This is a genomic window from Enterobacter cloacae complex sp. IR5403, assembly GCF_049238705.1.
Taxonomy (GTDB): Bacteria; Pseudomonadota; Gammaproteobacteria; order Enterobacterales; family Enterobacteriaceae; genus Enterobacter; species Enterobacter hormaechei_C.
In genome coordinates this window covers 172,056-229,726 of record NZ_JBMKHP010000007.1, presented here as the reverse complement: position 1 = coordinate 229,726, position 57,671 = coordinate 172,056, and the positions used below count along the sequence as shown (strand labels likewise).

General features: G+C 56.8%; 52 protein-coding genes (2 of these 52 cut by a window edge). 39 read left to right on the top strand and 13 right to left on the bottom strand.

What is annotated here, in order from left to right:
• A protein-coding gene (grcA, locus tag ACOTW6_RS12930; RefSeq protein ID WP_003860727.1) for an autonomous glycyl radical cofactor GrcA crosses the window boundary here: on the top strand, window positions 1–21 show its final stretch. It extends 363 nt beyond the left edge of the window; only the last 21 of its 384 coding nucleotides appear in the window; its start codon lies beyond the left edge, outside the window; its stop codon occupies window positions 19–21.
• Window positions 22–73: 52 nt separating this feature from the next.
• On the opposite strand, the gene srmB is transcribed toward grcA, so the two are convergent.
• Window positions 74–1,402: an ATP-dependent RNA helicase SrmB gene (gene srmB / locus ACOTW6_RS12925; RefSeq protein WP_003860725.1), complete on the bottom strand. Its 1,329-nt coding sequence runs from the start codon at window positions 1,400–1,402 to the stop codon at window positions 74–76.
• 132 nt (window positions 1,403–1,534) lie between these two features.
• Here srmB and trmN point away from each other — a divergent pair, with 132 nt between their 5' ends.
• Window positions 1,535–2,272: a tRNA(1)(Val) (adenine(37)-N(6))-methyltransferase TrmN gene (trmN, locus tag ACOTW6_RS12920; RefSeq protein WP_062933317.1), complete on the top strand. Its 738-nt coding sequence runs from the start codon at window positions 1,535–1,537 to the stop codon at window positions 2,270–2,272.
• Here the strand turns inward: trmN and nadB are convergent.
• Window positions 2,257–3,876 carry an L-aspartate oxidase gene (gene nadB, locus ACOTW6_RS12915; protein ID WP_213789163.1) on the bottom strand — a complete coding sequence of 540 codons (1,620 nt, stop codon included), beginning with the start codon at window positions 3,874–3,876 and terminating at the stop codon, window positions 2,257–2,259. The genes trmN and nadB overlap by 16 nt on opposite strands.
• Before the next feature lie 425 nt (window positions 3,877–4,301).
• On the opposite strand from nadB, the gene rpoE reads away from it, so the two are divergent.
• The 11 genes from rpoE to acpS all read left to right on the top strand — a co-directional run bounded on the left by rpoE (window position 4,302) and on the right by acpS (window position 13,684).
• Complete coding sequence (rpoE, locus tag ACOTW6_RS12910) at window positions 4,302–4,877, top strand: RNA polymerase sigma factor RpoE (RefSeq protein WP_006176728.1); 576 nt, start codon at window positions 4,302–4,304, stop codon at window positions 4,875–4,877.
• Window positions 4,878–4,908: 31 nt separating this feature from the next.
• The gene (gene rseA / locus ACOTW6_RS12905; protein ID WP_003860719.1) at window positions 4,909–5,559 is read left to right on the top strand and encodes an anti-sigma-E factor RseA; all 651 of its coding nucleotides are present in this window, start codon (window positions 4,909–4,911) and stop codon (window positions 5,557–5,559) included.
• Entirely contained in the window at window positions 5,559–6,512 is a 954-nt protein-coding gene (gene rseB / locus ACOTW6_RS12900) for a sigma-E factor regulatory protein RseB (RefSeq protein WP_003860717.1), read from the top strand. The genes rseA and rseB overlap by 1 nt, the downstream gene beginning before the upstream one ends.
• Window positions 6,509–6,985 carry a SoxR-reducing system protein RseC gene (gene rseC / locus ACOTW6_RS12895; RefSeq protein WP_062933315.1) on the top strand — a complete coding sequence of 159 codons (477 nt, stop codon included), beginning with the start codon at window positions 6,509–6,511 and terminating at the stop codon, window positions 6,983–6,985. Before rseB ends, rseC begins: the two co-directional genes overlap by 4 nt.
• Window positions 6,986–7,170: 185 nt before the next feature.
• Window positions 7,171–8,976: a translation elongation factor 4 gene (lepA, locus tag ACOTW6_RS12890; RefSeq protein WP_003860714.1), complete on the top strand. Its 1,806-nt coding sequence runs from the start codon at window positions 7,171–7,173 to the stop codon at window positions 8,974–8,976.
• A 15-nt stretch (window positions 8,977–8,991) separates the two neighbouring features.
• Window positions 8,992–9,966, top strand: coding sequence for a signal peptidase I (lepB, locus tag ACOTW6_RS12885; RefSeq protein WP_213789164.1), 975 nt, complete (start codon window positions 8,992–8,994; stop codon window positions 9,964–9,966).
• A gap of 223 nt (window positions 9,967–10,189) precedes the next feature.
• Window positions 10,190–10,870: a ribonuclease III gene (gene rnc / locus ACOTW6_RS12880; protein WP_003860711.1), complete on the top strand. Its 681-nt coding sequence runs from the start codon at window positions 10,190–10,192 to the stop codon at window positions 10,868–10,870.
• Entirely contained in the window at window positions 10,867–11,772 is a 906-nt protein-coding gene (era, locus tag ACOTW6_RS12875; protein WP_003860709.1) for a GTPase Era, read from the top strand. The genes rnc and era overlap by 4 nt, the downstream gene beginning before the upstream one ends.
• A 17-nt stretch (window positions 11,773–11,789) precedes the next feature.
• Window positions 11,790–12,497: a DNA repair protein RecO gene (gene recO, locus ACOTW6_RS12870; RefSeq protein WP_062933314.1), complete on the top strand. Its 708-nt coding sequence runs from the start codon at window positions 11,790–11,792 to the stop codon at window positions 12,495–12,497.
• A 75-nt stretch (window positions 12,498–12,572) separates the two neighbouring features.
• Entirely contained in the window at window positions 12,573–13,304 is a 732-nt protein-coding gene (gene pdxJ / locus ACOTW6_RS12865) for a pyridoxine 5'-phosphate synthase (protein WP_062933313.1), read from the top strand.
• A complete protein-coding gene (gene acpS / locus ACOTW6_RS12860; protein WP_015572144.1) occupies window positions 13,304–13,684 on the top strand; it encodes a holo-ACP synthase in 381 nt (126 codons plus the stop codon). The genes pdxJ and acpS overlap by 1 nt, the downstream gene beginning before the upstream one ends.
• Here the strand turns inward: acpS and ACOTW6_RS12855 are convergent.
• Complete coding sequence (locus ACOTW6_RS12855) at window positions 13,681–13,941, bottom strand: YfhL family 4Fe-4S dicluster ferredoxin (RefSeq protein WP_003860704.1); 261 nt, start codon at window positions 13,939–13,941, stop codon at window positions 13,681–13,683. The genes acpS and ACOTW6_RS12855 overlap by 4 nt on opposite strands.
• A gap of 56 nt (window positions 13,942–13,997) precedes the next feature.
• Entirely contained in the window at window positions 13,998–14,846 is an 849-nt protein-coding gene (locus ACOTW6_RS12850) for a MurR/RpiR family transcriptional regulator (RefSeq protein WP_062933312.1), read from the bottom strand.
• A 118-nt stretch (window positions 14,847–14,964) separates the two neighbouring features.
• Here ACOTW6_RS12850 and murQ point away from each other — a divergent pair, with 118 nt between their 5' ends.
• The 4 genes from murQ to tadA are packed head-to-tail and all read left to right on the top strand — an operon-like array spanning window position 14,965 to window position 18,438.
• Entirely contained in the window at window positions 14,965–15,861 is an 897-nt protein-coding gene (murQ, locus tag ACOTW6_RS12845) for an N-acetylmuramic acid 6-phosphate etherase (RefSeq protein ID WP_015572145.1), read from the top strand.
• Window positions 15,862–15,870: 9 nt separating this feature from the next.
• Window positions 15,871–17,235: a PTS transporter subunit EIIC gene (locus tag ACOTW6_RS12840; protein WP_023295166.1), complete on the top strand. Its 1,365-nt coding sequence runs from the start codon at window positions 15,871–15,873 to the stop codon at window positions 17,233–17,235.
• Between the two features lie 3 nt (window positions 17,236–17,238).
• A complete protein-coding gene (gene yfhb / locus ACOTW6_RS12835) occupies window positions 17,239–17,874 on the top strand; it encodes a phosphatidylglycerophosphatase C (RefSeq protein ID WP_040117993.1) in 636 nt (211 codons plus the stop codon).
• A 24-nt stretch (window positions 17,875–17,898) separates the two neighbouring features.
• A complete protein-coding gene (gene tadA / locus ACOTW6_RS12830) occupies window positions 17,899–18,438 on the top strand; it encodes a tRNA adenosine(34) deaminase TadA (RefSeq protein ID WP_023295164.1) in 540 nt (179 codons plus the stop codon).
• On the opposite strand, the gene mltF is transcribed toward tadA, so the two are convergent.
• The gene (mltF, locus tag ACOTW6_RS12825; RefSeq protein WP_017692908.1) at window positions 18,326–19,876 is read right to left on the bottom strand and encodes a membrane-bound lytic murein transglycosylase MltF; all 1,551 of its coding nucleotides are present in this window, start codon (window positions 19,874–19,876) and stop codon (window positions 18,326–18,328) included. The genes tadA and mltF overlap by 113 nt on opposite strands.
• 267 nt (window positions 19,877–20,143) lie before the next feature.
• On the opposite strand from mltF, the gene purL reads away from it, so the two are divergent.
• The 5 genes from purL to glnB all read left to right on the top strand — a co-directional run bounded on the left by purL (window position 20,144) and on the right by glnB (window position 28,499).
• The gene (purL, locus tag ACOTW6_RS12820; protein WP_213789165.1) at window positions 20,144–24,031 is read left to right on the top strand and encodes a phosphoribosylformylglycinamidine synthase; all 3,888 of its coding nucleotides are present in this window, start codon (window positions 20,144–20,146) and stop codon (window positions 24,029–24,031) included.
• Window positions 24,032–24,563: 532 nt separating this feature from the next.
• On the top strand, window positions 24,564–25,997 hold the full coding sequence (qseE, locus tag ACOTW6_RS12815; RefSeq protein WP_003860691.1) for a two component system sensor histidine kinase QseE/GlrK: 1,434 nt from the start codon (window positions 24,564–24,566) through the stop codon (window positions 25,995–25,997).
• The gene (gene qseG, locus ACOTW6_RS12810; protein ID WP_121478708.1) at window positions 25,994–26,746 is read left to right on the top strand and encodes a two-component system QseEF-associated lipoprotein QseG; all 753 of its coding nucleotides are present in this window, start codon (window positions 25,994–25,996) and stop codon (window positions 26,744–26,746) included. The genes qseE and qseG overlap by 4 nt, the downstream gene beginning before the upstream one ends.
• Entirely contained in the window at window positions 26,743–28,080 is a 1,338-nt protein-coding gene (gene glrR / locus ACOTW6_RS12805; protein WP_015572150.1) for a two-component system response regulator GlrR, read from the top strand. The genes qseG and glrR overlap by 4 nt, the downstream gene beginning before the upstream one ends.
• Window positions 28,081–28,160: 80 nt before the next feature.
• The gene (gene glnB / locus ACOTW6_RS12800) at window positions 28,161–28,499 is read left to right on the top strand and encodes a nitrogen regulatory protein P-II (RefSeq protein WP_003860685.1); all 339 of its coding nucleotides are present in this window, start codon (window positions 28,161–28,163) and stop codon (window positions 28,497–28,499) included.
• A gap of 76 nt (window positions 28,500–28,575) precedes the next feature.
• On the opposite strand, the gene hmpA is transcribed toward glnB, so the two are convergent.
• Entirely contained in the window at window positions 28,576–29,766 is a 1,191-nt protein-coding gene (gene hmpA, locus ACOTW6_RS12795) for an NO-inducible flavohemoprotein (RefSeq protein ID WP_047050321.1), read from the bottom strand.
• Between the two features lie 304 nt (window positions 29,767–30,070).
• Between hmpA and glyA the strand changes: the two genes are divergently transcribed.
• Window positions 30,071–31,324: a serine hydroxymethyltransferase gene (gene glyA, locus ACOTW6_RS12790; RefSeq protein ID WP_003860678.1), complete on the top strand. Its 1,254-nt coding sequence runs from the start codon at window positions 30,071–30,073 to the stop codon at window positions 31,322–31,324.
• Window positions 31,325–31,377: 53 nt separating this feature from the next.
• On the opposite strand, the gene ACOTW6_RS12785 is transcribed toward glyA, so the two are convergent.
• The gene (locus ACOTW6_RS12785) at window positions 31,378–31,800 is read right to left on the bottom strand and encodes a DoxX family protein (protein WP_090279042.1); all 423 of its coding nucleotides are present in this window, start codon (window positions 31,798–31,800) and stop codon (window positions 31,378–31,380) included.
• Window positions 31,801–31,972: 172 nt separating this feature from the next.
• Between ACOTW6_RS12785 and ACOTW6_RS12780 the strand changes: the two genes are divergently transcribed.
• Entirely contained in the window at window positions 31,973–33,112 is a 1,140-nt protein-coding gene (locus tag ACOTW6_RS12780; RefSeq protein ID WP_003860673.1) for a 3-phenylpropionate MFS transporter, read from the top strand.
• Here the strand turns inward: ACOTW6_RS12780 and csiE are convergent, their stop codons facing one another.
• Window positions 33,113–34,390: a stationary phase inducible protein CsiE gene (gene csiE / locus ACOTW6_RS12775; protein WP_121478710.1), complete on the bottom strand. Its 1,278-nt coding sequence runs from the start codon at window positions 34,388–34,390 to the stop codon at window positions 33,113–33,115. It abuts the gene before it with no gap.
• Between the two features lie 125 nt (window positions 34,391–34,515).
• On the opposite strand from csiE, the gene ACOTW6_RS12770 reads away from it, so the two are divergent.
• Window positions 34,516–35,154, top strand: a complete 639-nt coding sequence (locus ACOTW6_RS12770; protein WP_047736719.1) for a DUF1007 family protein — start codon at window positions 34,516–34,518, stop codon at window positions 35,152–35,154.
• Window positions 35,145–36,125: a nickel/cobalt transporter gene (locus ACOTW6_RS12765; RefSeq protein ID WP_121478711.1), complete on the top strand. Its 981-nt coding sequence runs from the start codon at window positions 35,145–35,147 to the stop codon at window positions 36,123–36,125. The genes ACOTW6_RS12770 and ACOTW6_RS12765 overlap by 10 nt, the downstream gene beginning before the upstream one ends.
• Before the next feature lie 61 nt (window positions 36,126–36,186).
• Here the strand turns inward: ACOTW6_RS12765 and suhB are convergent, their stop codons facing one another.
• Window positions 36,187–36,990, bottom strand: a complete 804-nt coding sequence (gene suhB, locus ACOTW6_RS12760; protein ID WP_003860668.1) for an inositol-1-monophosphatase — start codon at window positions 36,988–36,990, stop codon at window positions 36,187–36,189.
• 132 nt (window positions 36,991–37,122) lie between these two features.
• Between suhB and trmJ the strand changes: the two genes are divergently transcribed.
• From trmJ to sseB, 11 genes are all read left to right on the top strand, one after another.
• Window positions 37,123–37,848 carry a tRNA (cytosine(32)/uridine(32)-2'-O)-methyltransferase TrmJ gene (gene trmJ, locus ACOTW6_RS12755; protein ID WP_003860666.1) on the top strand — a complete coding sequence of 242 codons (726 nt, stop codon included), beginning with the start codon at window positions 37,123–37,125 and terminating at the stop codon, window positions 37,846–37,848.
• A gap of 216 nt (window positions 37,849–38,064) precedes the next feature.
• Entirely contained in the window at window positions 38,065–38,556 is a 492-nt protein-coding gene (iscR, locus tag ACOTW6_RS12750) for a Fe-S cluster assembly transcriptional regulator IscR (protein ID WP_022649018.1), read from the top strand.
• Window positions 38,557–38,673: 117 nt separating this feature from the next.
• Window positions 38,674–39,888 carry a cysteine desulfurase gene (gene iscS, locus ACOTW6_RS12745; RefSeq protein ID WP_003860663.1) on the top strand — a complete coding sequence of 405 codons (1,215 nt, stop codon included), beginning with the start codon at window positions 38,674–38,676 and terminating at the stop codon, window positions 39,886–39,888.
• A gap of 24 nt (window positions 39,889–39,912) precedes the next feature.
• Complete coding sequence (gene iscU, locus ACOTW6_RS12740; RefSeq protein ID WP_003860661.1) at window positions 39,913–40,299, top strand: Fe-S cluster assembly scaffold IscU; 387 nt, start codon at window positions 39,913–39,915, stop codon at window positions 40,297–40,299.
• 13 nt (window positions 40,300–40,312) lie between these two features.
• On the top strand, window positions 40,313–40,636 hold the full coding sequence (iscA, locus tag ACOTW6_RS12735) for an iron-sulfur cluster assembly protein IscA (protein ID WP_003860659.1): 324 nt from the start codon (window positions 40,313–40,315) through the stop codon (window positions 40,634–40,636).
• A gap of 76 nt (window positions 40,637–40,712) precedes the next feature.
• Window positions 40,713–41,228, top strand: a complete 516-nt coding sequence (gene hscB, locus ACOTW6_RS12730) for a co-chaperone HscB (protein WP_003860657.1) — start codon at window positions 40,713–40,715, stop codon at window positions 41,226–41,228.
• 14 nt (window positions 41,229–41,242) lie between these two features.
• Window positions 41,243–43,093, top strand: a complete 1,851-nt coding sequence (gene hscA, locus ACOTW6_RS12725) for a Fe-S protein assembly chaperone HscA (RefSeq protein ID WP_121478712.1) — start codon at window positions 41,243–41,245, stop codon at window positions 43,091–43,093.
• 1 nt (window position 43,094) lies between these two features.
• Entirely contained in the window at window positions 43,095–43,430 is a 336-nt protein-coding gene (gene fdx, locus ACOTW6_RS12720) for an ISC system 2Fe-2S type ferredoxin (RefSeq protein WP_003860652.1), read from the top strand.
• A 1-nt stretch (window position 43,431) separates the two neighbouring features.
• Window positions 43,432–43,632 (top strand): Fe-S cluster assembly protein IscX, encoded by a 201-nt coding sequence (gene iscX, locus ACOTW6_RS12715; RefSeq protein ID WP_003860650.1) that lies wholly within the window; start codon window positions 43,432–43,434, stop codon window positions 43,630–43,632.
• A gap of 53 nt (window positions 43,633–43,685) precedes the next feature.
• Window positions 43,686–44,972 carry an aminopeptidase PepB gene (gene pepB / locus ACOTW6_RS12710; protein WP_062933305.1) on the top strand — a complete coding sequence of 429 codons (1,287 nt, stop codon included), beginning with the start codon at window positions 43,686–43,688 and terminating at the stop codon, window positions 44,970–44,972.
• Between the two features lie 111 nt (window positions 44,973–45,083).
• Window positions 45,084–45,860: an enhanced serine sensitivity protein SseB gene (sseB, locus tag ACOTW6_RS12705; protein ID WP_023325069.1), complete on the top strand. Its 777-nt coding sequence runs from the start codon at window positions 45,084–45,086 to the stop codon at window positions 45,858–45,860.
• 17 nt (window positions 45,861–45,877) lie between these two features.
• Here sseB and ACOTW6_RS12700 read toward each other — a convergent pair whose 3' ends face one another.
• The 4 genes from ACOTW6_RS12700 to ACOTW6_RS12685 form a co-directional block, all read right to left on the bottom strand.
• Window positions 45,878–46,648 (bottom strand): MurR/RpiR family transcriptional regulator, encoded by a 771-nt coding sequence (locus ACOTW6_RS12700; RefSeq protein WP_023295150.1) that lies wholly within the window; start codon window positions 46,646–46,648, stop codon window positions 45,878–45,880.
• Entirely contained in the window at window positions 46,648–47,493 is an 846-nt protein-coding gene (gene sseA, locus ACOTW6_RS12695; protein WP_032649086.1) for a 3-mercaptopyruvate sulfurtransferase, read from the bottom strand. Before sseA ends, ACOTW6_RS12700 begins: the two co-directional genes overlap by 1 nt.
• 97 nt (window positions 47,494–47,590) lie before the next feature.
• Entirely contained in the window at window positions 47,591–48,958 is a 1,368-nt protein-coding gene (locus ACOTW6_RS12690; RefSeq protein ID WP_213789166.1) for a 6-phospho-alpha-glucosidase, read from the bottom strand.
• Window positions 48,959–48,970: 12 nt separating this feature from the next.
• Complete coding sequence (locus ACOTW6_RS12685) at window positions 48,971–50,515, bottom strand: PTS transporter subunit EIIC (protein ID WP_032649082.1); 1,545 nt, start codon at window positions 50,513–50,515, stop codon at window positions 48,971–48,973.
• Window positions 50,516–50,801: 286 nt separating this feature from the next.
• On the opposite strand from ACOTW6_RS12685, the gene ACOTW6_RS12680 reads away from it, so the two are divergent.
• Entirely contained in the window at window positions 50,802–55,754 is a 4,953-nt protein-coding gene (locus tag ACOTW6_RS12680; protein WP_062933300.1) for an alpha-2-macroglobulin family protein, read from the top strand.
• Window position 55,755: 1 nt separating this feature from the next.
• Window positions 55,756–57,671, top strand: the 5' portion of a protein-coding gene (pbpC, locus tag ACOTW6_RS12675) for a peptidoglycan glycosyltransferase PbpC (protein WP_062933299.1). The gene runs 412 nt beyond the window's last position; only the first 1,916 of its 2,328 coding nucleotides appear in the window; its start codon is at window positions 55,756–55,758; its stop codon lies beyond the right edge, outside the window.

Here is a 57,671-nt window from a genome sequence, read left to right as displayed (position 1 = left end):
ACCTTTACTGAAAGCCTGTAAGGTTTCAGCTTCGGGGGTGGAATAAAAAAGCCGGGAATGTCCCGGCTTTTTTTTACTCTTCCGTTTTTGTCTCTGACGCAGCAGAGCTTGGCTTACGGCGCTTACCAATATTTTTGGTATCGCGGTGGCGCTGTTTAACGCGCGGCTTCTCTTTTTCTTTCTCTTTTCTCTCAGCACGTTTCGCGAGCGCTTTCTTGGACGGTTTACCCGTCATTTTTTCACTCGGCGCACGTGTGGTCGGACGAAGTCCGTCAATCACGCGAGCTTTCAGCGGCTCCTCAACGTAGCGGCCAATTTTCTGTAGCAGCAGATGGTCGTGCGCTTCTACCAGAGAGATAGCAATTCCTTTGCGGCCCGCACGGCCGGTACGACCAATACGGTGCAGGTAAGTATCACCGCTGCGCGGCATATCAAAGTTGATCACGTGGCTCACGTCCGGGATGTCGATCCCGCGCGCGGCAACGTCGGTGGCAACCAGCACATTCACGCGGCCATCGGTCAGGCGCTTGATCCCTTCGGTACGCTTAACCTGCGCCATTTCACCTTCGAGATAGCAGTTGTTGATACCGGCATTGCGCAGCATTTCTGCCAGCTCATGCACGCGCTCACGTTTGCGGACGAAGACGATGGTACGGGTTGCCTCTTCCTGCTTCAGCAGGTGTTTCAGCAACTCAACCTTATGCTCAAGGTTATCTGCGCGGTAGTACCACTGGTGGATCTTCTTACGCTCACGCGTCGATGGCGTAGCGGACACTTCCACCGGATCTTCCAGCAGACGTTCGGCGAAATCTTTAATAGCATCCCCTTCAAGGGTTGCCGAGAACAGCATTGTCTGGTTACGCCAGCGCGTTTCACCCGCGATGTGTTCGATATCCTGGGCAAAGCCCATGTCCAGCATACGGTCAGCTTCATCGAGAATCAGCGTTTCTACCGCGCGGCAGTCGAAGTTCTCTTCCTTTATGTATTGCAGCAGACGGCCCGTCGTCGCGACAACGATATCCTGGTTTTCGCTGAACACTTCGGCGTGGTTCATATACGCTACGCCGCCGGTGATGGTCGCGATATCCAGATGGGTGTTCGCCGCCAGCTCACGCGCATGTTCGGCAACCTGCATCGCCAGTTCACGGGTCGGGGTCAGGATCAAAATGCGCGGCGGGCCTGATTTTTTACGCGGAAAGTCGAGCAAATGCTGCAACACAGGCAGCAAGTAGGCTGCTGTCTTCCCCGTGCCGGTTGGCGCAGAACCGAGCACATCGCGGCCCTCAAGCGCAGGCGGAATGGCCGCGGCCTGAATGGCGGTCGGGCGTGTAAAGCCTTTGCTCTCAAGGGCATTGAGCAGGCTTTCATCGAGTTCAAGTTCGGAAAAAGTCGTTACAGTCATGTTCTACCTCTGTGTGGGGCGCTGATTATAGACGTTACGGCTGTAATCTTCATCTGTTTGTATGGATATCGCTTTTCGACCACTTCGCTTTCCCCTATGCTACTCCAGTTTCACTCAGAAGGTTGCCCTGACATGTCTCAACTCAAAGCGCAGTTGCGCCGCGATGGTTTTACGTTTAAACAGTTTTTTGTGGCGCACGATCGTTGTGCGATGAAAGTCGGTACAGACGGTATTTTACTGGGTGCATGGGCGCCTGTCGCAGGTGTAAAACGCATTCTGGATATTGGTACGGGCAGCGGACTTCTGGCGCTGATGCTGGCGCAGCGAACGGAAGAACACGTCACGATCGACGCCGTTGAGCTTGATCCTCAGGCGGCCCGGCAGGCAAGTGAAAACGCTGCCGACTCCCCGTGGGCAGAACGCATCAGGGTAGAATGCGCCGATGTCCTGACCTGGGCGCCGGAGCAGACCGCGCGTTACGATTTGATTGTCAGCAATCCGCCGTATTTCACGCCAGGCGTGGAATGTGGAACGCCGGAACGCGAGCAGGCACGTTACACCGGCTCGCTCGATCACAAGGCGCTACTGACCAGTGCGGCGGAACTCATCTCGGAAGAGGGTTTTTTCTGCGTGGTCTTGCCTGAAAGCACGGGTAACACCTTCATTGAGATCGCACGGGAGATCGGCTGGAATCTGCGCCTTCGTACCGATATTTCGGATACGGAGGGACGCTTACCGCACCGCGTGTTGCTGGCGCTCTCGCCGAAAGAGGGGGAGTGCTTTATCGACAGGATGGTCATTCGTGGGCCAGACCAGCGTTATTCCGAAGATTACACTGCCCTGACCCAGGCCTTTTATCTGTTTATGTGAACCTGCGGCGTTAACACCGACGGGCCGGACGTTTCAAGCGGTTCGGGATAGTCCAGCGTATAATGCAGGCCACGGCTCTCTTTGCGCATCATCGCACAGCGCACAATCAGCTCGGCAACCTGCACAAGGTTGCGCAGCTCCAGCAGATTATTGGAAACGCGGAAGTTGGCGTAATATTCATCAATTTCCTGCTGTAACATCATGATGCGGCGTAACGCGCGTTCCAGACGCTTCGTTGTGCGTACAATCCCGACATAATCCCACATGAAAAGCCGTAGCTCGTGCCAGTTATGCTGGATAACCACCAGTTCGTCCGGGTTTTCCACCCGACTTTCATCCCATGCCGGCAGGTGTGTTGTCGGACGTGCATAGGGCATGCGTTTGGTAATATCTTCCGCCGCCGACCACCCATACACCAGACACTCCAGCAGCGAGTTTGAGGCCAAGCGATTCGCACCATGCAGGCCGGTGTAGCTGACCTCGCCGATCGCATACAAACCATCCACATCGGTACGACCATGATCGTCAACCATCACCCCGCCACAGGTATAGTGTGCGGCAGGTACAATCGGCACCGGATCGCGGGTTAAATCAATACCCAGACTCAGCAGCTTTTCATAAATCATCGGGAAGTGCTGGCGAATAAAGTTTTCCGGTTTATGGCTAATGTCCAGATACATACAGTCCACGCCAAGCCGCTTCATCTCGTGGTCAATGGCGCGGGCCACGATATCCCGCGGGGCAAGTTCACCTCGGGGGTCGAAGTCCGGCATAAACCTGGAACCGTCCGGACGCTTCAGATACGCGCCTTCGCCGCGCAACGCTTCAGTTAACAGGAAGTTACGCGCCTGCGGGTGGAACAGGGCGGTAGGATGGAACTGGTTAAACTCCAGATTCGCCACGCGGCAGCCTGCGCGCCAGGCCATGGCGATACCGTCTCCGGAGGCGATATCCGGGTTAGTCGTGTACTGGTAAACCTTGGAGGCGCCGCCGGTCGCCAGCACAACGGCTTTTGCCTGGCAGGTTTCCACCTTCTCTTTATTCCGATTCCACACCCATGCGCCGACAACACGGCGCGTGCCGGGCAGGCCAATTTTATCGGAAATAATCAGGTCGACGGCGTTGCTGCGCTCCAGCACCCGAATATTGGGATGGCTGAGGGCTTTGCTGACCAGCGTGGTTTCAACCGCTTTTCCGGTTGCATCAGCAGCGTGCAGAATACGGCGGTGGCTGTGCCCGCCTTCACGGGTCAGGTGATAGCTCTCTTCACCATTAGGCTGAACCTGCGTATCAAACAGCACGCCCTGATCGATAAGCCATTGCACGCAGTGGCGGGCATTGCTGGCGACAAACTCTGCGGCATGCTCATCCACGATCCCGGCGCCGGCAATCAGGGTGTCTTCTACGTGCGAGGCAATGCTGTCCGTTTCATCAAACACCGCGGCAATACCGCCTTGTGCATAGAAGGTGGAACCTTCGCTTATCGGCCCTTTACTCAGCACGATTACGTTCTGATGTTCCGCCAGGCGCAGTGCGAGGGAGAGGCCGGCAGCACCGCTGCCGATGATCAGTACATCACAATGAAGTTCAGGCGTCGTGTTCATGATGTTTGTTTAATTTACTAAACATGGTGTGGGGAGAATAGCATTGCGATGCGAGATATCGCACGTTTTTTTTGATGTGTGTTGCAATGACTAAACGAAAGGCCGGAAGTTAAATCTGCGCTAAATGGCCGGAAATATTTTGCGAAGCAGATCGTTAGCTTCAGTTTTTGTGGTGAAATAAAGCCTGTGTTGCGTTACTCTTCTGACGATAAAGTTGATGATTCTTGTCAGAAAGCGGGTGCGTATCGTGAACAGACTTATAATGAGAGAAAATGAACGGTCTGCGGCGCGATGAACAAAAACAAAGGCGTTACGGAACTTATTGAAGAACAGACACTCTAATTCGGTGCTTGCTCAAAGTGCAATGTTGTTAGAGTGGCGTTTCGATAACGCGTGGAATTTGGTTTGGGGAGACATTACCTCGGATGAGCGAGCAGTTAACGGACCAGGTCCTGGTTGAACGGGTCCAGAAGGGAGATCAGAAAGCTTTTAACCTACTGGTGGTGCGCTACCAGCATAAGGTAGCGAGTCTGGTTTCCCGCTATGTACCGTCAGGCGATGTTCCTGATGTGGTGCAAGAGTCTTTTATTAAGGCCTATCGTGCGCTGGATTCATTCCGGGGGGATAGTGCTTTTTATACCTGGCTGTATCGTATTGCAGTCAATACGGCTAAGAATTATTTGGTTGCTCAGGGCCGTCGTCCGCCTTCAAGTGATGTTGACGCTATCGACGCAGAAAACTTCGAAAGTGGCGGCGCGCTGAAAGAAATTTCGAACCCTGAGAACTTAATGTTGTCAGAAGAACTGAGACAAATCGTTTTTCGCACGATCGAGTCGCTCCCGGAAGATTTACGCATGGCAATTACGTTACGGGAGCTGGATGGCCTAAGCTATGAAGAGATAGCCGCCATCATGGATTGTCCGGTCGGCACGGTTCGTTCACGAATTTTCCGTGCGCGAGAAGCCATTGATAATAAAGTTCAACCGCTTATCAGGCGTTGACGATAGCGGGATACTGGAAAAGGTATTAGGCATGCAGAAAGAAAAACTTTCCGCTTTAATGGATGGTGAAACGCTGGATAATGAGCTGCTCGATGAGTTGTCTCATTCTCCCGAAATGCAACAGACCTGGGAGAGCTATCATCTTATCCGCGACACGCTGCGCGGTGATACCAGTGAAGTTCTCCATTTCGATATCTCAGCACGCGTTATGGCGGCCATTGAGAACGAACCTGTTCATCAGACCACGCCGCTGATTCCTGAAGCGCAGCCTGCACCTCACCAGTGGCAGAAAATGCCGTTCTGGCACAAGGTGCGTCCATGGGCCAGCCAGCTCACCCAGATGGGGGTCGCAGCGTGCGTATCGCTTGCAGTTATCGTTGGGGTCCAGCACTATAACACTCAGTCTGAAGCCAATCAGCAGCCTGAAGCGCCAGTGTTCAATACGCTGCCGATGATGGGTAAAGCCAGCCCGGTTAGCCTGGGCGTACCGGCAGATGCCTCCGCAAGCGGCGGACAGCAACAGCAGGTACAGGAGCAGCGTCGTCGCATTAATGCGATGTTGCAGGATTACGAGTTGCAGCGTCGTCTGCACTCCGAGCAGCTTCAGTTTGAGCAGGCCCAAACCCAGCAGGCTGCTGTGCAGGTGCCAGGAAACCAAACTTTAGGAACGCAATCGCAGTAATGAAGCAACTTTGGTTCGCCATGTCCTTGATGGCGGGTAGCCTGTTCTTCTCTGCTAACGCCTCGGCTGATGTTTCATCCGGGGCGTTGTTGCAGCAAATGAATCTGGCCAGCCAGTCACTCAATTACGAGTTGGCATTTATCAGCATCAATAAGCAGGGTGTCGAATCGTTACGCTATCGCCACGCCCGCCTTGATAATCAGCCGCTCGCCCAGCTTTTACAGATGGATGGCCCGCGTCGGGAAGTGGTCCAGCGTGGGAACGAAATCAGCTATTTCGAGCCAGGCCTTGAGCCGTTTACGCTCAATGGTGACTACATCGTTGATTCCCTGCCGTCGCTCATTTACACCGATTTTAAACGTCTCGCCCCCTACTATGATTTTATCTCGGTGGGGCGAACGCGTATTGCCGACAGGCTGTGCGAAGTGATACGCGTTGTCGCGCGGGATGGGACACGTTACAGCTATATCGTCTGGATTGACGCAGAGACGAAGCTGCCGATGCGCGTTGATCTGCTCGATCGCGACGGTGAAACGCTGGAGCAGTTCCGCGTGATCTCCTTCGATGTGAACAGTCAGGTAGGCAACAGCATGCAGAATCTGGCCAAAGCCAGCCTGCCGCCTTTGCTTTCCGTGCCTGCCGGCGACTCTGTCAATTTTAACTGGGTACCATCCTGGATCCCGCAAGGGTTCAGCGAAGTTTCCAGCAGCCGTCGCCAGCTGCCGACCATCGAAACGCCGGTTGAGTCGCGACTCTATTCCGATGGGCTGTTTAGCTTCTCGGTGAATATTAATCGCGCTACGGCGAACAGTTCCGAACAGATGCTCCGTACCGGTCGCCGGACGGTTAGCACGACGGTGCGCGATAATGCGGAAATTACCATCGTCGGTGAATTACCGCCGCCAACGGCAAAACGTATTTCAGACAGCATTAAATTCAGGGCTGCGCAATGATTAAAGAGTGGGCCACGGTCGTATCCTGGCAGGATGGCGTAGCGCTTGTCAGCTGTGACGTTAAAGCATCATGCAGCAGCTGCGCTTCGCGAGCCGGTTGCGGCAGCCGCGTGTTGAATAAGCTGGGGCCGCAAACGTCGCACACTATTGCTGTGCCAAGCGATCAGCCGCTGGTGGCAGGGCAAAAAGTGGAGCTGGGCATCGCTGAAGGTAGCCTGCTCACTTCCGCCATGCTGGTTTACCTTTCTCCGCTGGCAGGTCTGTTCGTGATGGGCGGGGTTTTCCAGATGCTGTTCGGCACAGATTTGGCCGCCATGTGCGGGGCCGCGTTGGGCGGCGTGGGCGGGTTCTGGCTTGCTAAAGGCGTTTCCCCAAGGCTTGCCGCCCGGGAAGCGTGGCAACCCGTCATCCTCAACGTTGCACTGGCACCCGACCAACTTCGTGTTGAGATGCTCTCTTCTGAGGCCCGGTGATCTGCCGGGCTTTATTATTATTTACATCGCAATAAAGAAAACGCCGTCTCTTCGCGCTATACCTGGCTCTAAGTGCATTTCCAGCTGACGAGGATGTAGTGTAGAATGCTGCGTTTTCGCACTGAAAAACGTCAGGCTAAGAACAGCGGCCTCCAGGAATTCGTAAGGCATAATTATTTAACTATATGAAGAACATACGTAACTTTTCGATCATTGCTCACATTGACCACGGTAAGTCGACGCTGTCTGACCGTATTATCCAGATTTGCGGTGGCCTGTCTGATCGTGAAATGGCAGCCCAGGTTCTGGACTCCATGGACCTGGAACGCGAACGCGGTATTACCATCAAAGCGCAGAGCGTGACGCTCGACTATAAAGCTTCCGATGGTGAAACCTATCAGCTGAACTTTATCGACACCCCAGGGCACGTTGACTTCTCTTATGAAGTGTCACGCTCGCTGGCGGCCTGCGAAGGTGCGCTGCTGGTGGTGGATGCCGGGCAGGGCGTAGAGGCCCAGACGCTGGCAAATTGCTACACCGCCATGGAAATGGATCTTGAAGTGGTGCCGGTTCTGAATAAAATCGACCTGCCAGCCGCCGATCCTGAGCGCGTAGCGGAAGAGATTGAAGACATCGTCGGTATTGATGCGACCGATGCAGTGCGCTGCTCGGCGAAAACTGGCGTCGGCGTTCCGGATGTACTGGAACGTCTGGTGCGTGATATTCCGCCGCCGGAAGGCGACCCGGATGCGCCGCTACAGGCGCTGATCATCGACTCCTGGTTTGATAACTACCTCGGCGTTGTCTCGCTGGTGCGTATTAAAAATGGCACCATGCGTAAAGGCGACAAAATCAAGGTCATGAGCACCGGCCAGGTCTACAACGCTGACCGTCTGGGCATCTTCACGCCAAAACAGGTTGACCGTACCGAACTGAAATGCGGCGAAGTGGGTTGGCTGGTCTGTGCAATTAAAGACATCCTCGGCGCGCCAGTAGGCGATACCCTGACCGGCGCACGTAACCCGGCAGATAAAGCGCTGCCAGGCTTCAAAAAGGTGAAACCACAGGTTTATGCGGGTCTGTTCCCGGTCAGCTCCGACGATTACGAGAACTTCCGCGATGCGCTCGGAAAGCTGAGCCTCAACGATGCCTCCCTGTTCTACGAGCCAGAAAGCTCAACGGCGCTGGGCTTCGGCTTCCGCTGTGGCTTCCTCGGTCTGCTGCACATGGAGATCATTCAGGAACGTCTGGAGCGTGAATACGATCTGGATCTGATCACCACCGCCCCGACGGTTGTCTACGAAGTAGAAACCACGTCGAAAGAGGTGATCTACGTTGACAGCCCGTCCAAGCTCCCGCCGCTGAACAATATTCAGGAACTGCGCGAGCCTATCGCAGAGTGTCACATGCTGCTGCCGCAGGAGTTCCTCGGTAACGTGATCACCCTGTGTATTGAGAAGCGTGGCGTGCAGACCAACATGGTTTACCACGGTAACCAGGTGGCGCTGACCTATGAAATTCCGATGGCGGAAGTGGTGCTCGACTTCTTCGACCGTCTGAAGTCTACCTCCCGTGGCTATGCGTCGCTGGACTACAACTTCAAACGCTTCCAGGCCTCGAACATGGTTCGTGTGGACGTGCTGATCAACGGTGAGCGTGTGGATGCGCTGGCGCTGATCACCCACAACGATAACGCACCGTACCGTGGTCGTGAGCTGGTTGAGAAGATGAAAGATCTGATCCCGCGTCAGCAGTTTGACATTGCGATTCAGGCGGCCATTGGCAACCACATCATTGCCCGTTCAACCGTGAAACAGCTGCGTAAAAACGTTCTGGCTAAGTGTTACGGCGGCGACGTCAGCCGTAAGAAAAAGCTGTTGCAGAAGCAGAAAGAAGGTAAGAAGCGTATGAAGCAGGTCGGTAACGTTGAGCTGCCGCAGGAAGCATTCCTTGCCATCCTTCATGTTGGTAAAGACGGTAACGGTAAATAACCTTAAGGAGTTGGCATGGCGAACATGTTTGCCCTGATCCTGGTCATCGCTACCCTGGTGACAGGTCTGTTGTGGTGCCTGGATAAGTTTATCTTCGCCCCAAAACGCCGTGAACGTCAGGCTGCCGCGCAGGCAGCCACGCGCGATGCGCTGGACGCGAAAACCCTGAAAAAAGTCGGCCCAAAACCGGGCTGGCTGGAGACAGGGGCATCGGTATTCCCGGTGCTGGCGATTGTGCTGGTGGTGCGTTCATTTATCTATGAACCGTTCCAGATCCCGTCAGGATCGATGATGCCAACGCTGCTGATCGGTGATTTCATTCTGGTTGAGAAGTTTGCTTATGGCATCAAAGATCCGATCTACCAGAAAACGCTGATCGAAACGGGTCATCCGAAACGTGGCGACATCGTGGTGTTTAAATATCCGGAAGATCCGCGGCTGGATTATATTAAACGCGCGGTAGGTCTGCCGGGCGATAAAGTGACCTACGATCCGGTGGCGAAAGAGGTGACCATTCAGCCAGGCTGTAGCTCTGGCACCGCATGTGAAAATGCGCTGCCAGTCACTTACTCCAACGTTGAGCCAGCTGATTTTGTGCAGACCTTCGCCCGCCGTAACGGCGGTGAAGCGACCAGCGGATTCTTCCAGGTGCCAAAAGGTGAAACCAAAGAGAATGGCATTCGTCTGGTTGAACGCAAAGAGACGCTGGGCGATGTCACTCACCGCATTCTGACCGTGCCCATCGCACAGGATCAGCTGGCAATGTACTACCAGCAGCCAGGCCAACAGCTGGCGACCTGGATTGTGCCGCCGGGACACTACTTCATGATGGGTGACAACCGCGATAACTCTGCGGACAGCCGTTACTGGGGCTTTGTGCCGGAAGCGAATCTGGTCGGTAAAGCAACAGCTATCTGGATGAGTTTTGAGAAGCAGGAAGGCGAGTGGCCGACCGGCGTTCGCCTCAATCGTATTGGCGGAATTCATTAATTTTCGTCAAAAATAACACGTAGCGGCTTTTATTCGCCGCTACGTGAATTATTTCAGCGATAAATCTCTTTGAACTAACGACATCCCCTGTCGTTGTGTATAGAATATTCCCCCGAAGTTTAAGGTTGGCCCTGCAAGGGTGCCACGGCACACGAAACCGCGTTGGTTTTCTCAGGTCGGTTTCGTGTGCTGCATTTTTGACGCATTCATTTATTGGTATCGCATGAACCCCATCGTAATTAATCGGCTTCAACGGAAGCTGGGCTACACTTTTCATCATCAGGAGTTGTTGCAACAGGCATTAACCCATCGCAGTGCCAGCAGCAAACATAATGAGCGTCTCGAGTTTTTAGGCGACTCTATTTTAAGTTTCGTGATTGCAAATGCGCTTTATCATCGTTTTCCGCGTGTGGACGAAGGTGATATGAGCCGCATGCGCGCCACGCTGGTGCGCGGCAATACCCTCGCTGAAATCGCACGCGAGTTTGAGCTGGGTGAATGTCTGCGTCTGGGGCCAGGTGAGCTGAAAAGTGGTGGTTTCCGTCGTGAATCCATCCTTGCCGATACGGTCGAGGCATTGATCGGTGGCGTGTTCCTGGACAGCGATATCCAGACCGTAGAAAAGCTGATCCTGAACTGGTATCAGACCCGCCTGGACGAAATCAGCCCGGGCGATAAACAAAAAGATCCTAAAACGCGTCTGCAAGAATATTTGCAGGGTCGTCATCTGCCGCTGCCATCCTATCTGGTGGTGCAGGTGCGTGGCGAAGCCCACGATCAGGAATTTACCATCCATTGCCAGGTCAGTGGCCTGAGTGAACCGGTGGTCGGCACGGGTTCAAGCCGTCGTAAGGCTGAACAGGCTGCCGCCGAACAGGCGTTAAAAATGCTGGAGCTGGAATGAGCATCGACAAAACTTATTGCGGATTTATTGCCATCGTCGGACGTCCGAACGTTGGCAAATCCACCCTGCTGAATAATCTGCTTGGGCAGAAGATTTCCATCACCTCGCGTAAGGCGCAGACCACGCGTCACCGCATCGTCGGTATCCATACTGAAGGCGCGTATCAGGCGATCTACGTCGATACCCCGGGCCTGCACATGGAAGAGAAGCGCGCCATCAACCGTCTGATGAACAAGGCGGCGAGCAGCTCCATTGGCGACGTAGAGCTGGTGATTTTCGTTGTGGAAGGCACCCGCTGGACGCCGGACGACGAAATGGTCCTGAACAAGCTGCGCGACGGCAAAACGCCGGTGATCCTCGCGGTCAATAAAGTGGACAACGTGCAGGAAAAAGCCGATCTGCTGCCGCACCTGCAATGGCTGGGCAGCCAGATGAACTTCCTGGACATCGTCCCGCTGTCTGCGGAAACGGGTCTGAACGTTGATACCATCGCGGGCATCGTGCGCAAGCATCTGCCGGAAGCGACTCATCACTTCCCGGAAGACTACATCACCGATCGCTCTCAGCGTTTTATGGCGTCTGAAATCATCCGTGAGAAGCTGATGCGTTTTCTGGGCGCCGAGCTGCCGTACTCTGTGACGGTGGAGATCGAGCGTTTCCAGAGCAACGAGCGCGGCGGTTACGATATCAACGGTCTGATCCTCGTTGAGCGAGAAGGGCAGAAGAAGATGGTGATCGGCAATAAAGGCGCCAAGATCAAAACTATCGGAATCGAAGCCCGTAAAGACATGCAGGACATGTTTGAAGCACCGGTTCACCTGGAACTGTGGGTGAAAGTGAAATCTGGCTGGGCCGATGATGAGCGTGCGCTGCGCAGCCTCGGTTACGGCGAAGATCAGTAACTCAAGACGACGAGCATATGGATGGATGGCAGCGCGCCTTTGTCCTGCATAGTCGTCCCTGGAGCGAAACCAGCCTGATGCTGGACGTCTTCACGGAAGAGTCCGGTCGCGTGCGCCTTGTTGCCAAAGGCGCACGTTCCAGACGTTCTAATCTGAAAGGTGCCTTGCAGCCTTTCACCCCGCTGCTGGTCCGCTTTGGCGGGCGAGGGGAAGTCAAAACCCTGCGCAGTGCTGAAGCCGTCTCCCTGGCGCTTCCTCTTTCTGGTATCACGCTCTACAGCGGTTTGTATGTTAACGAACTCATCTCACGGGTTCTTGAACATGAGACCCGCTTCTCTGAACTTTTCTTTGATTACCTGCACTGTATTCAGGCACTTGCTGGCGCAACCGGCACCCCTGAGCCTGTGCTGCGTCGTTTCGAACTGGCGCTGCTCGGGCACCTTGGTTACGGCGTCGATTTTCTACACTGTGCGGGAAGCGGAGACGAGGTAGAAGACACCATGACCTATCGCTATCGTGAGGAAAAGGGCTTTATTGCCAGTGTCGTCGTCGATAACAGCACCTTTACCGGGCGCCAGCTCCGGGCGCTTTATGAACGCGAGTTCCCGGACGCCGACACCCTGCGTGCGGCAAAACGCTTTACCCGAATTGCGCTCAAGCCGTATCTTGGGGGCAAACCTTTAAAGAGCCGCGAATTATTCAGGCAGTTTATGCCGAAAAGCTAATGTTTTACCCCTCACCCCAGCCCTCTCCCGGAGGGAGAGGGAGAAGGTAAATGAACAAAAATACCGAGGATTGTCATGGCTGAATTACTGTTAGGCGTCAACATCGATCACATCGCCACGTTACGTAATGCACGCGGTACCGCGTATCCCGATCCGGTTCAGGCGGCGTTTATCGCCGAGCAGGCTGGCGCCGACGGCATTACCGTTCACCTGCGTGAAGATCGTCGCCACATCACCGACCGCGACGTACGTATCCTGCGTCAGACGCTGGACACCCGCATGAACCTGGAGATGGCGGTCACCGAAGAGATGCTGACCATTGCCTGCGACACCAAACCGCATTTTTGCTGCCTGGTGCCGGAAAAGCGTCAGGAAGTGACCACCGAAGGCGGTCTGGATGTGGCCGGGCAGCTCGACAAAATGCGCGATGCCTGCAAACGCCTGGCGGATGCCGGTATCCTGGTTTCTCTGTTTATCGACGCCGATTTCACCCAGATTAAAGCCGCTGCCGACGTGGGTGCGCCGTATATTGAAATTCACACCGGCTGCTATGCCGATGCCGAAAACGACGCAGCGCAGGCGAAAGAGCTGGAGCGAATCGCCAGAGCGGCAACCTACGCCGCGAGCCTGGGACTGAAGGTTAACGCCGGACACGGCCTGACCTATCACAACGTAAAAGCCATCGCTGCCCTGCCGGAAATGCACGAGCTGAACATCGGTCACGCCATTATTGGTCGTGCGGTGATGAGCGGTCTGAAAGAAGCGGTTTCCGAGATGAAGCGCCTGATGCTGGAAGCGCGTCAGTAATGGCTATTCTGGGCTTAGGCACCGACATCGTTGAAATAGCCCGCATTGAAGCGGTGATCGCCCGGAGCGGCGATCGCCTCGCAAGACGCGTGCTGAGCGATAACGAATGGGCTATCTGGGAGGCGCATCAACAGCCGGTGCGCTTTCTGGCAAAGCGTTTCGCGGTAAAAGAGGCGGCGGCGAAAGCGTTCGGCACGGGCATTCGTAACGGCCTGGCGTTTAACCAGTTTGAAGTGTTTAACGATGAGCTGGGTAAGCCACGTCTGCGTTTATGGGGCGAGGCGCTTAAGCTGGCGGAAAAGCTCGGCGTGGCGCACATGCACGTAACGCTAGCCGATGAACGCCACTACGCCTGTGCGACGGTGATTATCGAAAGTTAAATTTTGTCCGCATGGTGCATCAGGACAAACTTATCCCACAGCTGTTCTTCGTTCTCGACGTGTGCCGGATCTTTTAAGATCGTATTGGGAATGGGGCACACCTTCTGGCAGGTCGGCGTCTCATAGTGGCCGATGCATTCGGTGCAGCGGTCGCTGTTAATCTCATAAATGCTGTCGCCCATCGAAATCGCCTCGTTCGGGCATTCGGGTTCGCACATATCGCAGTTGATGCATTTTTTGGTGATTAACAGCGCCATCAGGAAATTCTCAGAAACATCACAAACAGGGCGGGCATTATACGCTCATTCGTTGTTCAGACCAGTTTTTTTACCAGCTCTTCGCTGTGACGAATACGCTCTGGCGCACGCTCCAGATCCTGCTGAACCAGCGCCATAAACAGCAGGTCCGTCAGCATCATCTGCGCACTCGTCGACGAAATCGCCGCGCTGCGAGTGGCCTGTTCCTCGGCAATGGTATACAGACAGCGGGAGGCCCGCTGCTGGAGCGCATTCGGACTAAAACCGGTAATCGCCAGAATTTTTCCGCCTACGCGCAGGGCTTCGTCGGTAGCCATATTAATTTCACGGCGCTCGCCGGAATAGGAGATGGCCAGCAGTAAATCGTCAGGATCCATGGCCTGCACGGTCGCCAGCAGCGCGTGCATATCCTGTTCAACGATGGCGTTATAGCCGATTTTTGTCAGCTTCCAGCCAAAGTTACGCGCAACCAGTCCGGAGGCGCCGATTCCGGTCAGCACAATACGCCGCGCGTCGCGAAGCATGGCTACGCTTTCCAGCAGCTTCTCTTCCGTGTTCACATCCAGCGTGGCATGCATTGCCGCCACGTTCTCCTTGATCAGCTTTTCGCCGACCAGACGCATCGGATCGTCGCCGCGGATCTGGTTATGCACCGGCATTGACTGCGGATTAGGGTTGCTTACCAGTGCTTCACTGATCGCCAGTTTTAGCGCCGGAAAGCCCTTATAGCCTATCTTCTGGGCAAATTTCACCACGCTCGACTGGCTCACCCCGGCTTCGCCTGCCAGCTGCTGGGAGCTGAGGTGTCGCGCGCGATCGGGCTGGGAAAGTAAATAATCCGCCAGCTTTTTGTCACTCTGGGCAAACCCTGCGTAGCGCTGGCGAATACGAATTAAACAGTTCATACGGTCTCCTGGCGAAAATGTGATTACCCGCGCAAATACGAATTTTGCTCGCCTGAATGAATTTTATATTCCATTATAGTGCGTTTATTATGAATTAAAAATTCCAGAGGTAAATAACATGAATCTAGGCTCTCTTGTTTCTGAAACGCGTAACCCGCAAACCATGGATCTTGATGCACTGTCCACGCTGGAGCTGGTAAACCGCTTTAATCAACAGGATACCCTCGTCGCGCTGGCAGTCAAAGAGACATTGCCCGAGGTGGCGAAAGCCGTAGACGCCGCTGCCGACGCTCTGAAAGCAGGAGGACGCATTATTTACATGGGGGCGGGTACCAGTGGGCGCCTCGGTGTGCTGGATGCCTCAGAATGTCCGCCGACCTTTGGCGTTCCGCACGGTCTGGTCGTTGGCCTGATTGCCGGTGGCCCCGGCGCGCTGCTGAAAGCGGTGGAAGGGGCAGAAGACAATAAACAGCTTGGCGAAGACGATCTCAGGGCGCTGAACCTGACCGCGCAGGATCTGGTCGTCGGGCTGGCGGCTTCTGGTCGTACGCCGTACGTCATTGGTGGGCTGGAATACGCCAGACAGACGGGATGTACCACGGTAGCCATCTCCTGTAACCCGGGCTCGCCGATTGCGCAGGTGGCCGCCATTGCCATCTCTCCGGTCGTCGGGCCGGAAGCGCTTACCGGCTCCACGCGCCTGAAATCCGGAACCGCGCAGAAGCTGGTGCTCAATATGATCTCCACCGGCGCGATGGTGAAATTCGGTAAGGTCTACCAAAACCTGATGGTGGATATGCAGGCCACCAACGTCAAGCTGGTGGACAGAGCCTGCCGCATGGTGATAGAGGCGACAGGGGCAGGTCGGGAAGAGGCGGAAGCGGTACTCAAACAGACCGATTACGACGTTAAACCCGCCATTCTGATGATATTAACCGGGCTGGATGCAGCCGCGGCCAGAGCCAGGCTCGAAGCCCATCACGGGTTTTTACGGGCGGCATTAGAACACCAATAAGAGGCGTGTATGGACAAAACAGCAGCGCTCGCCAGCGACATCCTGCTTGGGATCGGTGGGGAAAAAAATATTCAGCGTCTGGAAAACTGCATGACGCGTGTACGCGTCGAGGTGCACAACGACGAAAAGCTTGATTTAACGCGCCTGAAGCAGCTCCCCGGCGTGAGCGGGTACGTTAAACAGGGGCAACAGCACCAGCTGATTGTCGGTCCGGGCAAAGCGGCGCAGGTGGTTGATGCCATGCGCGCCCTGATGACGGGCGGTGAAACGGCTCCCACCTTTGACGACGCGGAACGCACCAAAGCGCAGGCGAAAGCCAAATACAAAGCCCCCATGAGCGATGCGCTGCGCCAGCTGGCAAACGTCTTTATTCCTCTGATCCCGGCGTTTATCGCGTCGGGGCTGATCACCGGGATTATCAATATCCTCAAGCGTCCGGATATTGTCGGGAATTTCGCTACCCAGTATCCGAACCTGCTGGGTATTCTGGCGATTTTCGGCAGCGCGGTATTTGCCATCATGAACATTCTGGTGGGGGTGAACACGGCCAAAGTGTTCGGCGGCTCGCTGGCGATGGGCGGCGTAATGGCGGGTATCCTCTCCAGCCCGCAGCTGGCGCAGATTACGCTGTTTGGCGAGGCGCTTCAGCCTGGCCGCGGTGGGGTGATTGCCGTGCTGCTGGTGGTCATTCTGATGTGCTGGATCGAGAAAAAGCTGCGCGCGGTGCTGCCCGGCTCGATTGAACTGATCCTCAACCCGCTGCTGACCACATTGATTACCGGGAGCGTGGCGATTGTGGCACTGCAACCGTTAGGCGGCGTGATCTCTGAAGCCATCGCTCACGGCGCGTCTCTGGCGATCGATCGCGGCGGGCTGCTGGTGGGGGCCGTGCTGTCCGGGACCTTCCTGCCGTTAGTCCTGACCGGTCTGCATCAGGGGCTGGTGCCGATCCACGTCGAACTGGTACAGGCGCACGGCTATAACGCACTGCTGCCGATCCTGTCGATGGCGGGTGTTGGGCAGGTCGGCGCGGCCATCGCGGTGCTGATGAAAACCCGCAACGCGCGTCTGAAAAAGGTCATAAAAGGGGCGCTGCCGGTCGGGTTACTCGGTATCGGCGAGCCGCTGATTTTCGGCGTGACCTTGCCGCTGGGTAAGCCGTTCCTGGCCGCCTGTCTCGGTGGCGCGGTGGGCGGGGCGTTAATCAGCTACTGGAAAGTGGCGACCGTCATTACCTTCGGGATCTCCGGTTTACCGCTGGCATTAACCATCGTGACCGGAAAAGTCATGCTCTATCTGTTAGGCTATCTGGTAGCGGTGATCGCCGGGTTCCTGTTTACCTGGCTGTTAGGATTCAACGACCCAGAGGAGTAAGGTTTGGCCAGTCACGAGCGTCGCGTTGTCTTTTTTGATCTGGATGGAACGCTGCATCAGCAGGATATGTTCGGCACCTTTATGCGCTACCTGCTGCGGCGCCAGCCCCTTAACGCGTTGCTGGTATTACCCCTGTTACCCGTTATTGGTATCGCGCTGCTGGTGAAAGGCCGTGCAGCGCGCTGGCCGATGAGCCTGCTGCTCTGGGGATGCACGTTTGGTCATAGCGAAGCGCGCCTTAAGCAGCTCGAACAGGATTTTGCGCACTGGTTTCGCGGGCACGTCGCCGCGTTTCCCGTGGTACAGGCGCGCCTGACCAGCTATCTCGACGCCAACGATGCCGATATCTGGCTGATTACCGGCTCCCCGCAGACGCTGGTGGAGCAGGTCTATTTTGATACGCCCTGGCTGCCGCGCGTGAATCTTATCGCGACACAAATCGCGCGCGGCTACGGCGGCTGGGTGCTGACTATGCGCTGCCTCGGACATGAAAAAGTGGTGCAGCTGGAGAAACGCATCGGTACGCCGCTGCGTCTGTACAGCGGCTACAGCGACAGCAAGCAGGACAACCCGCTGCTCTATTTTTGCCAGCATCGCTGGCGCGTTACTCCCCTCGGTGAACTTCAGCAACTCGAATAGTCTTATCTATAAGGGCTGTGTATAATGCCGCCCGCTTTTCGACTGGAGTATCAGCCCTTGTCCAACCCTGAACACAATCATGAATACTGGATGCGTCACGCGCTGGCGCTGGCTCAACGCGCCTGGGACGAGGGCGAAGTGCCCGTGGGCGCGGTTCTGGTTCATAACAACCAGGTGATTGGGGAAGGGTGGAACCGTCCGATTGGCCGTCACGATCCTACCGCGCATGCTGAAATTATGGCCCTGCGTCAGGGCGGACTGGTGCTGCAAAACTATCGTCTGCTTGATACCACCCTGTATGTCACCCTTGAACCGTGCGTAATGTGCTCCGGGGCGATGGTGCACAGCCGAATCGGTACGCTGGTGTTTGGCGCGCGGGATGAAAAGACGGGCGCTGCTGGTTCACTGATGGACGTACTTGGGCATCCGGGGATGAACCACCAGGTGAAAACTATCGGCGGGGTACTTGCACCAGAATGTTCGGGTCTGTTAAGTGACTTTTTTCGAATGCGTCGGCAGCAGAAAAAGCAACAAAAGGCAGAATTGAAACCGCAGGATGATTAAGCTCGTCCGGTGCGACCACCGGATAGCTTTCAGCCAGCTGTTGCGCCTCGGCCGCCTCTTTTTCTTTCTCCAGCAGATATCCCACCAGGCTTATCTGGTACTTACGAATATTTTCCACGTAGGCATACGCTTCATGCCCGCGCGCATAGCCGTACGTCAGCTTCTGGTACCACTGTTTCTGGCTAAGCAGCGGCAGGCGCTGTTTTACATCTGACCAGCTGTCCGGGTTACCTTTGGTTTTCGCCGTCAGCGCCCGCGCGTCGAGCATGTGCGCATAACCCATGTTATAGGCGGCCAGCGCAAACCAGATCCGCTCCCCTTCCGGGACCGTCTCCGGCACTTTCGCCATCATATCCTGTAAATACTGCGCGCCGCCGCTGATGCTCTGTTCCGCATCGGTCCGGTCGCTGATGCCGAGGCTCTGGGCGGTATTTTTGGTCAGCATCATCAACCCGCGCACGCCCGTGGGGGAGGTGGCCTGAGCATCCCAGTGCGATTCCTGGTAGGAAATCGCCGCCAGCAGCTTCCAGTCAATCTCCTGGGCGTACTTCTCAAACAGCGGTTGCAGGTCCGGCAGCACGCTGTCCACCGCGCGCAGGAAGGTGCGGGTGTCAACGTAATCAAAATCGTCCCCATGACCGAGATATTTCTCTTCCAGACGCGCCAGGGTGCCGTCTTCATTGATGGAATTAAAGAAATCGAGCATGGCCGCAGAGACGGTTTGATCGTCGTCCAGCTGGGTAAACCAGGTCACCGGCTGTTCGTCGGTCACATCCAGCGCCACGGCGATTTCAGGATGAACGCGCTGGAAAAGGCTGATCGCCACCGAATCAGCAATGGTATAGGCCAGCTTTTTATCTTTAACCTGCTCCAGCAATTCGGTCGTGCCGAGTTTAGGATCGACCGTCCAGCTGAGGTTAGGGTATTTTTTCTCTTTCAACGCCCGCAGATCGTCAATCACCACATGGCCTGGCGCAATGGTCAATTGCTGGTCGGTGATGTCGGCCAGTGAGCGCGGACGCAGGCTACCCACACGATAAACCACCTGCTGCGACACGGAGTAATAGGTCGGGCCCGGCTGATAGTTTTTGCTGCGTTCGCTGTTGTACACCAGACCTGCGGCGAGAATATCGGCACGGTCATGGTCCAAATCATCAAACAGCTGGTTGATGTTCTGCCGCACGGTAACTTTCAGCTTCACGCCCAGATAGTCCGCAAACAGCTGTGCCAGTTCGTAATCAAGACCGATAGTTTTACCGTTGATATCGTCGTAAATAAGCGGGGAGGAGAGGGTACTGACGCGCAACTCCCCCCGCTCCTGAATGGCGGCGATACGGTTTTCGGCCTTGCCGAACCAGGGGATAGACGGCCAGAGGGCCACTGCCAGCAGCAACGTAACAATGCCGATGAGCAGATAATTAATCTTTAATTTTTTCAATTAGTTAATTCTCTGCGACGCCGGTTGCCTCAGTGTGCTGTAGTCATGTTAAGAGTAGAGTTTGCCATTGATTGAGCGGCATTTTGCGCAAAGTAGCGCCAGTTGGCAACCAATTAGAGAGACAGGTCACATCTATTGTTAAACATAAAGGATGATTTTATTTCGACGCAAACGGTTTCGTCGGCGCTCAGGATTCTCTATAATGACGCCCGTTTTCCCCCCTTGCGCACACTGTAAGCGCCCCGGCGCTTCGAAGACGAGAGACTTATGATGGAAATTCTGCGTGGTTCGCCTGCACTGTCTGCCTTCCGTATTAACAAACTGCTGGCACGTTTTCAGGCGGCCGACCTTCCGGTAAGCAATATTTACGCTGAGTATGTCCATTTTGCTGACCTGAATGCCCCCCTGAATGCAGAGGAGCGCGTACAGCTGGAACGCCTGCTTAAATATGGCCCAAGCCTGAGCAGCCATACGCCGACCGGTAAATTAATCCTCGCCACGCCACGCCCTGGCACCATCTCCCCCTGGTCTTCCAAAGCCACCGACATCGCTCGCAACTGCGGCCTGAACCAGATTAACCGTCTGGAGCGCGGCGTGGCGTACTATGTGGAAGCGTCAACCCTGAGCGACGCGCAGTGGCAGGTGGTTGCCGCAGAGCTGCACGACCGCATGATGGAGAGCGTTTTTGACTCTCTGGATGATGCGCAGAAACTGTTCTCCCACCATCAGCCTGCGCCGGTACAGAGCGTGGATCTGCTGGGGCAGGGGCGTCAGGCGCTGATCGACGCAAACCTGCGTCTTGGTCTGGCGCTCGCAGAAGATGAAATCGACTACCTTCAGGATGCATTCGTTAAGCTGAATCGCAACCCGAACGACATCGAACTGTATATGTTCGCGCAGGCCAACTCCGAGCATTGCCGCCACAAGATTTTCAACGCCGACTGGATTATCGACGGCGAACAGCAGCCGAAGTCGCTGTTCAAAATGATCAAAAACACCATGGAGCAAACCCCTGACCACGTGCTGTCTGCCTATAAAGACAACGCCGCGGTGATGGAAGGTTCCGAGGTGGGCCGCTTCTTCGCCGACCGCGAAGCAGGGCGCTATGACTTCCATCAGGAGCCTGCGCATATCCTGATGAAAGTGGAAACCCACAACCACCCGACGGCGATCTCCCCGTGGCCGGGTGCAGCGACCGGCTCCGGCGGTGAAATCCGTGACGAAGGTGCGACCGGTCGCGGCGCGAAACCAAAAGCGGGTCTGGTCGGTTTCTCCGTTTCCAACCTGCGTATTCCGGGCTTTGAGCAGCCGTGGGAAGAAGACTTCGGCAAGCCAGAGCGCATTGTCACCGCGCTGGATATCATGACCGAAGGCCCGCTGGGCGGCGCGGCGTTCAACAACGAATTTGGTCGTCCGGCGCTGAACGGTTACTTCCGTACCTACGAAGAGAAAGTGGACAGCCACAACGGCGAAGAGCTGCGCGGCTACCACAAACCGATCATGCTGGCGGGCGGGATCGGCAACATTCGCGCCGATCATGTGCAGAAAGGCGAGATCGTCGTCGGCGCGAAGTTGATCGTGCTTGGCGGTCCGGCCATGAACATCGGTCTGGGCGGCGGGGCAGCCTCGTCTATGGCTTCCGGCCAGTCTGATGCGGATCTCGACTTCGCGTCCGTGCAGCGCGACAACCCGGAAATGGAGCGCCGTTGTCAGGAAGTGATCGACCGCTGCTGGCAGCTGGGCGATGCCAACCCGATTCTGTTCATCCACGACGTGGGCGCGGGCGGCCTGTCCAACGCTATGCCTGAGCTGGTGAGCGACGGTGGTCGCGGTGGCCGTTTCAACCTGCGCGATATCCTGAGCGATGAGCCGGGCATGAGCCCGCTGGAAATCTGGTGTAACGAATCTCAGGAGCGCTACGTGCTGGCGGTTGCCGCCGATCAGCTGCCGCTGTTTGACGAGCTGTGCCGCCGCGAGCGTGCGCCGTATGCCGTCATCGGTGAAGCGACCGAAGAGCAGCACCTCTCCTTAAGCGACACCCATTTTGACAACCAGCCGATCGATCTGCCGCTGGACGTGCTGCTCGGCAAAACGCCGAAGATGACCCGCGACGTGCAGACCCGTAAAGCGGCGGGCAAAGCGCTGGATCGCCAGGATATTACCGTTGCAGACGCGGTGAACCGCGTACTGCACCTCCCGGCGGTAGCAGAGAAAACCTTCCTGGTCACCATCGGCGACCGTACCGTGACCGGTATGGTATCGCGCGATCAGATGGTCGGCCCGTGGCAGATCCCGGTCGCTAACTGCGCCGTGACCACCGCGAGCCTCGACAGCTACTACGGCGAAGCGATGGCCCTGGGCGAACGCACACCGGTGGCGCTGCTGGACTTCGCTGCCTCTGCCCGTCTGGCGGTCGGTGAAGCGCTGACCAACATCGCCGCGACGCAGATTGGCGATATCAAACGCATCAAACTTTCCGCGAACTGGATGGCCGCTGCCGGTCACCCTGGCGAAGATGCCGGCCTGTACGAAGCGGTGAAAGCGGTGGGTGAGGAGCTCTGTCCTGCCCTCGGCCTGACCATTCCGGTGGGCAAAGACTCCATGTCGATGAAAACTCGCTGGCAGGAAGGTAACGAGCAGCGCGAGATGACCTCCCCGCTGTCGCTGGTGATCACCGCGTTTGCCCGCGTGGAAGACGTGCGTCACACCGTTACGCCGCAGCTGGCGACCGAAGACAACGCCCTGCTGCTGATTGACCTGGGTAAAGGTCACAATGCGCTAGGTGCCACCGCGCTGGCACAGGTTTACCGCCAGCTCGGCGATAAGCCAGCCGACGTGCGCGACGTCGCCCAGCTGAAAGGCTTCTACGACGCAATTCAGGCGCTGGTGGCGCAGCGTAAGCTGCTGGCCTACCACGACCGTTCCGACGGCGGCCTGCTGGTGACGCTGGCAGAGATGGCCTTCACCGGTCACTGCGGCGTTGAAGCAAACATTGCAACGCTTGGCGAAGACCGCCTGGCGGCGCTGTTTAACGAAGAGCTTGGCGCGGTCATTCAGGTACGCGCCGCAGATCGCGACGCGGTGGAAGCGATTCTGGCACAGCACGGTCTGGCAGACTGCGTACACTATCTCGGTAAAGCGGTGCAGGGCGACCGTTTCGTGATTGAAGCCGACGGCCACGCGGTGTTCAGCGAAAGCCGCACCACGCTGCGTATGTGGTGGGCGGAAACCACCTGGCAGATGCAGCGCCTGCGTGACAATCCGGAATGCGCCGATCAGGAACACAACGCGAAGGCGAACGACAACGATCCTGGCCTGAACGTGAAGCTCTCCTTCGACATCAACGAAGACATCGCCGCACCGTACATTGCGACCGGTGCGCGTCCGAAAGTGGCCGTGCTGCGCGAGCAGGGCGTTAACTCCCACGTTGAGATGGCGGCGGCCTTCCACCGGGCGGGCTTTGACGCCATCGACGTCCACATGAGCGACCTGCTGACCGGGCGTACCGGGCTGGATGATTTCCAGGCGCTGGTCGCCTGCGGGGGGTTCTCCTACGGCGACGTGCTGGGTGCGGGCGAGGGCTGGGCGAAGTCTATCCTGTTCAACAGCCGCGTGCGCGATGAGTTCGAAACCTTCTTCCACCGTCCGCAGACGCTGGCGCTGGGCGTGTGTAACGGCTGCCAGATGATGTCTAACCTGCGCGAGCTGATCCCTGGCAGCGAAGCCTGGCCGCGCTTTGTGCGTAACCAGTCTGACCGCTTCGAAGCGCGCTTCAGCCTGGTAGAAGTGACCCAAAGCCCGTCTCTGCTGTTGCAGGGGATGGTCGGGTCACAGATGCCAATCGCGGTTTCGCACGGTGAAGGTCAGGTTGAAGTGCGTGATGCAGCGCACCTGGCTCAGCTTGAAAGCAAAGGACTGGTGGCGCTGCGCTTTGTTGATAACTTCGGCAAGGTCACCGAAACCTATCCGGCTAACCCGAACGGTTCGGCAAATGGCATTACCGCGGTCACCAGCGAAAGCGGTCGGGTGACGATCATGATGCCGCACCCGGAGCGTGTCTTCCGTACCGTTAGCAACTCCTGGCACCCGGAAAACTGGGGCGAGGACAGCCCGTGGATGCGCATTTTCCGCAACGCGCGTAAACAACTGGGTTAAGTTTCAACGCACTGACTGTAGGCCCGGTAAGCGCGAGCGCCACCGGGCTTTTTTGTACCTGTCGCAAAATCGCGACAATTCTCTGGGTTGAGTGTCTCCAATAAGAGACATTTAACTCATTGATTTATATATGTCAGGACAGGTTCCCGTTAAGGTGTTGCTTAATAGCGACACTTAGCCTGGAAATCATTCACGTCATAATCAATGCATTTTAATAATAAAACGGTTATTAATCATAAGGATAATATGAATCTTTGCAATCTGGCACGCACATTGCATAATAGTAACCAGTGGCTCATTCACCTTCTTATGTCAGCCCCTTCGGGACGTGCTACATAAACTTCGAATGACGCACAAAAAGGTGCCTGCCGTCCAACTACTGATTATTGCAATGCTTTATCAGGCCAGGGCGAAACGTCGAGTTAGGCACCGCCTTATTCCATGACAAAGCCGGGTTTTTACCCGGCTTTGTTGTATCTGAAGGGCAGACTCAGTTACGCTCTCCTCAAACCCGGATGATGAGAGTAATGTGTTGAAACGCTGGCCCGCTTTCCCTCGCTCCCTGCGACAGCTCGTTATGATGGCCTTCCTGCTGATCCTGCTACCTTTACTGGTTCTGGCGTGGCAGGCATGGCAAAGCCTGAATGCGTTAAGTGCCCAGGCGGCCCTGACTAACCGCACCACGCTTATTGATGCCCGCCGTAGCGAGGCAATGACCAACGCCGCGCTGGAGATGGAGCGTAGCTATCGCCAGTATTGCGTGCTGGACGACCGCACGCTGGAGAGGGTCTATCAGAATCAGCGTAAACGCTACAGCGAAATGCTGGATGCCCATGCCGGGGTCTTGCCGGATGACAAACTCTATCAGGCGCTGCGTCAGGATCTGAACGATCTGGCGCAGCTCCAGTGCAAAAACAGCGGTCCTGATGCCGCCGCCGCCGCCCGACTTGAAGCCTTCGCGAACGCCAATACGGAGATGGTGCAGTCCACCCGTACGGTTATCTTTTCCCGTGGCCAGCAACTCCAGCAGGAGATTGCCGAGCGCGGCCAGTTCTTCGGCTGGCAGGCGCTGGTGCTGTTCCTCGTCAGCCTTGGGCTGGTACTGCTCTTTACCCGCATGATTATCGGCCCCGTAAAGGGGATCCAGCGGATGATTAACCGCCTGGGGGAGGGCAAATCTCTCGGGGATACGGTTGTTTTTAAAGGCCCGCGCGAGCTGCGCTCGGTCGGTCAGCGTATCATCTGGCTTTCTGAACGCCTGGCGTGGCTGGAATCGCAGCGTCACCAGTTCCTGCGCCATATCTCACACGAACTCAAAACACCGCTGGCCAGTATGCGTGAAGGCACGGAGCTGCTGGCAGACGAAGTAGCGGGGCCGTTAACCCCTGAGCAAAAAGAGATCGTGGCGATTCTGGATGCCAGTAGCCGCAATTTACAAAAACTTATTGAACAACTGCTGGACTATAACCGCAAGCTGGCGGATGGTGCTGTGGTGCTCGAAAGCGTTGAGATTGAACCGCTGGTGGACATGGTGATCTCCGCCCATAGCCTGCCAGCAAGAGCTAAAATGATGCATACCCAGGTGGATCTCAATGCGCCTTCCTGCCTGGCAGAGCCGATGCTGTTAATGAGCGTACTGGATAATCTTTATTCCAATGCGGTGCACTATGGTACTGAATCCGGTACCATTTATATCAGAAGCAATAACAACGGTTCGCGGGTATTTATTGACGTAGCGAATACGGGAAGCCCGATTCCGGATGATGAAAAAACGATGATCTTTGAGCCCTTCTTCCAGGGGAGTCATCAGCGAAAAGGTGCGGTAAAAGGAAGTGGTCTGGGGCTGAGTATTGCCCGCGACTGCATACGACGCATGCAGGGTGAGCTTAACATCGTGAGTGATGAACGCGCCGATGTCTGTTTTCGTATCGAACTGCCTCTTGAGCCGGAAAAATCAATGAAATGAATAACAACCTGGTGAGTATGTCACACGTCTTTTACCGCGCACTGCGCGCGGTGTTTTCCAGCAAAAATGTGCGCCTGAGCCTGCCCTGCTTACTGCTGGCCGGCTGTGTAACCCATGCGCCGAAAAGTGCAATTAGCCACAAACAGGAAGATAAATGGCCGCAAAAACAGCTGGCCGATTTCCTTTCAACACGTTGCGATGATATCTGGAACCTGTCGGGGCGTGATGTTGAATCCAATCCGCTGTTCTGGCTGCGCGGAATAGACTGCGCCCAGCGGCTGGCGCCCGCCGAGGCCCGTGCCCAGGCGGCGATGCTGGTGGACGATACCTGGCAGGACGCGTTTAAACGCGGGATCGTGATGGCGGATGCCAGAATCACGCCTGTTGAACGCCGCGCCAACGTGACGCGGCTGGATACATACGTGATCAATATTCCCCCCCAGGTGCGCCCGGTCTATCAGCTCTGGCGGGACGGACAAACCCTGCAATTACAGCTGTCTGAAGAGCGTTTCCGTTACAGTAAATTGCAGCAGTCGAGCGACAGCGAGCTTGATGCGCTTCGCCAGCAGCAGGAGTCGCTGCGCGAGCAGCTGGATACCACCACCCGCAAGCTTGAAAATCTGACCGATATCGAAAGACAGCTCTCGACGCGTAAGCCGGCAGGCAGCTATCTGCCCGATGGGTCGAAAGGCAACTCTGCCACGACGCCAGACAGTGAGACGCCGAAACAAGAGGATGTGAAGCCATGACAAGCCGTAAACCTGCCCATCTGTTACTGGTGGATGACGATCCCGGTCTGTTAAAGCTGCTGGGGATGCGTCTGGTCAGCGAAGGCTACAGCGTGGTCACCGCTGAAAGCGGGCAGGAGGGGCTGAAAGTGCTCAGCCGCGAGAAAATCGATCTGGTGATCAGCGATTTGCGCATGGATGAAATGGATGGCCTGCAACTGTTCACGGAGATCCAGAAGCAGCAGCCCGGGATGCCGGTGATTATCCTCACCGCTCACGGATCTATTCCTGATGCGGTGGCCGCGACGCAGCAGGGAGTATTCAGCTTCCTCACCAAACCGGTGGATAAAGACGCCCTCTATAAAGCGATCGACAGCGCCCTTGAGCACGCGGCGCCATCCGGCGACGACGCCTGGCGTGAATCCATCGTGACGCGTAGCCCTGTGATGCTGCGCCTGCTGGAACAGGCGCGGATGGTGGCGCAATCCGACGTGAGTGTGCTGATCAACGGCCAGAGCGGGACCGGGAAAGAGATCCTGGCCCAGGCGATCCACAACGCCAGCCCACGCAGTAAAAATGCCTTTATTGCCATCAACTGTGGCGCGCTGCCGGAACAACTGCTTGAGTCTGAGCTCTTCGGCCATGCCCGCGGCGCTTTTACCGGCGCGGTGAGCAGCCGTGAAGGGTTGTTTCAGGCTGCTGAGGGGGGCACGCTGTTTCTTGATGAAATTGGCGATATGCCCGCGCCGTTGCAGGTTAAACTGCTGCGCGTGTTGCAGGAGCGAAAAGTGCGTCCGCTTGGCAGCAACCGCGATATCGATATCAACGTGCGTATTATTTCCGCTACCCATCGCGATTTACCCAAGGTGATGGCGCGCAACGAGTTCCGCGAAGATCTCTACTATCGACTGAATGTCGTCAACCTGAAAATCCCGGCGCTGGCCGAGCGTGCGGAAGATATCCCGCTGCTGGCTAATCACCTTTTGCGCCAGGCCGCTGACCGCCACAAACCCTTCGTGCGCGCGTTCTCCACCGATGCGATGAAACGCCTGATGACCGCAAGCTGGCCGGGCAACGTACGCCAGCTGGTGAACGTGATTGAGCAGTGCGTGGCGCTGACGTCATCGCCGGTGATCAGCGATGCGCTGGTGGAGCAGGCGCTGGAGGGGGAAAACACGGCCTTGCCGACCTTTGCGGAAGCGCGAAACCAGTTCGAGCTGAACTATCTGCGCAAGCTGCTGCAAATCACCAAAGGCAACGTAACCCATGCGGCGCGCATGGCCGGGCGTAACCGTACCGAGTTTTATAAATTGCTCTCACGCCACGAGCTGGAAGCGAACGATTTTAAAGAGTAATACCGCAAAATTCGCCTGAATATGATACTGTGAGCAACCGATTACGAGGCTGCTTACTGGCAAGAGTTTAAGGACCCACCATGAAAAAGATTGATGCGATTATTAAACCTTTCAAACTGGATGATGTACGTGAAGCGCTGGCAGAAGTAGGCATCACCGGGATGACCGTAACTGAAGTAAAAGGTTTTGGTCGTCAGAAGGGCCACACCGAGCTATACCGTGGCGCAGAGTACATGGTGGACTTTCTGCCGAAAGTGAAAATCGAGATCGTGGTGAGCGATGATATCGTCGATACCTGTGTGGACACCATCATCCGCACGGCGCAGACCGGCAAAATTGGCGACGGGAAAATCTTCGTCTTTGACGTGGCGCGCGTGATCCGTATCCGTACCGGCGAAGAAGACGACGCGGCGATTTAAAAAAGATTTGGTAGGCCGGGTAAGGCGTAGCCGCCACCCGGCGAAAAAAAAGCCCCTCGTTGAGGGGCTTTTTGCATTACAGCACTTTATGCGGGCCGAAACATTCGTAATGAATGTTGTCTTTATTCACGCCCAGCTCAACCAGCTGCTTCGCGGCATACTGCATAAACGCTACCGGCCCACAAACGTAGAACTGCATCCCCGGTGCGCTGAACGCCCCTTCATGCTGCCCTAAGTTCATCAGACCTTCGCTGTCGAAACGAGCCGCTGCGCGGTCGGCTTCCGTGGGTAAACGATACCAGGTATGAGCGGTAAAGTGTGGCAGACCCGCTCCCAGCGCTTTCACTTCGTCCGCGAAGGCGTGAACATCACCGTTCTCCGCCGCGTGGAACCAGTTAACCTGCGCGCTGTGGTTTGCTTTCGCCAGCGTATCCAGCATCGCCAGCATAGGCGTCTGACCCACGCCTGCGGAGATCAGCGTCACCGGGGTATTCGTTTCAACGGCCATAAAGAAATCGCCCGCCGGTGCCGCCAGATGGACCACGTCGCCCACGCTGGCTTCGTTATGCAGCCAGTTGGATACCTGACCGCCTTCCTCACGTTTAACCGCAATGCGATAGCCTTTGCCGTCTGGCTTGCGGGTCAGGGAGTACTGGCGAATCTCCTGGTGCGGGAAGCCTTCAGGCTTCAGCCAGACGCCCAGATACTGGCCCGGCTGGTAATCGGCAACCGGCTGACCGTCCACAGGCTCAAATTCAAAGCTGGTGATCAGTGCGCTGCGCGGGGTTTTCTCAACGATGCGGAAGGCGCGCGTGCCTTCCCAGCCGCCATTCTTGCTGGCGTTTTCGCTGTAGATCTGCGCTTCACGGTTGATGAATACGTTTGCCAGCACGCCATAGGCTTTACCCCAGGCATCCAGCACTTCCTGGCCCGGGCTGAACATTTCGTCCAGGGTTGCCAGCAGGTGACTGCCGACGATGTTGTACTGCTCAGGTTTGATCTGGAAGCTGGTGTGCTTCTGGGCGATTTTTTCCACCGCAGGCAGCAGAGCCGGCAGGTTTTCGATGTTGCTGGCATAGGCGGCAATAGCGTTAAACAGCGCTTCGCGCTGATCGCCGTTACGCTGGTTGCTCATGTTGAAAATCTCTTTGAGCTCCGGGTTATGCGCGAACATGCGATCGTAGAAATGGGCGGTCAGTTTAGGACCCGTTTCAACCAGCAGGGGGATTGTGGCTTTCACGGTAGCGATGGTTTGAGCGTCGAGCATAGCAGCTTCCTTCTGATGTTACTTTAATGATGTATTTTATATGCATCTTATAAAAATACCCCTGCAATGTAAATGGTTCTTTGCATCGTGAAAAATATGCATCACAAAGCTGAAAAGAAATCCGTTGAAAATGGCGAGAGCTTTATTGCTCAAACCCTTGCGCGGCGTGGAGGTAAACGTTTGCGTAAAATCGTTTGTCAAGACCTGTTATCGCAGAACTATTCAGTTATACTGTTGCCCGTCGTCCAACAGGACTGCCTTTTCAGGCCAAAAATTTACTTGTTAGCTGAGTCAGGAGATGCGGATGTTAAAGCGTGAAATGAACATTGCCGATTATGATGCCGAACTGTGGCAGGCTATGGAGCAGGAAAAAGTACGTCAGGAAGAGCACATCGAACTGATCGCCTCCGAAAACTACACCAGCCCGCGCGTAATGCAGGCGCAGGGTTCTCAGCTGACCAACAAATATGCTGAAGGTTATCCGGGCAAGCGCTACTACGGCGGTTGCGAATACGTTGATATCGTCGAGCAACTGGCGATTGACCGTGCGAAAGAACTCTTTGGCGCTGACTACGCGAACGTCCAGCCGCACTCTGGCTCTCAGGCTAACTTCGCTGTTTACACCGCGCTGTTGCAGCCGGGCGATACCGTTCTGGGTATGAACCTGGCGCAGGGCGGCCACCTGACTCACGGCTCCCCGGTTAACTTCTCCGGCAAACTGTACAACATCATCCCTTACGGTATTGATGAGTCCGGCAAAATTGACTACGAAGACATGGCGAAGCAGGCCAAAGAGCACAAGCCGAAGATGATCATCGGTGGCTTCTCTGCTTACTCCGGCATCGTTGACTGGGCCAAAATGCGTGAAATCGCGGACAGCATCGGCGCGTACCTGTTCGTCGACATGGCGCACGTTGCCGGTCTGATTGCGGCAGGCGTTTACCCGAACCCGGTTCCACATGCGCACGTTGTGACCACCACCACCCACAAAACCCTGGCAGGTCCACGCGGTGGCCTGATCCTGGCGAAAGGCGGTGACGAAGAGCTGTACAAAAAACTGAACTCCGCTGTATTCCCAAGCGCCCAGGGCGGCCCGCTGATGCACGTTATCGCGGCAAAAGCGGTGGCGCTGAAAGAAGCGATGGAGCCAGAGTTCAAGGTTTACCAGCAGCAGGTTGCTAAAAACGCCAAAGCGATGGTGGAAGTGTTCCTGAACCGTGGCTACAAAGTGGTCTCTGGCGGGACGGAAAACCACCTGTTCCTGCTGGACCTGGTTGATAAGAACCTGACCGGTAAAGAAGCTGACGCAGCCCTCGGCCGCGCCAACATCACCGTCAACAAAAACAGCGTGCCAAACGATCCGAAGAGCCCGTTCGTGACCTCCGGTATCCGTATTGGTTCTCCGGCCGTCACTCGCCGCGGTTTCAAAGAAGCGGAAGTGAAAGAGCTGGCGGGCTGGATGTGTGACGTTCTGGACAACATCAATGACGACGCGGTTATCGAGCGCGTTAAAGGTAAAGTGCTGGACATCTGCGCACGCTTCCCGGTGTACGCATAAATCTCTGCGTCGCAGAACTGAAAAAGGCCGCTCATGCGGCCTTTTTTTATGGGCTAACGTCGGTCAAGGGAGATGGCCCCCGGCCCGGTAATCGCCAGCAAAATAAAGGCGCCAGCGATACTCACATTTTTGTAGAAGTTAATCATATTTGGCAGAACCGCATCGCCCGTCATATCCCAGTAGTGGTGACCAATCACCGCCGTTCCCAGCGTATAGAAGACAAAGATCACCGCGAGGGGGCGGGTGAAAAAGCCCAGCACGATCAGAATCGCGGCGGGAACTTCCATCACCACCGCAATAATGGCGGCCAGCATGGGCATGGGGGCGCCGAGCGACGTCATATACTGAACGGTGCCACTAAACCCCGTCAGCTTGGGATAACCGAAAATAATAAACAGGACCACAATAGCAATGCGGGCAATTAAAAGCAGGAAAGAACGAGAGGAGCCGAAATCGAAATAACGTAAGCTGTTCATGGCAAACGACCTCTTCAGGCGATGTCTTATAAACGTAATACAGTTTTACCGCTCTCGCCATACGCTGTCCGGCTGGTGATGATGTTAATTTATCGTTAATTTATAGCGCGCTAACGACTTGCTAAAGTCAGGGATTAACGCCAGACTATCGCCTCCATTTCGGGAGGGATTCATGGTCTTGCATTCCACACGCTGGCTGGCGCTCAGCTACTTTACCTACTTCTTTAGCTACGGTATTTTTCTGCCTTTCTGGAGCGTCTGGCTCAAGGGAATTGGTCTGACGCCTGAGACCATTGGCATCCTGCTGGGCGCGGGGCTGGTGGCACGTTTCCTGGGTAGCCTGCTGATTGCGCCCCGCGTCAGCGATCCCTCCTTACTGATTAAAGCGGTGCGAATTCTGGCCCTGCTGACGCTGGTCTTTGCGGCCTGCTTCTGGGTCAGCCACCAGTTTGCCTGGCTGATGGTGGTAATGGTTGGCTTTAACCTGTTCTTCTCCCCGCTGGTGCCGCTGACGGATGCGCTGGCGAACACCTGGCAAAAGCAGATCACCATGGACTATGGCCGCGTGCGCCTGTGGGGATCGATTGCCTTCGTGATCGGCTCTGCGCTGGTCGGGAAACTGGTTAGCCTCTATGACTATCGTGCCATTCTGGCGCTGCTAACGCTCGGCATCGCCTCGATGCTGCTCGGTATGTTGCTGCGTCCGTCAGTGATGCCGCAGGGCGAAAGCCGCCATCAGGAGAGCGCCGGCTGGCCCGCCTGGCGCTCGCTGGTGGCGCAAAGCTGGCGTTTCCTGGCCTGCGTCTGTCTGCTTCAGGGGGCGCATGCGGCCTATTACGGCTTCAGCGCCATCTACTGGCAGGGGGCAGGTTACTCGGCTTCTGCGGTAGGCTACCTGTGGTCGCTCGGCGTGGTGGCGGAGGTCATTATCTTCGCGCTGAGCCAAAAACTGTTCCGTCGTTTCGGGGCGCGTGACCTGCTGCTGCTTTCCGCCGTGTGCGGCGTGGCGCGCTGGGGCATCATGGGCTGGACGACGGAGCTGCCGTGGCTGATTGTGGCGCAAATTCTGCACTGCGGAACCTTCACCGTGTGCCATCTGGCGGCGATGCGCTACATCGCGGCGCGAGAGGGTGGGGACGTTATTCGTCTTCAGGCGGTCTATTCAGCGGTGGCGATGGGCGGCAGTATTGCGGTGATGACCGTATTTGCCGGTTTCCTCTATCAGCACCTGGGGCACGGTGTGTTCTGGGTGATGGCGCTGGTCGCTTTACCGGCCATCGTCATCCGCCCTAAAGTCGCTGCTCGCACGTAACTATGATTCGAGCATAACGCGAATATGTTCCTGCTGCTGCGTGTTCAGGGCCTCAACGGCATGAATGAGCGGCGGCGAGAACAGCGGCAGGGCGGTTGGATAAGGCGTAATGACCAGCGCTGCCTCGCGGGGGGCGCCCTCCTTCTTAAACGCCTCCAGGCTAAGATAACGAATATTGAGCGGCAGCAGCGTCAGCTCGCGAAGCTGCTGCTCAATTAACGCTTCGCAGGCTTTATCTTCCCCCGTTAACAGGACCACCTGTTTTTCATGCAGGTCGGTCTCCTGCATCAGCCAGGCACCAAAAATCACCGCCACCAGAGCCATCTCTTCAGCGGAGAATCGCAGACCAAATTCGGCTTCCAGCTCAAACAGCGCCTCTTTAGTGGTGCGCAGCAGTCGAGGGTATAAACGGTGGATCTCTTCCGGCAGACTGTTGTCGATGCCGATGTCAAATAAGGAGCGGTCCAGCGCCTGAGCCAGATGGATATAAAGCTGATCGGTCAACCCTTGCTCATCGCTGAAGTTCATCCCGGTTTGCGCCCGGAAGCGGGCAATCATACGCACGATGGCGCGACGCAGGCGCTGATCCTGCTGGTGTTTATCCATCACCGGGTCGGGTGTGCGAAGCATCATAAACAGCAGCGCCAGGAACAGCTGTTCATCGCTGTGCGTTCCCTGCGGGACGCGCCGTTTCCAGTGGCGGACAATTTCCTGCGCCGTAAAGTATTCCCCTCGGGACTGCGTCCAGCTGCGCTGAACGGGCGAAAACTCCGGCGTATTGCCCAGATGATGCTGAATCAGACAATATTGCAGATAAAGCTGTAAAAACTGTACGTCGCGGGACTCAAACTGGCGCTGAAGCTTGCGTGCACAAAAGTTGATAAGTGCCCGAAGGTTCGCATCGTCGTAAAGCGGGCGGGCAATGCCGTGCTGTTTAAGCGCGGTTTTTAAGGCAGGGGTAAACTGTTGGGCAACAAAATGTGGACACAGCCGAAGCGCCCTGCGCAGCCAGTGCAGCAGGCACAAACGTTGATTCAGGGCGGACCCCTCAATTCGGTAGCAGCCATCATGGTGCGTGACGATATCAAGCCGATGATAGCGCTGGATTTCATCGCGCGTCTCGGCTATATCTTGCCGTGCCATGACGTCGTCCACGCCGTTGGCAGCGATTATGCTCTGTGCGGTGACGGCAGCATCGGGCAGGTAAAGCATCAAAAGCACCTGGCAGCGGCGCTGCGAACTGGAAAGCACAGATGGAATTTCAAGCGTCGTCATCATCTGTCGGGTATCCAGTGTGAATGTTTGATAAGAATAGCTAAAGGATGGGCGCTGAAAAGCGCACCGGCAGGCCTTTCACTCAGGATTGCTGGCGAACATCACAGAATTTTTGACGTGAGGAACAGATGCAAATAGTTAAACAAAGCGCGGTAGCGTTATTTTTGGCGGTTTTCACTTTCGCCGCCGGCGCACATCCTCACAGTTTTATCAGCCTGAAAACCGAACTGGTGACGGACGGCACGCAGCTCAGTGGCCTGAAGATGCGCTGGACGATGGATGAAATCACCTCCGCCGACCTGCTGTACGATGCCGGAAACGCAAAGCCCGGCGATGAGATCTGGAAAAAGCTGGCGGCGGAAGTGATGGCCAACGTGCTGGGTCAGCACTACTTCACCGAGTTCTGGCACAACGGACAAAAGGTTAAATTTCTTAACCGTCCCACGGAGTACGGCATGACCCGCGACGGTCATCAGGCGGTGCTGACCTTTATCCTTCCGCTGGCGCACCCTCAACCGCTGGCTGGGCAGAAGTACACGTTTTCCACGTTTGACCCAACCTACTATGTCGACATGCGCTATGACAATGACAGCGACGTACGGTTGCCGGACGCGCTGCAAAAAAGCTGCAAAATTGCCGTGCACACCCCGAAACCCAGCGAAGAGATGCTGAACTTTGCCGTTTCTCTTGATAAAGAGGATGCGCCCCCTGAAGACATGGAATTGGGTAAACAGTTTGCGCAGGAGGTGACGTTACAATGTCAGTGATCTCCTCTCCCGTCAGTAAGCCGCGTCGCTGGCTGCACCTCTGGCCTCTGGCGCTTTTTTTGTTGTTAGCGGTTGGCGGCGCGCTCTGGCTGTGGCAGGCGTGGCCGCAGGTGATGGTGAAAAGCATCCTCTGGCAGCGGGAAGTTAATCAGCAGATGAGCGGTCTGCTGAAGGCCGTGGCGGAAAATCCGACCAAAGCGGGCGGCGCTCTTTTGGCGTTCAGCTTTATCTATGGCGTGCTGCATGCCCTGGGACCGGGGCACGGCAAAATCGTTATCACGACCTGGCTTGCCACGCATCCATCGAAGCTGAAATCGAGTATCGGCCTGACGCTGGCATCCTCTTTACTTCAGGGCGGTGTGGCGATTGCGCTGGTCGTGGTCGTCCTTTCGCTGCTACAGCTGCCGGCCCGCCAGCTGCATATGAGCAGCTTCTGGCTGGAGAAGGGGAGTTACGCGCTGGTAGGCGTGCTGGGGCTGATCCTCTGCTGGCGGGCGGTGAAAAAATTGCGCGCGTTGCTGCAAAAACCAAAATTCAAAGCCTTTACGCCGCATCACGTTCACCATGAAAACTGCGGGTGCGGGCATCAACACCTGCCGACGCAGGAGCAATTACAGAACGGTGACGACTGGCGTGCGCGCCTGATGATTGTTCTCTCAATGGGGATGCGTCCGTGCTCGGGCGCAATCATGGTGCTGTTGTTCAGCAAAGTGACAGGCGTATTTGGCTGGGGCATGCTCTCGGCGCTGGCGATGGCGGCAGGAACGTCTCTCACCATTTCGTCTTTAGCGTTGCTGGTACACAGCTTCCGTCAGCTGGCGGTCAAACTCAGCGGCAATAAAACGCCGGTATTGTGGCGACAGGTTGGCTGGACAACGCTGGCGCTGGCGGGTGGGGTGATTCTGCTGGTGGCTGCGGTTACGATGTGGATGAGCGCGGTGCCGGTGGGAAGGGGGTTGCGGCCTTTCTAGCCGTATCTGAGGCGTGTTGTAAGCCCGGTAAACGTAGCGCCACCGGGCTTAACAGACTGAATTAACGCTTCAGCGCATCGCTCAGTTCATCACGCATGTTTGCCAGCATGGCTTTAACAACGCGCGGGTTACCAGCAACGATGTTGCCGGTAGACATATAGTTATGGCCGCCGGTGAAGTCGCAAACAATCGCGCCAGCTTCACGAGCGATCAGCTCGCCCGCTGCAAAGTCCCACGGCTTCAGAGACAGCTCGAAGTAACCGTCAACGCGGCCGGTCGCCACGTAGGCCAGATCCAGTGCAGCAGAGCCGGTGCGACGGAAGTCCGCGCATTCGGTGAACAGTTTGCCCAGGATATTCATATAAGTGGTTGCGTGCTGCTTCGCCTTGAACGGGAAGCCGGTCGCCAGAATCGTGCCGTCCAGATCGCGTGCATTGCTGCAACGCAGACGGTAGCCGTTCAGCTGCGCGCCCTGACCGCGGGTCGCGGTGAACAGTTCGTTACGCATTGGATCGTAAACAACGGCGACTTCAGTACGGCCTTTGATGCGTACTGCGATAGACACAGAGAAGTGTGGCAGGCGTTTGACGAAGTTGGTGGTGCCATCCAGTGGATCGATAACCCATTGAACATCCTGATCGGTACCTTCATGTTCACCGCTTTCTTCGGTGATGATGGTGTGCTGCGGGTAAGATTTGCGGATCGTTTCGATAATAATCGCTTCTGCGGCTTTATCGACGTTCGTCACGAAATCATTGCTGCCTTTCTGGCTGGTTTCTACGGAGTCTGGGGTTTCGTAGTGTTTGGCAATTACATTACCCGCCTTGCGCGCTGCGCGCACGGCGATGGTCAGCATCGGATGCATCGGTCTCTCTCACTGGATGTTAAAGAACAGGAAAATCGGCGCAGAGTATAGCAGCGGGATCGGATTATGTCTCTCGTTTATGATAATATGCCCGAATATTCTTCAGACACTGAATCCAGACATCTAAAAATTATGCTGCAAAACATTCGAATCGTGCTGGTCGAAACATCGCACACCGGCAACATGGGCTCTGTGGCCCGCGCTATGAAAACCATGGGCTTAACGAACCTGTGGCTGGTGAATCCGCTGGTGAAACCAGACTCTCAGGCTATTGCTCTGGCGGCTGGCGCCAGCGACGTGATCGGGAATGCGCAGATCGTGGACACCCTGGATGAAGCCCTGGCCGGTTGCAGCCTGGTGGTGGGAACCAGCGCGCGCTCCCGTACGCTGCCCTGGCCGATGCTGGACCCGCGCGAATGCGGCCTGAAAAGCATCTCAGAAGCGGAACAGGCGCCGGTTGCACTGGTGTTTGGCCGTGAACGCGTTGGCCTGACCAACGAGGAATTACAGAAGTGCCACTATCACGTGGCGATTGCCGCCAACCCGGAATACAGCTCGCTGAATCTGGCGATGGCGGTGCAGGTGATTGCCTACGAAGTGCGCATGGCATGGCTGGCGACGCAGGAGAAACCGGTCGAACCTAAAGAAGAGACGGCCTACCCGCTGGTGGACGACCTCGAGCGCTTCTACGGTCACCTGGAACAGACGCTGCTCTCAACCGGCTTTATCCGTGAAGGCCACCCGGGCCAGGTGATGAACAAGCTGCGCCGTATGTTCACCCGCGCGCGTCCGGAAAGCCAGGAGCTGAACATCCTGCGCGGGATTCTGGCGTCGATTGAGCAGAAGAATAAAGCGTAGTGTTGATTTCCCCCTCTCCCCGTGGGAGAGGGCTGGGGTGAGGGCATCAGGCCGCACCTATATTATGAAGGCACAGAAGGTTAAATACCTGACTAAAACAGTCAAGTAAATAGTTGACCAATTTAGTCAGGAATGTCAGACTTGGCCCTGCTATGCAATACCCCCATTTTACAATAAAAAACCCCGGGCAGGGGCGAGTTTGAGGTTAAGTAAGACATGAGACTGACATCTAAAGGGCGTTATGCCGTGACCGCGATGCTGGACGTTGCGCTCAACTCCGAAGCGGGCCCGGTTCCGTTGGCTGATATTTCTGAACGACAAGGGATCTCCCTCTCTTACCTGGAACAGCTGTTCTCCAGACTGCGTAAAAATGGACTGGTGTCCAGCGTTCGTGGCCCGGGCGGCGGTTATCTGCTGGGTAAAGACGCGGGCAGTATTGCGGTTGGCGAAGTGATTAGCGCGGTTGACGAATCCGTTGACGCGACCCGTTGCCAGGGTAAAGGCGGCTGTCAGGGCGGCGATAAGTGCCTGACCCACGCGCTGTGGCGCGATCTGAGCGACCGTCTGACCGGCTTCCTGAATAACATCACCCTGGGTGAACTGGTTAATAACCAGGAAGTTCTGGATGTCTCTGGTCGTCAGCATAGTCAGGATTCACAGCGCAGCACCCGTTCGCAGGACGCCATCGACGTTAAACTGCGCGCGTAATTAAAAAGATAAGTATTCAGAATCAGGCCGGGGTGGTCACACCCCGCGTACTCGGTCGTACATCCAGCCGGTTGCCTGATTCCTTGCATTGAAGCGATGTACGGAGTTTATAGAGCAATGAAATTACCGATTTATCTCGATTACTCCGCAACCACGCCGGTGGACCCGCGTGTTGCCGAGAAAATGATGCAGTGTCTGACCCTGGACGGAAACTTTGGTAACCCAGCTTCCCGTTCACACCGTTTTGGCTGGCATGCTGAAGAGGCGGTAGATATCGCCCGTAATCAGATTGCTGACCTGGTTGGCGCCGACCCGCGTGAAATTGTTTTCACCTCCGGTGCGACCGAATCCGACAACCTGGCGATCAAAGGTGCAGCCAACTTTTATCAGAAAAAAGGCAAGCACATCATCACCAGCAAAACCGAACACAAAGCCGTGCTGGACACCTGCCGTCAGCTGGAGCGTGAAGGGTTCGAAGTGACTTACCTGGCGCCGCAGAGCAACGGGATCATCGACCTGAAAGAGCTCGAAGCGGCGATGCGCGATGACACCATTCTGGTTTCCATCATGCACGTTAACAACGAAATCGGCGTTGTTCAGGACATCGCAACCATCGGCGAAATGTGCCGTGCGCGCGGCATCATCTACCACGTGGATGCGACCCAGAGCGTGGGCAAACTGCCTATCGACCTGAGCCAGCTGAAAGTGGACCTGATGTCCTTCTCCGGTCACAAAATTTATGGACCGAAAGGTATTGGCGCGCTGTACGTTCGTCGTAAGCCACGTATCCGCATCGAAGCACAGATGCACGGCGGCGGTCACGAGCGCGGCATGCGTTCCGGTACGCTGCCTGTTCACCAGATCGTGGGCATGGGCGAAGCGTATCGCATCGCGAAAGAAGAGATGGAAACCGAGATGGCACGCCTGCGTACGCTGCGTAACCGTCTGTGGGACGGCGTGAAGGATATGGAAGAAGTGTATCTGAACGGCGATCTCGAGCAGGGCGCGCCAAACATCCTTAACGTCAGCTTCAACTATGTTGAAGGCGAGTCGCTGATCATGGCGCTGAAAGACCTGGCCGTTTCTTCCGGTTCTGCCTGTACGTCTGCAAGCCTGGAGCCATCCTACGTGCTGCGTGCGCTGGGCATGACTGACGAGCTGGCACACAGCTCTATCCGTTTCTCTTTAGGTCGTTTTACTACCGAAGAAGAGATTGACTACACCATCAAGCTGGTTCGTAACTCCATCGGCCGTCTGCGCGACCTTTCTCCACTGTGGGAAATGTTCAAGCAGGGCGTGGATCTGAACAGCATTGAATGGTCACATCACTAATCGGTACATAAGGAGAATTCAATCATGGCATACAGCGAAAAAGTTATCGATCATTACGAGAACCCGCGCAACGTTGGCTCTTTTGACAACAGCGATGAATCTGTCGGTAGCGGCATGGTTGGCGCGCCAGCGTGTGGCGACGTGATGAAGTTGCAGATTAAAGTCAACAATGAAGGTATCATTGAAGACGCGCGCTTCAAGACCTACGGCTGCGGTTCTGCTATCGCCTCCAGCTCCCTGGTCACCGAATGGGTGAAGGGCAAGTCTCTGGACGAAGCACAGGCAATCAAGAACACGGATATTGCTGAAGAACTCGAACTGCCGCCGGTGAAAATTCACTGCTCAATTCTGGCAGAAGACGCGATCAAAGCCGCCATTGCGGATTACAAAAGCAAACGTGAAGCAAAATAATTGAGGTTTGAGTATGTCGATTACCCTTAGCGACAGCGCTGCCGCGCGAGTAAGCTCTTTTCTGGCGAACCGTGGTAAAGGCTTTGGCCTGCGACTGGGCGTACGTACCTCCGGCTGTTCTGGTATGGCTTACGTACTGGAGTTTGTTGACGAACCGGCGTCTGATGACACCGTGTTTGAAGACAAAGGCGTGAAGGTGGTGGTCGATGGCAAAAGCCTGCAATTTCTCAACGGCACTCAGCTGGACTTCGTTAAAGAAGGCCTGAACGAAGGGTTCAAATTCACGAACCCGAACGTCAAAGACGAGTGTGGTTGCGGCGAAAGCTTCCACGTTTAACCGCGCGTCATCCGAAACCCCACCGTGGCTTTGCTACGCGTGGGGTTTGTTCTAACAGGCTACCCCTGAGATTGTTATGGATTACTTCACTCTCTTCGGACTACCCGCTCAATACCCGATCGATCTCCAGGCGCTGACGGTCCGTTTTCAGGATCTACAGCGTCAGTACCATCCGGATAAATTCGCCAGCGGAACGCAGGCAGAGCAGCTGGCCGCGGTATCACACTCCGCAACCATCAACCAGGCCTGGCAAACGCTGCGTCATCCGCTGGCGCGTGCAGAATATCTGCTCTCGCTCCACGGTTTCGATCTGGCGAGCGAACAGCATACCGTGCGCGACACCGCCTTTCTGATGGAACAGCTGGAGCTTCGCGAAGAGCTGGATGAAATTGAACAGGCTAAAGACGAAGCGCGTCTGGAAAGCTTTATCACGCGCGTAAAGGGCATGTTCGATACCCGCCATCAGCAGATGGTGGAGCAACTGAACAACGAGACCTGGGACGTGGCGGCAGACACTGTGCGCAAACTCCGTTTTCTCGATAAACTGCGAAGCAGTGCTGAACAACTCGAAGAAAAGCTGCTCGATTTTTAATTTCGGAAGCAATTATGGCCTTATTACAAATTAGTGAGCCAGGCTTAAGCGCCGCACCGCACCAGCGTCGTCTGGCGGTCGGTATTGATCTGGGCACCACCAATTCTCTCGTGGCGACCGTGCGTAGCGGCCAGGCGGAAACGCTGGCTGACGAGCAGGGGCGCCATCTGCTGCCTTCCGTGGTCCACTACCAGCAGCAGGGTCACGCGGTCGGGTTTGATGCCCGCGCTAACGCCGCGCGCGATCCGGCCAATACCATCAGCTCGGTTAAGCGCATGATGGGCCGCTCGCTGGCTGATATCCAGACCCGTTACCCGCATCTGCCGTATCAGCTTCAGGCCAGCGAAAACGGCCTGCCGATGATCGCAACGTCTGCCGGTCTGCTGAACCCGATTCGCGTTTCTGCTGACATCCTCAAAGCGCTGGCGGCACGCGCCACGGCGACGCTCGGCGGCGATCTCGACGGCGTGGTGATCACCGTTCCGGCCTACTTTGACGATGCACAGCGTCAGGGCACCAAGGACGCCGCGCGTCTGGCGGGCCTGCACGTGTTGCGTCTGCTGAACGAACCGACGGCGGCGGCCATTGCCTACGGCCTCGATTCCGGTCAGGAAGGGGTGATTGCGGTTTACGACCTCGGCGGCGGAACCTTTGATATCTCGATTCTGCGCCTGAGCCGCGGAGTGTTTGAAGTGCTGGCGACCGGCGGGGATTCCGCGCTCGGCGGCGATGACTTCGACCATCTGCTGGCGGACTACATCCGCGAGCAGGCGGGCATCAGCGATCGCAGCGATGCGCGCGTGCAGCGTGAACTGCTGGATGCGGCCATCGACGCCAAAATCGCCCTGAGCGATGCACAGTCCGTCAGCGTGAACGTCGCAGGCTGGCAGGGTGAGATCACCCGCGACCAGTTCAGCGAACTGATTGCGCCTCTGGTTAAGCGTACCCTGCTGGCCTGCCGTCGCGCATTGAAAGATGCGGGCGTGGAGGCCAGCGAGGTGCTGGAAGTGGTCATGGTTGGCGGCTCAACCCGCGTGCCGCTGGTGCGCGAGCGCGTGGGCGAATTCTTTGGACGCACGCCGCTGACCTCCATCGACCCGGACAAAGTGGTTGCCGTGGGCGCCGCTATCCAGGCCGATATCCTGGTCGGCAACAAGCCGGACAGCGAAATGCTGCTGCTGGACGTCATTCCGCTGTCGCTGGGTTTAGAAACCATGGGCGGCCTGGTGGAGAAAGTCATTCCGCGTAATACCACCATTCCGGTGGCGCGCGCGCAGGAGTTTACTACCTTCAAAGACGGCCAGACCGCGATGTCCATCCACGTGATGCAGGGCGAGCGCGAGCTGGTGCAGGACTGCCGCTCTCTGGCGCGCTTTGCGCTGCGCGGCATTCCGGCGCTGCCGGCGGGTGGGGCGCATATTCGCGTCACCTTTCAGGTGGATGCGGACGGCCTGCTGAGCGTCACGGCGATGGAAAAATCGACCGGCGTGGAATCGTCCATCCAGGTGAAGCCGTCCTACGGCCTGACCGATGGCGAAATCGCCTCCATGATTCAGGACTCAATGAGCTACGCCGAGCAGGATGTGAAGGCGCGTATGCTGGCCGAACAAAAAGTGGAAGCCGCCCGCGTGCTGGAAAGCCTGAACGGGGCGCTCGCTGCCGATGCCGCGCTGTTAAGCGCCGCTGAGCGCCAGGTCATTGACGAGGCTGCCGCACGCTTAAGCGCCGTGGCCGAAGGCAATGACGCTGACGCAATAGAAGAAGCCATTAAAAACGTTGATAAACAAACCCAGGACTTCGCTGCTCGCCGCATGGACAAATCTGTCCGCGTCGCGCTGAAAGGCCAGTCCGTGGACGAGGTTTAATATGCCAAAGATTGTTATTTTGCCTCATGCGGACCTCTGTCCGGATGGCGCAGTTCTGGAAGCGAAGACCGGTGAAACCATTCTCGATGTAGCCCTGCGTGCAGGTATCGAAGTGGAACACGCCTGTGAAAAATCCTGTGCCTGCACAACGTGCCACTGCATCGTACGTGAAGGTTTTGATTCTCTCGCCGAGAGCACCGAAGACGAAGACGACATGCTGGATAAAGCATGGGGTCTGGAGCCAGACAGCCGCTTAAGCTGCCAGGCTGCGGTGACCGATGAAGATCTGGTCGTGGAGTTCCCACGCTACACCATCAACCACGCACGCGAGCATTGATATGGGACTGAAGTGGACAGACAGCCGTGAAATCGGCGAAGCGCTCTACGACGCGAACCCGGATCTCGATCCGAAGACCGTACGATTCACCGACATGCATCAGTGGATTTGCGATCTGGAAGATTTTGACGACGATCCAAACGCATCCAATGAAAAAATTCTGGAGGCGATTCTGTTAGTCTGGTTAGATGAAGCAGAGTAAATCACTTAACGGGCTGCCTTCAGGCGGCCCGTTTGCTAATAAGGATAAATAAAATGACCGAAGCGATGAAGATTACGCTCTCGAATCAGCCTGCTGACGCACGCTGGGGCGAAAAAGCCACCTACAGCATCAACAACGACGGTATTACCCTGCACCTGACGGGCAATGATGATTTGGGCCTGATCCAGCGCGCCGCGCGTAAAATTGACGGCCTTGGCATTAAGCATGTGTCTCTGGAAGGCGAAGGCTGGGACACCGACCGCAGCTGGGCATTCTGGGCAGGCTACAAAGGGCCGAAAGGCACCCGCAAAATCGAGTGGGCGAACCTCGACGAAGCCGGTCAGAAAGAGCTGGAAAGCCGCCTGAAAATTATCGACTGGGTGCGCGACACCATCAACGCCCCGGCGGAAGAGTTAGGCCCTGAGCAGCTGGCGCAGCGCGCGGTTGACCTGCTGTGCGGCGTGGCGGGCGACAAGATGTCTTACCGCATCACCAAAGGCGAAGACCTGCGCGAGCAGAATTACATGGGTATCCACACCGTGGGCCGTGGTTCTGAGCGTCCTCCGGTCCTGCTGGCGCTGGACTACAACCCAACCGGCGATAAAGAAGCGCCGGTCTTTGCCTGTCTGGTCGGGAAAGGCATCACCTTCGACACCGGCGGCTACAGCCTGAAGCAGAGCGCGTTCATGGACTCTATGAAGTCCGACATGGGCGGCGCGGCCACCGTTACCGGCGCGCTGGCGTTCGCCATCACACGTGGTCTGAACAAGCGCGTGAAGCTCTACCTGTGCTGCGCGGACAACATGGTGAGCGGCAACGCCTTCAAGCTGGGCGACATCATTCGCTACCGCAACGGTAAAAACGTTGAGGTGATGAACACCGACGCCGAAGGCCGCCTGGTGCTGGCCGATGGCCTGATCGACGCCTCTGCCCAGAAGCCGGAGCTGATTATCGACATGGCGACCCTGACCGGCGCGGCGAAAACGGCCCTGGGTAACGACTATCACGCCCTGTTCAGCTTCGACGACAAGCTGGCCGCTCGCCTGCTGGCCAGCGCGGCGGCGGAAAACGAACCGTTCTGGCGTCTGCCGCTGGCCGAGTTCCACCGCAGCCAGCTGCCGTCTAACTTTGCCGAGCTGAACAACACCGCGAGCGCGGCGTACCCGGCGGGGGCAAGCACCGCAGCAGGCTTCCTGTCTCACTTCGTTGAGAACTACCATGAAGGCTGGCTGCACATTGACTGCTCCGCAACCTACCGTAAAGCAGCGGTTGAGCAGTGGTCTGCGGGTGCGACCGGTCTGGGTGTGCGTACCGTGGCGAACCTGCTGACGGCTGAGTAATCTTTTTTGCCCTCACCCTAACCCTCTCCCACAGGGAGAGGGGATGGTTTGCTCCCTCTCCCTTGAGGGAGAGGGCTGGGGTGAGGGGGAAATGCATCATCTGGAATTGTTATGTCCGAAACCAAAAACGAATTAGAAACCCTGCTGGAGCAGGCGGCGACCGAGCCCGCCCACCGTCCGGCCTTTTTCCGCACGCTGCTGGAATCCACCGTCTGGGTGCCGGGCACCGCGGCGGAAGGGGAGCAGGTTGTCGAAGACAGCGCGCTGGATCTGCTGCACTGGGAGAAAGACGACGGCACGTCGGTGATCCCGTTCTTTACCTCGCTCGAGGCCTTGCAGGAAGCGGTAGAAGACGAACAGGCGTTCGTGGTGATGCCGGTGCGCACGTTGTTCGAAATGACCCTGGGGCAGACGCTGTTCCTCAACGCCAAACTGCCGACCGGGAAAGAGTTTACTCCGCGCGAAATCAGCCATCTGATTGGTGACGAGGGCAACCCACTCAGCACTCAGGAGGTGCTCGAAGGGGGCGAAACGCTGCTGCTGTCTGAAGTGGCCGAGCCGCCCGCGCAGATGATTGACTCCCTGACCACGCTGTTTAAAACCATCAAGCCGGTAAAACGCGCGTTCCTCTGCTCCATCAAAGAGAGCGCTGACGAAAAACCTGTTCTGCTGATAGGGATTGAGGCCGACGGCGATATCGACGAGATCATCCAGGCGGCGGGAAGCGTAGCAACCGACACCCTGCCGGGCGATGAGCCGATTGATATCTGTCAGGTGAAGAAAGGTGAGAAGGGGATCAGCCACTTTATTACCGAGCACATCACCCCGTTCTACGAGCGTCGCTGGGGCGGCTTCCTGCGCGATCTCAAGACCAACCGCATTATCTGATTACGGCGGGGTGATCTTCACCCCGTTGCTTCCAGCAGCAGTAAATCCATCAGCAGCACCAGATTCGACTCAAACGACGTCACCCCTGCGGCTTCGGCGGCGAAATGTACCGCTTCGTCATAGAGGGCAAAATGCACGTCCGCCATACCCGCCAGCGTATTGGCCGATGCGCGGGTAAACGCGACGATGGTCATGCCGACGTTTTTGGCGATCCGCGCTTTATCCAGTACCTGCTCCGTTTCGCCGCTGCGCGAAACGGCAATAAACACCTGATAGCGCGCGGCGTTGCTGAGAAAAATATTCCGGCTGTCCCCCGGTCCGGAGATGAACGCCGTTTTTCCCAGCACCTGCAACTTCTTGGTCAGGTACTCGGCAAAAAGATATGAAAACCCGGCGCCGTAGAGAAAGAAGCTCTCTTTCTGGCGCAGCAGGCTGGCAAACTGCTGGCGTTTGTCCTGGGTGACCCACTGGAAGGTCTGCTGATAGTTAGCAATGAACCGGGCAAAAAGCGCGGGCATTTCCGCATGTTGCTCAGGCTGTACGGTGATATGCGGCGTGTCAGAAAGCAACTGCTTGCAGTGCCAGATAAACTCGCTAAAGCCGCTAAACCCGAGCTTCTGGCACAGCCGCATAATCGTCGCGGTAGAGACAAATGTCGCCTGCGCCAGCTCGCGCACCGTGATGTTGCCCACCAGCAGCGGATGCTCAGTGAGGTGGGCGAGGACGCGATACTCCGCGCGGGTCAGCGACGACCCGCGCGTTAACAGCGTTGCCAGGCGGTTATCCATTATTTCGCCGGTTCAACCGGCAGATCGTCTCGTGCACCCCATTCACTCCAGGCGCCGTCATACAGGGTCACGTCATTTGCGCCAAGGGTTGCCAGCGCCAGGATCACCACGCAGGCCGTCACGCCGGAGCCGCAGCTGGCAATAACCGGACGATGCAAATCCACGCCCTGACGTTCAAAAATGGCACGTAATTCATCGGTGGTTTTCAGCTCGCCTTCAAACACCAGATCGCCCCACGGCACGTTCAGCGCCCCCGGGATATGTCCGCGTTTCAGTCCCGGACGCGGTTCATCCGCTTCTGCGTTGAAACGTGGAGCGGGACGCGCATCGACGATTTGCGCCGTCTTTTCGTGGCTAACGACCAGCACGTCGGTCAGGCGCTTGACCACGTTAGCGTCAAACGTGGCATCAAATTCCCCTTCCGGCAGCGTAACGTCACCCTGCTGAAGCGGTAGTTCGTCGCGCTTCCAGCCTGCAAGTCCGCCCGCCAGAATCGATACCTTTTCCACGCCAAAGTTTTTCAGCATCCACCACGCCCGCGGCGCGGAAAACAGATTACCTTCATCGTAAACAACAAGATGTTTATCTTTGCTGATGCCCAGCTCGCGCATCGCCACGGAAAACGCTTCCGGGCGCGGCAGCATGTGCGGTAGGGGAGAGGTGTGATCGGAGAGGGCTTCGATATCAAAAAATACCGCGCCAGGCAGGTGCCCTGCACGGTATTCAGCGGGAACGTCACGATGCTCCTGGCCCGGAGGGGCCATGCGCGCGTCGATAATCTGAACTTCCGGGTCGTCGCCGTGCTCAATCAGCCAGTCGGCAGCGACAAAATATGAGGTGGACATGGTTGCCTCCATTCTTTTCCGTAAAAAAGGATTGTCGGTGTTTTTTCTGACACCGACAAGCTAACCACGTTCAACTCGCGAGCAAGCCCCTATTTTTTCACCGCTTCACCGCTTCACCGTCCTGCCAGGCCTTTTGCAGCGCAGGCCAGTAGTCGCGGTTGGCTTCGATCATCTCATCCAGAATCGCTTTCGCGTGCTCCATGGTCGGCACGGTGCGGCTCAGGGTAAACGCCTGCAACGCTTTCTCGTAGCTGCCTTCGATGGTTGCCTCAACCAGCAGCTGTTCAGAGGCCAGCTGCTGCTGTAAAAGCGTCTGGTGGAACAGCGGCACCTGACCCACGCGGACAGGCTCCGGCCCTTCGGAGGTAATATAGGCAGGCACTTCCACCACCGCATCGTACGGCAGGTTGGTAATCGCTCCGCGGTTTTCCACCATCACCAGATGGCGTTGGCGCAGGTTGAACGCCAGCGAACAGGCGACATCGACGATAAATTCGCCGTGAACACCTACGTGGAAGGCGTCCGGTAAGATCCCACTGCGCTGGTACTCTTCGGCGGCGGCAAACAGCTTTTTCTCACGCCCGTTCATCACTTCGTTGGCGCGGGTATAGTCCGGGTTCTGATGCTCCACAATCTGGTTCGGCATCAGGTAGTACTGTAGATACGGGTTCGGCAGGTACTCCGGGAAGTTATCCATAATCGGCTTGATGTTGCGCCAGGTTTTCACCCACGACGGATCCGAGTGCTGCGGGTCGGTTTTCGCGGCATCTTCCGTCAGCAGGCCAAACTTCGCGATATGTTTACGCAGCTCCGGCAGCTTGTCCTCGCCGTCCACCCGCACGCGGGTAAACCAGCCGAAGTGGTTGAGGCCGAAATAGTCCACTTCCAGTTTATGACGATCCACGCCCAGAATGGCGCCCATATTGCGCATGGCGGCAACCGGCATATCGCAGATGTTCAGCACGCGTGCGTTGGGGCGCAGGCGACGCACGCCCTCGGCGACGATCGCCGCCGGGTTGGAGTAGTTCACGATCCACGCCTTTTCGTGCGCGTAGCGTTCAACCCGATCGATCAGCTCGACCATCGGCAGGATAGTACGCAGGCCATATGCCAGCCCGCCGGGTCCGCAGGTTTCCTGGCCGACCACCCCGTGGCGCAGCGGGATCTTTTCATCCTGCTCGCGCATTTTGTACTGCCCGACGCGCATCTGAGCAAAAACAAAATGCGCGCCGCTGAAGGCCACTTCCGGGTCGCTGGTGACGGTGAATTTGATGCTCTGGCTGTGGTCGCGAATAACCTTCTCCACCACGGGCGCAATGGTGTTCTGGCGCGCCTCGTCAATGTCATACAGGCGGATCTCTGCCAGAGGGAAATCGTGCAGACGTACCATCAGGCTTTTCACAATACCTGGCGTGTAGGTGCTACCGCCGCCGGCAATCGACAGAATAAATGGGGGTGTAAACATCTTTAGCTCCTTTCAGAGAAACGTCTCAACGGCTTCTCGCATTTTTTTGACATGCAGCCCGTAGACCACCTGAACGTTGTTACCTTGTTTGATAATCCCTTTCGCGCCGGTCGCTTTCAGGCGCGGTTCGTCGATGATGGCGACGTCCTTCACCGTGACGCGTAAGCGGGTGTAGCAGTTATCTACCACCTCTATGTTTTCCCGACCGCCCAGACCCACCACGATGGATTCGCCCAGCCCGTCGTTATTGCCCTTCGCCTGGTACTCCTGCTTGCTGTAAAGGCGCGTCTCCTGGTCCTCATCCTCACGGCCCGGCGTTTTCATGTTGAAGCGCAGGATCAGGAAGCGGAACACCACGAAATAAAGGGCGAACATGATCAGCCCGACCACGATGTACATGGGCCAGTTGGACTTCTCCGTGCCGAGCGGCAGGTTGTAGAGGATAAAATCGATAATCCCGTTGGCGCCGATGGCGTGAACGCCAAACAGCGAGAATAGCATCATGCCGATACCGGTCAGCACCGCATGCACCACGAACAAAAGCGGGGCGACAAACAGGAAGGAGAACTCAATCGGCTCGGTTACGCCGACCAGCAGCGAGGTCAGCGCCGCCGGGATCAGAATCGCTTTCGCAATCGCTTTACGCTCTGGCTTCGCGGTCATGTACATCGCCAGCGCGGCGGCAGGAAGGCCGAACATCTTGCTGATGCCGCGCGCATCCCACACCACGGTGCTGCTGAGCTGCTTCACGTCCGGGCAGGCCATCTCGGCGAAGTAGATATTGCGCGCGCCCTGATAAACCGTACCGCACACCTCCTGCGTACCGCCCAGTTCGGTATACAGGAACGGCGTATAGACCAGATGATGCAGGCCCGTCGGCACCAGAATGCGTTCAAGGAAACCGTAGATCGCCACGCCAAACGGACCGGACCCTTTGATCGCCAGCGCCAGGGCGCTTATTCCATGCTGTGCGTACGGCCAGAGTTCGCTCATGACCACGCCGAGCAGCATAGAGACAGGCAGCATCACAATCGCGACAAAGCAGTGGCCGGAGTAAATCGCCATCGCGCCGTTAAACTGGACACCGGAATATTTGTTGTACAGATAACCGGAGAGCGCCCCGGTCAGGATCCCGGCGAAAACGCCCATCTCCAGCACCTGAACGCCCAGCACCATGCTTTGTCCGGCGGCTTTCATCTGTTCCGCCGGGGCCAGTTCCCCCTGAAGCTGTAACGTCACGTTCATCGCGTTAATGAATACGATAAAGGTCACCAGCCCAATCAGCGCCGCGTAGCCTTTATCTCGGGTTGCCAGACCAATGGGGATCCCAACGGCAAATACCAGCGCCAGGTTGACCAGCACCGATACGGCAGATTTGGCGATCAGCTGGCCGACACTCTGGATCAGCGGATGGCCGAGAAACGGCAGGTACTCGGCCAGATTGCCGTTACCCAGCACATTCCCAAAGGCGATAAACAGACCGACGATGGGTAAGATAAGTACAGGTCCGTAAAGTGATTTTCCGAAATTTTGTAGGGCGTTCACGGCTCGTTTCATGGCTTTCTCTCTTATTGAACCGCGCACTCGGGGTGCGTCATGGTCATAAAACTAGCAGGCCTGATGCGAGCTTATCCAGCTATCTTCTTGTTTTAAAAACAAATGACGCGAAAGGTAACATGTTACGTTATGCGCTGTGATCGCGGTTCCAACACGGTGTGGCAGCGTGATGCCAATCTGCGAGGCGTTTTCAAGATTATAAAATTGGACTTTTTGTATTAACGAAACTTGCGGATAATACTTATCCGGACGACGACCAACAGGCCCATCAGGCCAGGGACACAGGATGAAACCGTTTCGCTTAGCTGCGATCTCTCTCGCGCTGCTCACCACCTTTACGCTTGTCGGCTGTGATAACAGCGATGACAAACCTCAGGCCGCTGCCCCCGCAGCGTCTACTGCATCAGAACAGAAAACCCCGGCAACACCGGATCCTGAAAAGCTGGCTAAGCTGGCCGCGCAGAGTCAGGGTAAGGCGTTGACGCTGCTGGATGCCTCTGAAGTGCAACTCGACGGCGCCGCGACGCTGGTTCTGACCTTCTCTGTACCGCTGGATCCCAGCCAGGATTTTGCGAAAACGGTGCACGTGGTAGATAAAAAAAGCGGCAAAGTGGACGGCGCCTGGGAACTGGCCCCCAATCTGAAAGAGCTGCGCCTGCGCCATCTGGAGCCGAATCGTAATCTGGTCGTCACCGTCGAACGTGATTTGCTGGCGCTGAACAAAGCGACATTCGGCATTGACTATGAAAAAGCGATCACCACCCGGGATGTTGAACCGACGGTCGGATTCGCCAGCCGCGGATCGCTGCTGCCGGGTAAGGTGGTGGAAGGGTTGCCAGTGATGGCGCTCAACGTCAACAATGTGGACGTGAACTTCTATCGTGTGAAGCCGGAGTCGCTGGCCTCGTTTGTCAGCCAGTGGGAGTACCGTAACTCGCTGACCAACTGGGAATCTGACAACCTGCTGAAGATGGCGGAACTGGTCTACACTGGCCGTTTCGACCTCAACCCGGCGCGCAACACGCGTGAAAAACTGCTCCTGCCGCTTAAAGATATTAAGCCGCTCCAGCAGTCTGGCGTCTATATCGCCGTGATGAATCAGGCTGGTCACTATAACTACAGTAACGCCGCGACGCTCTTTACCTTAAGTGATATTGGGCTGTCCGCTCACCGTTATCATAACCGCCTGGACATCTTCACCCAGAGTCTTGAAAACGGTGCGGCGCAGTCAGGCGTGACCATTACCCTTCTGAACGATAAAGGGCAGACCCTGGCCGAGGCGAACAGCGACGCCGATGGTCATGCGAAACTGGAAACCGATAAAGAAGCCGCGCTGATCCTGGCCAGTAAGGATGGCCAGACGACGCTTCTCGACCTCAAACTTCCGGCGCTGGATCTGGCGGAGTTTGATATCGCCGGTAACCCGGGTTACAGCAAACAGTTCTTTATGTTTGGCCCGCGCGATCTCTATCGTCCGGGTGAAACTGTGATCCTGAACGGCCTGCTTCGCGACAGCGATGGCAAACCGCTTCCCGATCAGCCGGTAAAACTTGACGTGCTGCGTCCGGACGGACAGGTGGCGCGTACGGTCGTTGTGCAACCTGAGAACGGCCTTTATCGCTTCAACTATCCGCTTGATAGCGGCGCCCAGACCGGCATGTGGCATATTCGCGCGAATACGGGCGATAACCAGCAGCGCATGTGGGATTTCCACGTCGAAGATTTTATGCCTGAGCGTATGGCGCTGAATCTGACCGGGCAAAAAACGCCGGTTTCCCCGCAAGATAATGTCGACTTTAACGTTGTGGGCTATTACCTGTATGGCGCGCCAGCTAACGGCAATTCTCTGCAAGGCCAGCTTTTCCTGCGTCCGCTACGTGACGCGGTGCCTGCACTGCCTGGCTTCCAGTTCGGTGATATTGCCGAGGAGAACCTGAGCCGCAGCCTGGATGAAGTTCAGCTTACGCTGGACGAACAGGGGCGCGGACAGGTTACCACCGAAAGCCAGTGGAAAGAGGTGCACTCGCCGCTGCAACTGATTTTGCAGGCCAGCCTGCTGGAATCAGGTGGGCGTCCGGTAACGCGACGCGCCGAGCAGGCTATCTGGCCTGCGGCTGAACTTCCGGGGATCCGCCCACAGTTCGCCAGCAAGGCCGTTTACGACTACCGTACCGATACCACCGTCAATCAGCCGATTGTCGATGAAAACGGCAACGCCAGCTTTGACATCGTCTATGCCGATGCCAGCGGGACGAAAAAAGCGGTATCCGGTTTGCAGGTGCGTCTGATCCGTGAGCGTCGCGACTACTTCTGGAACTGGTCCGAGAGTGAGGGCTGGCAGTCCCAGTTTGATCAAAAAGATCTGGTTGAGGGCGAACAGGAGCTAAACCTCAAGGCCGATGAAACCGGTAAAGTCACCTTCCCGGTGGAGTGGGGCTCATACCGTCTGGAAGTGAAAGCCCCTGATGACATGGTCAGCAGCGTGCGCTTCTGGGCGGGGTACAGCTGGCAGGATAACAGCGATGGCACGGGCGCTGCTCGCCCGGATCGTGTGACGCTGAAACTGGATAAGCCATCCTATCAGCCAGGCGATACCATCAACCTGCATATTGCAGCGCCAGCCGCAGGCAAGGGCTATGCAATGATCGAATCCAGCGAAGGACCGCTGTGGTGGAAAGAGATTGACGTGCCAGCAAACGGTCTGGATCTCGCCATTCCGGTGGATAAGGCCTGGAAACGTCACGATCTTTACCTCAGCACGCTGGTGGTTCGTCCTGGCGATAAATCCAAATCCGCCACGCCAAAACGGGCGGTTGGCCTGCTGCATCTGCCAATGGGAGACGAAAATCGTCGCCTGAACATCGCACTGGATAACCCGCAAAAAATGCGTCCGAACCAGACGCTTTCTGTGAAAGTGAAAGCCAGCGTAAAAGAGGGGACTGTGCCACAGAAGGTGAACGTGCTGGTCTCGGCTGTCGATAGCGGCGTGCTGAACATTACCGACTACGTCACGCCGGATCCGTGGGAAGCTTTCTTCGGTCAGAAGCGCTATGGCGCGGACATCTATGATGTTTACGGCCAGGTGATTGAAGGTCAGGGACGTCTGGCCGCACTGCGCTTCGGCGGAGACGGCGATGAACTGAAACGCGGCGGTAAGCCACCGGTGAACCATGTCACCATAATTGCCCAGCAGGCGCAGCCGGTTACGCTTGATGCCAACGGCGAAGGCACCATCACGCTGCCGATTGGCGATTTCAACGGCGAACTGCGTCTGATGGCGCAGGCCTGGACGGAAGACGATTTCGGCAGCAGCGAAAGCAAAATCATTGTAGCGGCACCGATTATTACCGAGCTTAATACGCCGCGATTCCTCGCAAGTGGCGATACCTCTCGCCTGACGCTGGACCTGACCAACCTTACTGACCAGCCGCAAACGCTGAACATTGCGTTAACCGCAACCGATAAGTTGTCGCTCGAAGGCGCTCAGCCAGAGCCGGTTAAGCTGCCGCCTGGCGCACGTACCACCCTATTTATTCCGGTGCGTGCCCTGGAGGGCTATGGCGATGGGGAAGTGACTGCTCAGGTGACGGGACTTCAGCTCCCTGGTGAGACGTTTGCGCCGCAGCAGAAGAGCTGGAAAATTGGCGTGCGTCCCGCATTCCCGGCGCAAACCGTGAATACGGGTACGATGCTGAACCCTGGCGAATCCTGGAGCGCGCCAGCACAGCATATCGCCGGTTTCTCGCCTGCCACGCTACAGGGGCAGCTGTTGCTCAGCGGTAAACCACCTTTGAACCTGGCGCGCTACATTCGTGAACTTCAGGCCTATCCGTATGGATGTCTTGAGCAGACCACCAGCGGCCTGTTCCCGTCCCTCTACACCAACGCGGCACAGCTGAAGGCACTGGGCATTAAGGGCGATACTGACGATAAACGCCGTGCGGCCATTGATATCGGGATCTCCCGTCTGCTGCAAATGCAGCGTGACGATGGCGGTTTTGCCTTGTGGGATAAAAACGGCCCGGAAGAGTACTGGCTGACCGCCTATGTCACGGACTTCCTGGTGCGGGCAGGGGAGCAGGGTTACAGCGTGCCTGCCGAGGCAGTGAATAACGCCAACAGCCGACTGCTGCGCTATTTACAGGATCCGGGGATGATGTCCATCCGCTACAGCGACGACACCCAGGCCAGCAAATTTGCTGTCCAGGCGTATGCTTCGCTGGTGCTGGCTCGTCAGCAAAAAGCGCCGCTCGGTGCGCTGCGTGAAATCTGGGATCGCCACGCTCAGGCTGCTTCCGGGCTTCCGTTGATGCAGCTGGGCATGGCACTCAAACTGATGGGGGATGCACCGCGCAGCCAGCAGGCGCTGGATCTGGCTCTCAAAACTCCCCGTAACGACAGCCGAAACTGGATGGCGGATTACGGCAGCCAGCTGCGTGATAATGCCCTGATGCTCTCCCTGCTGGAAGAGTACAAGCTGCTGCCGGATGCGCAAAACAGGCTGCTGAACGCGTTATCTGAAGACGCGTTCAGCCAGCGCTGGCTGTCTACCCAGGAGAGCAATGCGCTGTTCCTGGCCGGACGTTCACTGCAAACCTTGTCAGGTGCGTGGCAGGCAACGACCAGCCTCTCTGAACAGACCCAGAGCAGTGATAAAGCGCAGGTAGAAAACCTGAACGGCGCTCAGCTTGATGCGTTGCAGGTGACGAATACCGGCACTACGCCGCTGTGGGTACGACTGGACACGACTGGCTATCCGGAGTATGCGCCTCAGCCATCCTCTAATGTCTTGCAGATTGAACGTCATATCCTGGCGACAGACGGCGGCAGCAAGTCGCTCTCTTCTCTGAAGAGCGGTGAACTGGTTCTGGTATGGCTGGAAGTGAAGGCCAGCCAGAACGTGCCGGATGCGCTGGTGGTGGATCTACTCCCGGCAGGTCTGGAGCTGGAAAACCAGAATCTGGCGAGCAGCAGCGCCAGCTTGCAGGACAGCGGCAGTGAAGTGCAAAACCTGCTCAATCAGATGCAACAGTCTGATATTCAGCACATGGAATTCCGCGACGATCGCTTTGTGGCCGCGGTGCCGGTCAATGAAGGTCAGCCGGTCACGCTGGTTTACCTGGCCCGTGCCGTTACGCCGGGAACCTACCAGGTGCCTGTTCCGATGGTCGAGTCCATGTATGTTCCGCAGTGGCGGGCAACGGGGGCGGCCAGTGGCCCGCTGATCGTTGTTCCGTAAAATGCGGATAGCACGCCTGATTCGCTCCCGCTGGCTGTGGCTGGCGGGAGCGCTTCTCGTTTCAGGGGGGCTGATTGTCGTCGCTGACCGCGTGTGGCCGTTGCCCCTGAAAGAGGTCAACCCTGCGCGAGTGGTCGTGGATGAGCAGGGTGTTCCGCTGTGGCGTTTTGCCGACAGCGAAGGCATCTGGCGCTATCCGGTTACCATTGAAGAGGTTTCACCACGCTATCTCGAGGCGCTGATCCAGTATGAAGATCGCTGGTTCTGGGATCACCCGGGCGTCAATCCGCTTTCTGTACTGCGTGCCGCCTGGCAGGATCTCACCTCCGGGAGAGTGGTTTCCGGCGGGAGCACGCTTACCATGCAGGTGGCACGCCTTCTGGATCCGCATCCGCGTACCTTTGGCGGCAAATTCCGTCAGCTCTGGCGGGCGATGCAGCTGGAGTGGCATCTCTCCAAGCGTGAAATCCTGACGCTGTATCTCAACCGTGCCCCGTTTGGCGGCACGTTGCAGGGCGTGGGCGCGGCAAGCTGGACTTACCTTGGCAAACCGCCGTCTCAGCTGAGCTATTCCGACGCGGCGCTGCTGGCTGTACTGCCACAGGCACCCAGCCGTCTGCGCCCGGACCGCTGGCCGGAGCGTGCCGAAGCGGCGCGGAACAAAGTGCTCGACCGCATGCTGACTCAGGGCGTCTGGTCTGAAAAGCAGGTCAAAGAGTCCCGTGAAGAGCCGGTCTGGCTGGCCCCCCGGCAGATGCCGCAGCTGGCGCCGCTCCTTTCCCGCATGATGCTGAGTAAAAGTCGTGACACAAAAATAGTCACCACGCTTGATGCAGCATTGCAACGACAGCTTGAAGAGCTGGCAATGAACTGGAAATCACGCCTGCCTGCCCGCAGTTCGCTGGCGATGATCGTCGTGGATCATACATCCATGAAAGTGCGTGGCTGGGTAGGCTCGGTAGATATCAATGATGACAGCCGTTTCAGCCACGTGGATATGGTCAATGCGATCCGATCGCCGGGATCGGTCCTCAAGCCATTCATCTATGGCATGGCGCTGGACGATGGTCTGATCCATCCCGCTTCGTTATTACAGGATGTGCCAAGAAAAACGGGGGATTATCGTCCCGGCAACTTTGACAGCGGCTTCCATGGGCCGGTCAGTATGAGCGAAGCCCTGGTGCGTTCCCTCAACCTGCCTGCGGTGCAGGTTCTGGAAGCGTACGGCCCAAAACGTTTTGCCGGAATGCTGAGCAACGCGGGATTACCGCTCATTCTGCCTGCGGGGGCACAGCCCAACCTCTCCCTGATCCTGGGGGGTGCAGGCGCACGGCTGGCTGATATCGCTGCCGCCTATAGCGCCTTTGCGCGTCAGGGTAAGGCGGGCCGACTGCGTTTACAGCCGGGCGATCCGCTGATCGAACGTCCGCTGCTGTCGCCGGGGGCGGCGTGGATCATTCGTCGCATTCTCGCTAATGAAGCACAGCCCCTGCCGGACAGTGCGCTGCCCCAGGTTGCGCCGCTGGCGTGGAAAACGGGCACCAGCTATGGCTACCGGGATGCCTGGGCCATCGGCCTGAATGCCCGGTATGTCATTGGAATCTGGACCGGACGCCCGGACGGCACGCCCGTTGCCGGGCAGTTTGGTTTCGCCAGCGCGGTACCGCTCCTGAATCAGGTCAATAATATGCTTCAGTCCCGCTCGATGGTGGATGAAGCGCGCCTGCCGCGCGATCCGCGTCCTGCAAGCGTAGGACGGGGCGTGATTTGCTGGCCGGGCGGCCAGTCCCTGCCTGAAGGGAGCGAAAACTGTCGGCGTCGGCTGTCAACCTGGCTGCTGGAAGGCAGTGAACCGCCTACGCTGCTGCTGCCGGAACAGGAAGGTATTCGCGGGATCCGTTTCCCGGTCTGGCTGGA

Coding starts and splice junctions, on each gene's coding strand:
- srmB (WP_003860725.1), bottom strand. CDS start 1,402: ATGACTGTAACGACTTTTTCCGAACTTGAACTCGATGAAAGCCTGCTC.
- ACOTW6_RS12700 (WP_023295150.1), bottom strand. CDS start 46,648: ATGGATAACCGCCTGGCAACGCTGTTAACGCGCGGGTCGTCGCTGACC.
- lepB (WP_213789164.1), top strand. CDS start 8,992: ATGGCGAACATGTTTGCCCTGATCCTGGTCATCGCTACCCTGGTGACA.
- lepA (WP_003860714.1), top strand. CDS start 7,171: ATGAAGAACATACGTAACTTTTCGATCATTGCTCACATTGACCACGGT.
- iscA (WP_003860659.1), top strand. CDS start 40,313: ATGTCGATTACCCTTAGCGACAGCGCTGCCGCGCGAGTAAGCTCTTTT.
- ACOTW6_RS12850 (WP_062933312.1), bottom strand. CDS start 14,846: ATGAACTGTTTAATTCGTATTCGCCAGCGCTACGCAGGGTTTGCCCAG.
- iscU (WP_003860661.1), top strand. CDS start 39,913: ATGGCATACAGCGAAAAAGTTATCGATCATTACGAGAACCCGCGCAAC.
- ACOTW6_RS12680 (WP_062933300.1), top strand. CDS start 50,802: ATGAAACCGTTTCGCTTAGCTGCGATCTCTCTCGCGCTGCTCACCACC.
- iscS (WP_003860663.1), top strand. CDS start 38,674: ATGAAATTACCGATTTATCTCGATTACTCCGCAACCACGCCGGTGGAC.
- ACOTW6_RS12770 (WP_047736719.1), top strand. CDS start 34,516: ATGCAAATAGTTAAACAAAGCGCGGTAGCGTTATTTTTGGCGGTTTTC.
- qseG (WP_121478708.1), top strand. CDS start 25,994: ATGAATAACAACCTGGTGAGTATGTCACACGTCTTTTACCGCGCACTG.
- glyA (WP_003860678.1), top strand. CDS start 30,071: ATGTTAAAGCGTGAAATGAACATTGCCGATTATGATGCCGAACTGTGG.
- trmJ (WP_003860666.1), top strand. CDS start 37,123: ATGCTGCAAAACATTCGAATCGTGCTGGTCGAAACATCGCACACCGGC.
- rseA (WP_003860719.1), top strand. CDS start 4,909: ATGCAGAAAGAAAAACTTTCCGCTTTAATGGATGGTGAAACGCTGGAT.
- glrR (WP_015572150.1), top strand. CDS start 26,743: ATGACAAGCCGTAAACCTGCCCATCTGTTACTGGTGGATGACGATCCC.
- rseC (WP_062933315.1), top strand. CDS start 6,509: ATGATTAAAGAGTGGGCCACGGTCGTATCCTGGCAGGATGGCGTAGCG.
- rnc (WP_003860711.1), top strand. CDS start 10,190: ATGAACCCCATCGTAATTAATCGGCTTCAACGGAAGCTGGGCTACACT.
- acpS (WP_015572144.1), top strand. CDS start 13,304: ATGGCTATTCTGGGCTTAGGCACCGACATCGTTGAAATAGCCCGCATT.
- hmpA (WP_047050321.1), bottom strand. CDS start 29,766: ATGCTCGACGCTCAAACCATCGCTACCGTGAAAGCCACAATCCCCCTG.
- sseB (WP_023325069.1), top strand. CDS start 45,084: ATGTCCGAAACCAAAAACGAATTAGAAACCCTGCTGGAGCAGGCGGCG.
- pepB (WP_062933305.1), top strand. CDS start 43,686: ATGACCGAAGCGATGAAGATTACGCTCTCGAATCAGCCTGCTGACGCA.
- ACOTW6_RS12840 (WP_023295166.1), top strand. CDS start 15,871: ATGGACAAAACAGCAGCGCTCGCCAGCGACATCCTGCTTGGGATCGGT.
- fdx (WP_003860652.1), top strand. CDS start 43,095: ATGCCAAAGATTGTTATTTTGCCTCATGCGGACCTCTGTCCGGATGGC.
- ACOTW6_RS12855 (WP_003860704.1), bottom strand. CDS start 13,941: ATGGCGCTGTTAATCACCAAAAAATGCATCAACTGCGATATGTGCGAA.
- sseA (WP_032649086.1), bottom strand. CDS start 47,493: ATGTCCACCTCATATTTTGTCGCTGCCGACTGGCTGATTGAGCACGGC.
- rpoE (WP_006176728.1), top strand. CDS start 4,302: ATGAGCGAGCAGTTAACGGACCAGGTCCTGGTTGAACGGGTCCAGAAG.
- hscA (WP_121478712.1), top strand. CDS start 41,243: ATGGCCTTATTACAAATTAGTGAGCCAGGCTTAAGCGCCGCACCGCAC.
- trmN (WP_062933317.1), top strand. CDS start 1,535: ATGTCTCAACTCAAAGCGCAGTTGCGCCGCGATGGTTTTACGTTTAAA.
- ACOTW6_RS12785 (WP_090279042.1), bottom strand. CDS start 31,800: ATGAACAGCTTACGTTATTTCGATTTCGGCTCCTCTCGTTCTTTCCTG.
- era (WP_003860709.1), top strand. CDS start 10,867: ATGAGCATCGACAAAACTTATTGCGGATTTATTGCCATCGTCGGACGT.
- pdxJ (WP_062933313.1), top strand. CDS start 12,573: ATGGCTGAATTACTGTTAGGCGTCAACATCGATCACATCGCCACGTTA.
- iscX (WP_003860650.1), top strand. CDS start 43,432: ATGGGACTGAAGTGGACAGACAGCCGTGAAATCGGCGAAGCGCTCTAC.
- nadB (WP_213789163.1), bottom strand. CDS start 3,876: ATGAACACGACGCCTGAACTTCATTGTGATGTACTGATCATCGGCAGC.
- hscB (WP_003860657.1), top strand. CDS start 40,713: ATGGATTACTTCACTCTCTTCGGACTACCCGCTCAATACCCGATCGAT.
- csiE (WP_121478710.1), bottom strand. CDS start 34,390: ATGATGACGACGCTTGAAATTCCATCTGTGCTTTCCAGTTCGCAGCGC.
- ACOTW6_RS12780 (WP_003860673.1), top strand. CDS start 31,973: ATGGTCTTGCATTCCACACGCTGGCTGGCGCTCAGCTACTTTACCTAC.
- iscR (WP_022649018.1), top strand. CDS start 38,065: ATGAGACTGACATCTAAAGGGCGTTATGCCGTGACCGCGATGCTGGAC.
- suhB (WP_003860668.1), bottom strand. CDS start 36,990: ATGCATCCGATGCTGACCATCGCCGTGCGCGCAGCGCGCAAGGCGGGT.
- recO (WP_062933314.1), top strand. CDS start 11,790: ATGGATGGATGGCAGCGCGCCTTTGTCCTGCATAGTCGTCCCTGGAGC.
- glnB (WP_003860685.1), top strand. CDS start 28,161: ATGAAAAAGATTGATGCGATTATTAAACCTTTCAAACTGGATGATGTA.
- rseB (WP_003860717.1), top strand. CDS start 5,559: ATGAAGCAACTTTGGTTCGCCATGTCCTTGATGGCGGGTAGCCTGTTC.
- ACOTW6_RS12685 (WP_032649082.1), bottom strand. CDS start 50,515: ATGAAACGAGCCGTGAACGCCCTACAAAATTTCGGAAAATCACTTTAC.
- purL (WP_213789165.1), top strand. CDS start 20,144: ATGATGGAAATTCTGCGTGGTTCGCCTGCACTGTCTGCCTTCCGTATT.
- tadA (WP_023295164.1), top strand. CDS start 17,899: ATGCCGCCCGCTTTTCGACTGGAGTATCAGCCCTTGTCCAACCCTGAA.
- ACOTW6_RS12690 (WP_213789166.1), bottom strand. CDS start 48,958: ATGTTTACACCCCCATTTATTCTGTCGATTGCCGGCGGCGGTAGCACC.
- murQ (WP_015572145.1), top strand. CDS start 14,965: ATGAATCTAGGCTCTCTTGTTTCTGAAACGCGTAACCCGCAAACCATG.
- ACOTW6_RS12765 (WP_121478711.1), top strand. CDS start 35,145: ATGTCAGTGATCTCCTCTCCCGTCAGTAAGCCGCGTCGCTGGCTGCAC.